The 57671-nt window shown below is 71.6% G+C and carries 45 protein-coding genes and 1 pseudogene (1 of these 46 running past the window's edge); 26 read left to right on the forward strand and 20 right to left on the reverse strand.

The features are described from left to right. Together JNB62_RS15040 and JNB62_RS15045 are read right to left on the reverse strand one after the other, a co-directional pair. On the reverse strand, positions 1-874 hold an 874-nt coding region (locus JNB62_RS15040), incomplete at its 3' end, for a sigma-70 family RNA polymerase sigma factor (protein ID WP_220301716.1). A gap of 221 nt (positions 875-1095) precedes the next feature. Then, positions 1096-1935 carry an exodeoxyribonuclease III gene (locus tag JNB62_RS15045; protein ID WP_220301717.1) on the reverse strand — a complete coding sequence of 280 codons (840 nt, stop codon included), beginning with the start codon at positions 1933-1935 and terminating at the stop codon, positions 1096-1098. A 100-nt stretch (positions 1936-2035) separates the two neighbouring features. On the opposite strand from JNB62_RS15045, the gene JNB62_RS15050 reads away from it, so the two are divergent. From JNB62_RS15050 to JNB62_RS15065, 4 genes are all read left to right on the forward strand, one after another. After that, a complete protein-coding gene (locus tag JNB62_RS15050) occupies positions 2036-2836 on the forward strand; it encodes a trypsin-like serine protease (protein WP_220301718.1) in 801 nt (266 codons plus the stop codon). Between the two features lie 52 nt (positions 2837-2888). Further along, the gene (pyrE, locus tag JNB62_RS15055) at positions 2889-3467 is read left to right on the forward strand and encodes an orotate phosphoribosyltransferase (protein WP_220301719.1); all 579 of its coding nucleotides are present in this window, start codon (positions 2889-2891) and stop codon (positions 3465-3467) included. An 81-nt stretch (positions 3468-3548) separates the two neighbouring features. Then, a complete protein-coding gene (locus tag JNB62_RS15060) occupies positions 3549-4151 on the forward strand; it encodes a carboxymuconolactone decarboxylase family protein (RefSeq protein ID WP_220301720.1) in 603 nt (200 codons plus the stop codon). Between the two features lie 10 nt (positions 4152-4161). Continuing rightward, positions 4162-5049: an RNA polymerase sigma-70 factor gene (locus JNB62_RS15065; RefSeq protein ID WP_220301721.1), complete on the forward strand. Its 888-nt coding sequence runs from the start codon at positions 4162-4164 to the stop codon at positions 5047-5049. A gap of 1 nt (position 5050) precedes the next feature. On the opposite strand, the gene JNB62_RS15070 is transcribed toward JNB62_RS15065, so the two are convergent. Together JNB62_RS15070 and JNB62_RS15075 are read right to left on the reverse strand one after the other, a co-directional pair. Next, complete coding sequence (locus JNB62_RS15070; RefSeq protein WP_220301722.1) at positions 5051-6355, reverse strand: cellulase-like family protein; 1305 nt, start codon at positions 6353-6355, stop codon at positions 5051-5053. Further along, complete coding sequence (locus tag JNB62_RS15075) at positions 6352-9630, reverse strand: DUF5107 domain-containing protein (RefSeq protein WP_220301723.1); 3279 nt, start codon at positions 9628-9630, stop codon at positions 6352-6354. Before JNB62_RS15075 ends, JNB62_RS15070 begins: the two co-directional genes overlap by 4 nt. Positions 9631-9765: 135 nt before the next feature. On the opposite strand from JNB62_RS15075, the gene JNB62_RS15080 reads away from it, so the two are divergent. Further along, positions 9766-10587 carry an AraC family transcriptional regulator gene (locus tag JNB62_RS15080; protein ID WP_308291822.1) on the forward strand — a complete coding sequence of 274 codons (822 nt, stop codon included), beginning with the start codon at positions 9766-9768 and terminating at the stop codon, positions 10585-10587. 2 nt (positions 10588-10589) lie between these two features. On the opposite strand, the gene JNB62_RS15085 is transcribed toward JNB62_RS15080, so the two are convergent. The 4 genes and pseudogenes from JNB62_RS15085 to pdxR form a co-directional block, all read right to left on the reverse strand. After that, positions 10590-11531 carry a carbohydrate ABC transporter permease gene (locus tag JNB62_RS15085; RefSeq protein ID WP_223231181.1) on the reverse strand — a complete coding sequence of 314 codons (942 nt, stop codon included), beginning with the start codon at positions 11529-11531 and terminating at the stop codon, positions 10590-10592. Beyond that, the gene (locus JNB62_RS15090; RefSeq protein WP_308291823.1) at positions 11525-12427 is read right to left on the reverse strand and encodes a carbohydrate ABC transporter permease; all 903 of its coding nucleotides are present in this window, start codon (positions 12425-12427) and stop codon (positions 11525-11527) included. The genes JNB62_RS15085 and JNB62_RS15090 overlap by 7 nt, the downstream gene beginning before the upstream one ends. Before the next feature lie 113 nt (positions 12428-12540). Continuing rightward, positions 12541-13863, reverse strand: a pseudogene (locus tag JNB62_RS15095) (ABC transporter substrate-binding protein). A gap of 321 nt (positions 13864-14184) precedes the next feature. Further along, the gene (pdxR, locus tag JNB62_RS15105; protein ID WP_220301728.1) at positions 14185-15618 is read right to left on the reverse strand and encodes a MocR-like pyridoxine biosynthesis transcription factor PdxR; all 1434 of its coding nucleotides are present in this window, start codon (positions 15616-15618) and stop codon (positions 14185-14187) included. A gap of 67 nt (positions 15619-15685) precedes the next feature. Here pdxR and JNB62_RS15110 point away from each other — a divergent pair, with 67 nt between their 5' ends. Continuing rightward, positions 15686-16699, forward strand: coding sequence for an aldo/keto reductase (locus JNB62_RS15110; RefSeq protein WP_220301729.1), 1014 nt, complete (start codon positions 15686-15688; stop codon positions 16697-16699). A gap of 331 nt (positions 16700-17030) precedes the next feature. On the opposite strand, the gene JNB62_RS15115 is transcribed toward JNB62_RS15110, so the two are convergent. Next, positions 17031-17840 carry an HAD-IIA family hydrolase gene (locus JNB62_RS15115; protein ID WP_220301730.1) on the reverse strand — a complete coding sequence of 270 codons (810 nt, stop codon included), beginning with the start codon at positions 17838-17840 and terminating at the stop codon, positions 17031-17033. Between the two features lie 40 nt (positions 17841-17880). Here JNB62_RS15115 and JNB62_RS15120 point away from each other — a divergent pair, with 40 nt between their 5' ends. Together JNB62_RS15120 and JNB62_RS15125 are read left to right on the forward strand one after the other, a co-directional pair. Further along, the gene (locus tag JNB62_RS15120) at positions 17881-18837 is read left to right on the forward strand and encodes an SDR family NAD(P)-dependent oxidoreductase (RefSeq protein ID WP_220301731.1); all 957 of its coding nucleotides are present in this window, start codon (positions 17881-17883) and stop codon (positions 18835-18837) included. Between the two features lie 502 nt (positions 18838-19339). Beyond that, positions 19340-20029, forward strand: a complete 690-nt coding sequence (locus tag JNB62_RS15125) for a VIT1/CCC1 transporter family protein (protein WP_220301732.1) — start codon at positions 19340-19342, stop codon at positions 20027-20029. A gap of 22 nt (positions 20030-20051) precedes the next feature. Here the strand turns inward: JNB62_RS15125 and JNB62_RS15130 are convergent, their stop codons facing one another. Both JNB62_RS15130 and JNB62_RS15135 read right to left on the reverse strand, forming a co-directional pair. Then, complete coding sequence (locus tag JNB62_RS15130) at positions 20052-20687, reverse strand: metal-dependent transcriptional regulator (protein WP_220301733.1); 636 nt, start codon at positions 20685-20687, stop codon at positions 20052-20054. A gap of 24 nt (positions 20688-20711) precedes the next feature. Beyond that, complete coding sequence (locus JNB62_RS15135; RefSeq protein ID WP_220301734.1) at positions 20712-22292, reverse strand: Nramp family divalent metal transporter; 1581 nt, start codon at positions 22290-22292, stop codon at positions 20712-20714. Positions 22293-22501: 209 nt separating this feature from the next. On the opposite strand from JNB62_RS15135, the gene JNB62_RS15140 reads away from it, so the two are divergent. After that, on the forward strand, positions 22502-23152 hold the full coding sequence (locus JNB62_RS15140) for a TrmH family RNA methyltransferase (RefSeq protein ID WP_220301735.1): 651 nt from the start codon (positions 22502-22504) through the stop codon (positions 23150-23152). Between the two features lie 6 nt (positions 23153-23158). Here JNB62_RS15140 and JNB62_RS15145 read toward each other — a convergent pair whose 3' ends face one another. After that, on the reverse strand, positions 23159-24484 hold the full coding sequence (locus tag JNB62_RS15145; protein ID WP_220301736.1) for an MATE family efflux transporter: 1326 nt from the start codon (positions 24482-24484) through the stop codon (positions 23159-23161). 267 nt (positions 24485-24751) lie between these two features. On the opposite strand from JNB62_RS15145, the gene JNB62_RS15150 reads away from it, so the two are divergent. From JNB62_RS15150 to JNB62_RS15200, 11 genes are all read left to right on the forward strand, one after another. Then, positions 24752-26542 (forward strand): lipase family protein, encoded by a 1791-nt coding sequence (locus JNB62_RS15150; protein WP_220301737.1) that lies wholly within the window; start codon positions 24752-24754, stop codon positions 26540-26542. A 70-nt stretch (positions 26543-26612) separates the two neighbouring features. Further along, positions 26613-28595: a M13 family metallopeptidase gene (locus JNB62_RS15155; RefSeq protein WP_220301738.1), complete on the forward strand. Its 1983-nt coding sequence runs from the start codon at positions 26613-26615 to the stop codon at positions 28593-28595. An 83-nt stretch (positions 28596-28678) separates the two neighbouring features. Further along, positions 28679-29590: a serine hydrolase gene (locus JNB62_RS15160; RefSeq protein ID WP_220301739.1), complete on the forward strand. Its 912-nt coding sequence runs from the start codon at positions 28679-28681 to the stop codon at positions 29588-29590. Between the two features lie 166 nt (positions 29591-29756). After that, a complete protein-coding gene (locus tag JNB62_RS15165) occupies positions 29757-30764 on the forward strand; it encodes an NAD(P)-dependent alcohol dehydrogenase (protein WP_308291824.1) in 1008 nt (335 codons plus the stop codon). A 124-nt stretch (positions 30765-30888) separates the two neighbouring features. Beyond that, on the forward strand, positions 30889-31845 hold the full coding sequence (locus JNB62_RS15170; RefSeq protein WP_220301741.1) for a nucleoside hydrolase: 957 nt from the start codon (positions 30889-30891) through the stop codon (positions 31843-31845). Further along, a complete protein-coding gene (locus JNB62_RS15175; RefSeq protein WP_220301742.1) occupies positions 31842-33164 on the forward strand; it encodes an ABC transporter substrate-binding protein in 1323 nt (440 codons plus the stop codon). Before JNB62_RS15170 ends, JNB62_RS15175 begins: the two co-directional genes overlap by 4 nt. Then, positions 33146-34135 carry a carbohydrate ABC transporter permease gene (locus JNB62_RS15180; protein ID WP_223231182.1) on the forward strand — a complete coding sequence of 330 codons (990 nt, stop codon included), beginning with the start codon at positions 33146-33148 and terminating at the stop codon, positions 34133-34135. The genes JNB62_RS15175 and JNB62_RS15180 overlap by 19 nt, the downstream gene beginning before the upstream one ends. Then, positions 34132-35001 (forward strand): carbohydrate ABC transporter permease, encoded by an 870-nt coding sequence (locus tag JNB62_RS15185; RefSeq protein ID WP_220301743.1) that lies wholly within the window; start codon positions 34132-34134, stop codon positions 34999-35001. Before JNB62_RS15180 ends, JNB62_RS15185 begins: the two co-directional genes overlap by 4 nt. After that, the gene (locus JNB62_RS15190) at positions 34998-35879 is read left to right on the forward strand and encodes a ribokinase (RefSeq protein ID WP_220301744.1); all 882 of its coding nucleotides are present in this window, start codon (positions 34998-35000) and stop codon (positions 35877-35879) included. The genes JNB62_RS15185 and JNB62_RS15190 overlap by 4 nt, the downstream gene beginning before the upstream one ends. Further along, entirely contained in the window at positions 35876-36874 is a 999-nt protein-coding gene (locus JNB62_RS15195) for a LacI family DNA-binding transcriptional regulator (RefSeq protein ID WP_220301745.1), read from the forward strand. The genes JNB62_RS15190 and JNB62_RS15195 overlap by 4 nt, the downstream gene beginning before the upstream one ends. Position 36875: 1 nt before the next feature. Beyond that, on the forward strand, positions 36876-38048 hold the full coding sequence (locus JNB62_RS15200) for a thiolase family protein (RefSeq protein ID WP_220301746.1): 1173 nt from the start codon (positions 36876-36878) through the stop codon (positions 38046-38048). A 140-nt stretch (positions 38049-38188) separates the two neighbouring features. Here the strand turns inward: JNB62_RS15200 and purU are convergent, their stop codons facing one another. Next, complete coding sequence (purU, locus tag JNB62_RS15205; RefSeq protein WP_220301747.1) at positions 38189-39061, reverse strand: formyltetrahydrofolate deformylase; 873 nt, start codon at positions 39059-39061, stop codon at positions 38189-38191. Positions 39062-39087: 26 nt separating this feature from the next. Beyond that, positions 39088-39486, reverse strand: a complete 399-nt coding sequence (locus tag JNB62_RS15210) for a MerR family transcriptional regulator (protein ID WP_220301748.1) — start codon at positions 39484-39486, stop codon at positions 39088-39090. Positions 39487-39564: 78 nt separating this feature from the next. On the opposite strand from JNB62_RS15210, the gene JNB62_RS15215 reads away from it, so the two are divergent. Next, positions 39565-40836, forward strand: a complete 1272-nt coding sequence (locus JNB62_RS15215) for an MFS transporter (RefSeq protein ID WP_220301749.1) — start codon at positions 39565-39567, stop codon at positions 40834-40836. On the opposite strand, the gene JNB62_RS15220 is transcribed toward JNB62_RS15215, so the two are convergent. Then, a complete protein-coding gene (locus JNB62_RS15220; RefSeq protein ID WP_222856123.1) occupies positions 40817-42499 on the reverse strand; it encodes a peptide MFS transporter in 1683 nt (560 codons plus the stop codon). The genes JNB62_RS15215 and JNB62_RS15220 overlap by 20 nt on opposite strands. Positions 42500-42562: 63 nt before the next feature. Continuing rightward, positions 42563-43963 carry an MFS transporter gene (locus tag JNB62_RS15225; protein WP_220301800.1) on the reverse strand — a complete coding sequence of 467 codons (1401 nt, stop codon included), beginning with the start codon at positions 43961-43963 and terminating at the stop codon, positions 42563-42565. Between the two features lie 246 nt (positions 43964-44209). Here JNB62_RS15225 and JNB62_RS15230 point away from each other — a divergent pair, with 246 nt between their 5' ends. Next, positions 44210-44923, forward strand: a complete 714-nt coding sequence (locus JNB62_RS15230; RefSeq protein WP_220301750.1) for a GNAT family N-acetyltransferase — start codon at positions 44210-44212, stop codon at positions 44921-44923. Positions 44924-44926: 3 nt separating this feature from the next. Here the strand turns inward: JNB62_RS15230 and JNB62_RS15235 are convergent, their stop codons facing one another. After that, the gene (locus tag JNB62_RS15235; protein WP_220301808.1) at positions 44927-45133 is read right to left on the reverse strand and encodes a hypothetical protein; all 207 of its coding nucleotides are present in this window, start codon (positions 45131-45133) and stop codon (positions 44927-44929) included. Between the two features lie 5 nt (positions 45134-45138). Next, positions 45139-45945: an SDR family oxidoreductase gene (locus JNB62_RS15240; protein WP_220301751.1), complete on the reverse strand. Its 807-nt coding sequence runs from the start codon at positions 45943-45945 to the stop codon at positions 45139-45141. Between the two features lie 170 nt (positions 45946-46115). Here JNB62_RS15240 and JNB62_RS15245 point away from each other — a divergent pair, with 170 nt between their 5' ends. From JNB62_RS15245 to JNB62_RS15260, 4 genes are all read left to right on the forward strand, one after another. Beyond that, the gene (locus JNB62_RS15245) at positions 46116-47030 is read left to right on the forward strand and encodes a cyclase family protein (RefSeq protein ID WP_220301752.1); all 915 of its coding nucleotides are present in this window, start codon (positions 46116-46118) and stop codon (positions 47028-47030) included. A 74-nt stretch (positions 47031-47104) separates the two neighbouring features. Beyond that, positions 47105-47269, forward strand: a complete 165-nt coding sequence (locus JNB62_RS15250) for a hypothetical protein (RefSeq protein WP_220301753.1) — start codon at positions 47105-47107, stop codon at positions 47267-47269. 35 nt (positions 47270-47304) lie between these two features. Continuing rightward, on the forward strand, positions 47305-48438 hold the full coding sequence (gene menC, locus JNB62_RS15255) for an o-succinylbenzoate synthase (RefSeq protein WP_220301754.1): 1134 nt from the start codon (positions 47305-47307) through the stop codon (positions 48436-48438). 12 nt (positions 48439-48450) lie between these two features. Then, positions 48451-49434 carry a hypothetical protein gene (locus JNB62_RS15260; protein WP_308291825.1) on the forward strand — a complete coding sequence of 328 codons (984 nt, stop codon included), beginning with the start codon at positions 48451-48453 and terminating at the stop codon, positions 49432-49434. A gap of 51 nt (positions 49435-49485) precedes the next feature. On the opposite strand, the gene JNB62_RS15265 is transcribed toward JNB62_RS15260, so the two are convergent. Both JNB62_RS15265 and JNB62_RS19505 read right to left on the reverse strand, forming a co-directional pair. Then, the gene (locus JNB62_RS15265) at positions 49486-55905 is read right to left on the reverse strand and encodes an Ig-like domain-containing protein (RefSeq protein WP_220301755.1); all 6420 of its coding nucleotides are present in this window, start codon (positions 55903-55905) and stop codon (positions 49486-49488) included. Positions 55906-56096: 191 nt separating this feature from the next. Then, positions 56097-57671, reverse strand: partial view of a rhamnogalacturonan lyase family protein gene (locus JNB62_RS19505; RefSeq protein ID WP_220301802.1) — the 3' end only. 4734 nt of this gene lie beyond the right edge of the window; the window shows 1575 of its 6309 coding nt (coding positions 4735-6309); its start codon lies off the right edge, out of view — the gene reads right to left on this strand; the stop codon is at positions 56097-56099.

Below are 57671 nucleotides of genomic sequence, written 5' to 3' on the forward strand. Positions count from 1 at the left end.
GCGCCTGTCCCCCGGAGCCGGATGCCCCGCCACCCCCGCTGGGCGATCCGGCGACCACCGATGCCGCGGCCGGGGCGGCATCGGAGGTGTAGGCAAGGGCCCCAGCCCCGCCTAGGACAAGAGGCAGCAGCACCACGCGGAGCTTCTGCGACACGTGCTCGAGGTCGGCCGCGACGATGCGGCACGCCTGACATTCCTGGAGGTGCGCGTCGAGGCGGCGGCGGTCGCCGCGCTTGACGGGTTTCTTCTCGCTGGCGATGAGCAGCTCGCACACCCAGCGGCATTCGGCGGGGCGGGCCGGGTCGCTGATGTGCGCCTGCAGCCAGGCCTGCTTGAAGCCCTCGCGTGCGCGGTACGCGAGCGCCGACACGGCGTTGGCGCTCATGCCGAGCAGCGGCGCGATCTCGCGCGGCTTCATGCCCTCGACCTCGACGTACCAGAGCAGCTCCCGCCAGCGTGCGGGCAGTTCGCGGAACGCCTGCGCCAGCACCGAGCGGTCGGCGACGAGCTCGGCGAACTCGGCGGCCGAATCGGCCGCCCGCTCGTCGAGGTCGTCGAGCGGTGTCTCCTGCGTGCGGCGCCCCCACGAGGCGGCGACGTTGCGGATCGTCGCGAACAGGTACGGCCGGAAGCCGTCCTGCGGGCCGCCGCCCTTGCGGATCGCCGAGAGGATCGAGGTGAACGCCTCCGAGACGATGTCGTCGGGGTCGACGTTCGGGCTCACGGCCCGCGCTGCGTTCCGGCCGCTGGCGACGTGACGCTCCCACAGCACCGCGTACGCGGCGTCGTCGCCCGCGCGTGCGGCGGCGACGAGCTCCTCGTCGGAGCGCTCGCGCGACGGTCCGTCGGCGACGGCACGGGTGGGGGTGGTCACTTCTCTCCTCGCCGGATGGCGCTTACAGGGGCTCGGCCGGCGACGGCAGATCGCCGCCAGGCTAACGACGCGCGCTGAGAAACCGCTGGTGAGCGGCCCCACGCGCAACGGGGGGACACACTGCAAGACGCCGGGCGAGCACGATCATGACGCGCGGCGAGAAAAAAGTTCGAGCGAGATCCGTCGAGCATCGGGATGCCGCCGATCGCGGCATCCACTCGTCAGAAGATCATCGGACGATCGTCGTCGTCCTCGCCCTCGAAGTCGAGGTCGACGACCACGGGCACGTGGTCGCTCGGCGCCTCACCCTTGCGCTCGTCGCGGTGGATGGTCGCGCCGGTCACCGCGTCGGCGATCGCATGCGAGCCGAGGATGAAGTCGATGCGCATGCCCTCGTTCCGGGGGAAGCGCAGCTGCTTGTAGTCCCAGTACGTGTAGCCGGTGGGGATCAGCGGGCGCACCACGTCCTGCAGCCCGGCGGCCTCCAGGGCGGCGAACGCCTCGCGCTCGGGTGGCGACACGTGCGTCGCGAAGCCCTGCACGACGGTCGGGTCGCCGTTGTCGGCATCCGTCGGCGCGATGTTGAAGTCGCCGACCAGGGCGAGAGGCAGGTCGGGGTTGGCCGTGAGGGACTCGCGCGTGTACTGCTCGAGGGCCGACAGCCAGTCGAGCTTGTAGAAGTAGTGCGGGTCGCCCAGCGACCGGCCGTTCGGCACGTACAGGCTCCACACCTCGACGCCGCCGATGGTCGCGCCCATCGCGCGGGCCTCCTGCGGGGCGCCGGGGCCGTTGTGGCCCTTCTCGAACCCGGGCATGCCGGGGAAGGCCGTGCGCACGTCGGTGATCGGCTCACGGCTCGCGATCGCGACGCCGTTCCACTGCGAGAAGCCGTAGGCCTCGACGTGGAATCCGGCCTCTTCGAACCGGTCGAACGGGAACTGCTCGGTCTTGCACTTGATCTCCTGCATCGCGAGCACGTCGATGTGCTCGCGCACCGCGAAGTCGACGATGCGGTCGACCCGCGCGCGGATCGAGTTGACGTTCCAGGTGGCCAGGCGCATGGGATCCAGCCTATTCGGGGCTGCCGACGTCGATCGCTGCCTCTTGTCAGACACCGCGGGGGACTGACAGGCTCGCGCTTACCCAGGGAAGGGGTAAGACATGCGCAAACCCGCGCTCGCGTTCGCCGCTGCCGCAGCGGCTCTGCTGTTCCTCTCGGTCGCCTCGCCGGCACAGGCCATCACGGACGGCGTCCCCGACGGCGACGGCCACCCGGAGGTCGGCCTCATGGTCGCCTTCGACGACGAAGGCCCCGCGTGGCGCTGCAGCGGCACGCTCGTGTCGCCGACCGTGTACGTCACGGCCGGGCACTGCACGTTCGGGGCGACCCACGTCGAGCTGTGGTTCGACGACGATGTGAGGGATGCCGCGGCCCACGGCTACCCGAACACCGGCGAGGTGTCGGGCACGCCGTACACGCACCCGCAGTACGACGACGCGGCGTTCTACCTGTACGACCTCGGCGTCGTCGTGCTCGACGAGCCGGTGATCCTCGACCACTACGCGTCGCTGCCGGCGCTGAACCAGCTCGACGCGCTGGCGAACAAGAAGGGCCAGCAGGACCGTACGTTCACCGCCGTGGGCTACGGCCTGCAGAAGAGCTTCCCCGACGCCGCGTCGTGGAAGACGCAGGCCGACCGCCTGCGCATGGTGTCGACGCCGCAGCTCATCTCGATCAACACGGGCTACACCGGCGACGGGTCGCTGATCCTGTCGAACAACGCGCACACCGGCGGCACGTGCTCGGGCGACTCGGGCGGCCCGAACTTCATCGGCAGCTCGGACGTCATCGCGGGCGTCACGTCGTTCGGCAAGAACGAGACGTGTGCGGGCACCGGCGGCGTGTACCGCCTCGACCGCGCCGACGACCTCGCGTTCATCGGCGGGTTCCTCGGCGACTGACCCGGCTGACCGGGCTCGGGCGCGGGGGTGCGGCATCCGTAGAATCGACGGCATGACCGCCGCCTCCACGTCCGAGCTCGAAGCCGACCGCCAGCGCCTCATCGGCCTCATCACCGACGAGGCGGTGTTCCACGGCGACTTCACGCTCTCCAGCGGCAAGAAGGCGACGTACTACGTCGACATGCGCCGGCTGACGCTCGACCACCGCGCCGCGCCGGCCATCGGTCGCATCATGCTGGACCTCATCCGCGACGTGGACGGCGTCGTCGCCGTCGGCGGCCTCACGCTCGGCGCCGACCCGATCGCCAACGCGATCATGCACGAGTCGGCGCGCACCGGCGCCCCGCTCGACGCGTTCGTCGTGCGCAAGGAGCCCAAGGACCACGGCCGCGGCCGCCAGATCGAGGGCGCCGACGTCGCCGGCAAGCGCGTCGTCGTGGTGGAGGACACCTCGACCACCGGGCAGTCGGCGCTCAAGGCCGTCGAGGCGCTGCGTCGCGAGGGGGCAGAGCCCGTGGCCGTGGCCGTCATCGTCGACCGCAAGACCGGCGCGCAGGCCGCCGTCGAGGCCGAGGGGCTGCAGTGGCTCGCAGCCATCGACCTGGACGACCTGGGGCTCGCACCGCAGTAATCCCAGCGAGGTGTCACACGCCGGCGGCGGCCGGTGTCCTCATGTGCGAAGGACTCGTTCCACGACACATCGGAGGAAGACATGAGCACGACCGCCCGCATCCCCGCCGCCGAGATCACCGGCCTGAAGGGCGCCGTCATCAAGACGGCCGCACGCAGGATGGCCGGAAAGGTCCCCGACTCCCTCGGCGTCTTGTGGCACCACCAGGGCGTCATGCAGGACTCGATGAGCATCGGACGCAAGACCGAGGGCTGGCATGAGCTCGACGCGAACCTCGCGTCGTACGCCGTCATGGCCGCGGCGGCCACGATCGGCTGCAGCTTCTGCCTCGACTACAACTACTTCATGGCGCACAACCACGGCCTCGACGAGACGAAGGTGCGCGAGGTGCCGCGCTGGCGCGAGTCGACGGTGTTCACCCCGCTCGAGCGCCGCGTCATGGAGTACGCCGAGGCCATGTGCGAGACGTCCCCGACCGTGACCGACGAGCTCTCGGACGCGCTGCTCGCCGACCTCGGACCGGCGGGGCTCATCGAGCTGGCCGCACGCGTCGCGTTCATGAACATGAGCGCGCGCATGAACGTGGCGCTCGGCATCCACTCCGAGGAGTTCGCGGATGCCTGCGGTCTGGCGCCGCTGGCGACACGGCCTGCCGCCGCCTCGGCCGTCGGGTCGGCCGCGTAGGCTCGCGCGCATGAGCACGCCCCAGGCCGACGACCCGTTCGTCGAGCACCGGAATCTGCTGTTCACCGTCGCGTACGAGATGCTCGGCTCGGCCGCCGACGCGGAGGATGTGCTGCAGGAGTCGTGGCTGCGCTGGGCGGCCGTCGACCGGAGCACGATCCACGAGCCGCGCGCGTACCTCGTGCGGATCGTGACGCGGCAGGCGCTCAACCAGCTGCGCACGCTGTCGCGTCGCCGCGAGGACTACGTCGGCGAGTGGCTGCCCGAGCCGCTGCTGACGAGCCCCGATGTGGCCGAGGACGTCGAGCTTGCCGAGAGCCTGTCGATCGCGATGCTCACGGTGCTCGAGACGCTGGGGCCCGCCGAGAGGGCGGTGTTCGTGCTGCGCGAGGTGTTCGACGTGCCCTACGACGAGATCGCGGATGCCGTCGGCAAGACGCCCGCGGCGGTGCGGCAGATCGCGCACCGGGCCAAGGACCACGTCGCCGCGCGCCGCCCGCGGGTGACCGTGATGCCCTCCGAGCATGAGGAGGTCGTCGAGCGCTTCGTCGCGGCCCTGAACACGGGCGACATCCAGGCGCTCATGGACGTCATGGCACCCGATGTCGTGTCGGTCGCCGACGGCGGCGGCAAGGTCCGCGGCGCGGCGCGCCGGCCGATCATCGGATCCGACAAGCTCGCGCGCTACCTCGTCGGCAGCATGGCCAAGCTCACCGGCACCCTCGTCGCGACGCCGGCGTGGATCAACGGCATGCCCGGCATCCGCATGGAGCTCGACGGCGCCCTGGCCGGCGTCGTCACGCTCACCGTCGAGGACGGCCGCGTCACGCAGATCTACTCGATCGCCAACCCCGACAAGCTCGGCCGGGTCGACGCGGAGGCGGTGGTCGCCCGCTGACTCAACGGGCGAGGATCTCGGCGTTGAGCGACCGCTGCCATTCGCGCAGCTGCCACATCGGGTGGTGTGGTGCCGCGTTCGAGCACAGCACCACGCCCCACATGCCGTGGTCGAGCGCGGTGCGTACGCCGTGCTCGGCCAGGGCCCGCCCGATGCTGCTCTCTTCGAATGTGCCGTGCAGCGGGGTGTAGCCGACCCAGCCTTCGCCGATGATGGCCGGGACGCCGTGCCAGCGCGCCCAGGCCGCGATCGCAATGGTGCGCGATGCGATCTCGCGGAGCATCACCTGCTCGTACGGCGGATAATTCTCGAAGAGCCACGCGTCCCACGCCTGCGGGTCGACCCAGTCGTAGCCGTAGACCATCTGGTCCGTGATGACGGTCGCCCGCAGCTTCCACTCCGCTGCGCGCCCGTAGGACGCGACCGATGGTGCATCCGCACGCAGGAGCGCACGCAGTGTCGCGTTCGGAAAACCCTCGCTCGCCTCCGCGCGGATGTCGATGCGCCGCTGAAGGGCGTCGAGCACGCCGTAGCTGTAGACGTGGAACTGAGCGGCGCCCAGCCCGTCCGGGACCCGGTGCATCGCGAGGTGCGGTGGCTTGCCGTAACTGGCGGTGATGAGTAGATCGGGATGCCGCGACCGCAGTCGCACGATCTCATCGGCGCCGCCGTCCTCGGGGGCGGGCAGGATCGAGAAGTCGACCTCGTTGTGCAGCTCGACCAGCGCGATGCGCGAGCGATGCCCCTCGGCCGTCAGCCACGTGATCATGCGGTCCCACGCGTCTGCGAGCAGTCGATAGCGGGCGTCGAGGGGCACGGCGTCGATCGCTTCGAACCACCACGGTGAGGCGGCGAACGCGGGGGACTGCTGGTACTCCCAGCTGGCGAGGATGATCACGATGCCGTGGCGCGCCGCGGCATCGAAGAGCGCGAGGAGCCGCGCGTGCAGGTCGACGCGGAAGCCGCCCGGCGTGTCGTACCACCGCGTGCGCTGACCGTAGAAGCCCCCGCCCGGCGCAGTGCCGAGGCCTTCGATCTCGAGGTCGCGCGCGAGGTCGTCGAGTCCGAGGCCGCCGAACAGCAGCAGCGGCGCGGCGCAGATGCGGATCGCGTTGTAGCCGAGCGCGGCGGCGTCGGCGACCGCCGCGTCCAGATCCTCGTACGGTTCGCCGGGGCCCGCCTGGGTGTACCACGAGAAGTCCCACAGGATGATCGTGAGCCGCCGCGGCAGGTGCGCCGGCACCGGTCCGGTGAGCGACGATTCGTCGCGTTCGATCGTCCCGGATCCCAGGTAGCGCTCGGTCATGCGTCGATCCTTTCCCACCGGGTCGCTGCCAGGACAGCGGGGTCCAGAGCGCGACCGCGTGCGGCGAGGCTCTCGAGCGCGTCCGCTGTCGCCGCTCGCGCCGTCGCCGTCGCGGCGTCGAACAACGTCAGCTCAGGCACGGAGGTGGCGAAGTAGTCCACCTCGTCGGGCGCGGCCCGCAGCGCCGAGGCGCGGGACTCCAGTGCAGCCCACGAGGCCGCCGCGCCGGCGGCGTCGCCGAGGTGCAGATGGGCGACGCCGGTCCAATACGTGGATTCGTCGGCCTCTCGCGGTGACACCGCGAGCGGGGTGGGCTCGACGGCCGCCCGCCAGGCCTCGCGCGCCCCCGCCGCATCGCCTCCCGCCGCGCGAGCACGACCGAGGAGTACCCAGCGCTGGACCGGGCGTTCGGCGGGGTGACGCCCCTCGCCCAGCGAGGCCGGTGGGACGAAGCCCGACTGCAGCAGTGCGGCGGCATCATCGGGCGCGGCTCGCATGAGCCGTTCTGCGAGAAGACATGACGCGCGATCGAAGGCCGCGATGACGAGGCCTTCGCCACCCTCGAACGGTCGGAACCGTCGGGTCGTCAGGATCTCCCACGCTTCGTCGACACGGCCCGCATCCAGCAGCAGCGACACGTGCCGGACGGCCAGGTCGTCGCGTTCGTCGAGCAGCGATCGGTGCTCTTCGAGAAGAGCGAGGCGGGTCGCGGCGTCCATGCCGCGGCGCACCGCGAGCACGTCCCGCTCGAACACGAGACGGGGCTCCGGGCGAAGTGCGAGTGCGTGCGCGAGCGCTGCGTCGGCGCCCGCCTCGTCGTCTGCGGCCGCCACCAGCGCGATCGCGAGGTTGCGCCACACGACAGGGTCGGACGACCCGGCGGCCGACGCCGCCCGCAGGTGCGTGAGCGCATCGGACTCCCGGCGTGCGTCAAGCAGCCACATGCCCAGCAACCCTGCCGCCACGGCGTCGGTCCGGTCCGCGACGACCGCCGACATGAGGGCGTCGTACTGGTCGAGTCCCGCAGGAAAGGCGAGGTCCGCGGGAACCTGCCGTGCCGTCTCGCGCTCGGCCGCCGCCTCGTCCGTCCGGCCTGCCTGTTCGAGCCAGTGCGCGCGCAGGTAATGCCGGAGCGGGCCGGCGAGACCTGCGGCCGGCGTCGTCTCGATGGCGCGTGCGGTGATCGCGAGCGCCTCGTCGAGTGCGCCGGCGCGAGCCAGTTCCGCGCCGACATCGAGAAGGGTCCGCGCATCGCGGTCGGCGGGATCGCCGCACAGCGCACGGGTGGCGGGATCGAGCGGATCGGCCCCGTGCAGCCGGTCGAGGAGGGCCCGGGAAGCGGCAGCGTCGCCGCGGCGCGCCAGCGCGAGCACCTCGATACGACGCGCTTCGGGGATGTCGCCGGACGTGCGCGCGAGTTCGATCGCAGCCTGCGCCCGGCCCTCGCGCAGGGCCAGGCGGGCTCTGCCCAGCGCCGCCGCCGGCGTGAACGCGGCGTTCCAGCCGGCCTTGGCGTACCACCGGTCAGCGCTCCGCGTGTCTCCTTCGCGCTCCGCGACGAGACCCAGCAGGTACGCAGTCTCACCGTCGCGGGGATTGAGGTTGCGGCGCGTCAGCCGTGTCCACGCCGACTCGAGCGCGGCGCGAGCTCGCGCGTACTCCCCGCGGGCCAGATGCCATGCACCGAGCGCGGTGGCGGCGCGGGAGTCGCCAGGGTCACGCTGCCGTGCCTCCTCGAGGTACGGCACGGCCGAGCGACTGGGGTGGCGGTACTGCAGCAGGTGCACTGCTGTCGTGTAGAGCTCGTCGTTCGATGCGATCTCACCGGGCTGCGCGGGGGCGGTCGCGATCCAGGGTTCCTGCGCCTCGCCCGCGCGAGCGCGCCACTCCACCAGTGGCCTTCCGCCGTGTGCGACGCGCACCTCGAGACGAGGAGCGTCCGCGGCGACCGCGGCGGTGACGGCGAAGGGGGCGTCGGGGGCGAGGTCGACCGTCCACTCGTGGACCAGCTCGCCGCCGTCTCGCACTTCTACGATTGCGTCCTCGAAGCGCTGGGTCGCGATGGCGGTGATTCGGATGCCAGCGCCCTCGGCCCGTACGCCGATCGCGGCATCCGTCGTCGCCTGCCGCACCGCGCCGGTGCGGTGGAGCGGATACCAGTACTGGCGGAAGCGCTTGGTCTCACCCGGCAGCAGCCAGCTGAAGTCGGGCTGGTTGTCGGTGTACACACCTGCCATGAGCTCCACGTACGGGCCGTCACCGTCGGTCAGCTGGTCGTCCCACGCCCGGCCGATCGGGCCGTCCCCCCATGTCCACATCTTCTTGCCCGGCGAGGCGGCCCGGTCGGCCCAGTGGACGAATCCTGCGTCTGCGGTGTGGTCGTAGCCGCCGAAGAAGGACTCCTCCGTGTCCGTGATCATGTACGACGTCGGCACCGGGATGTTGCTGTAGACATCGATGCGATCTGCGCCGTCGCGCTCCGCCGCGAGCGCCGGGTAGTCGACGCCGTAGTACGGGCGATCGGCGCGCGGGAAGGCGGTGATGGCGCGTCGCGCGTGGTCGGCCACGTACTTCACGTCATCGGGGAAGAACGACTGGTAATGCGCGTGAGAGCGGGCCGCGACATTCGCCCACCACAGGAACGTCTGTGGGATGTCAGTGCGGTTGTGGAGCGCCGCCTCCACCTCGATCAGCGACGAGCCCGGCCGGAGGCGTACGCCGTGCAGGCCGCGCATGCGCTGCAGCGGGTCGAAGTCGCTGTGCCACACCACGACGGCGCCGTCGTCCTCGCGCTGGATCCGGGCATCCACGGGCAGGAAGGTCGCAGGGCGATGATGCTGCGGCCAGTTGAACTCCACGCCGCCGGAGATCCACGGACCGGCGAGCCCCACCAGAGCGGGCTTGATCACGTTGTTGCGGTAGAAGAAATCGTAACCGGCGACCTTGTCATAGCCGATGTGGATCCGCCCGCCGAGCTCGGGAAGAAGTGTGAGGCGCACGTACGCGTTCTCGAGGTGGATCGCCTGCCACTGCCGCGGCGACTTGTCGTGGGCGACGCTGTCGATCATGGGCAGCGGATACACCTTGCCGCTCGAACCCTGGTACACGCGGCGGTCGAGGAAGAGTGGGAATGGATCGGGCTGGCCCGCCGCGTAGGTGTCGATCCACAGCGGCGCGCTCCAGCAGGCGACGCCGCCGGCAGCGAGGATCGCCGCCTGATCGGCGGGTGCGGCGGGGAGCTGGATGCGGCTCGGGGGGACGTCGTTTGCGCTCACCTGGCAAAACTATGGCCGGGCACGTTGCGTGAGAATGGTCGAACGTGTCTAGAACATGGATGATTCAATGATCCCGTGTGACAGGATGCCGGAGTGGAGAGAGCCGACGGATTCGAGCGGGAGAGACTGAGCGTCGTGCCGCGGCCGCTTGTGGAGGCCGCGCTCGTGAGGCCGGTCACGCGGCGAATGGTGGTGACGGACGCGGGGTATTTCCCGCGCGCCGAGCACCACGCGCGGCATCGGCCGGCCGGCGCAACGGAGACCATCGTGATCGTGTGCGTATCCGGTGCCGGCTGGGTCGAGGCCGGCGGCGTGCGGACGCGAGTCGGCAGTTCGACGGCGATCGTGATCCCGGGCGGCGTGGCGCACTCCTACGGAGCGAGCACGTCCGACCCCTGGACGATCTGGTGGTGCCATGTGCGCGGCACCGACGTCCCCGAGCTCGTCGACGCCGTGGGCGTGCGCCCGGACCGGCTCGCCCTTTCTCTGCGTGAGGTCGACCGCGTGACATCGCTGCTCGACGAGATCTCGGTCGCACTGGCCCGCGACACGACCCCGGCACGGCTGACCGCCACCGCCGGCATCGCGTGGCGGCTCTTCACGCAGCTCTCGGTAGATCGCGTGCTGCCCGGGGAGGGAGCGCCGGTCGAGCGAGCGATGCGGTACCTAGAGGAGCGCGTCGACGGTCGCGTACAGGTCGCCGAGCTCGCCGCGATGGTCGGTGTCTCGCCGTCGCACCTCGCGGCGCTCTTCCGCGACGCGACCGGCGGCGGAGTGCTCGCCTACCACAACGCGCTCAAGATGGCGCGCGCCCGATCTCTGTTGGACACCACGGATCTGCCGGTCGCCGAGATCGGCCGGCTCGTCGGACTCGACGATCCCTTCTACTTCTCACGCCAGTTCCGGCGCACCCATGGCATGAGCCCGCGTGCATACCGCTCACACCGCAAGGGCTGAGATCAGCCCTTGGTGGCACCGGCGGTGAGATCCGCGCGCCAGAAACGCTGCAGGGCCGTCATGAGCGTGACCAGCAGCAGAGCAGACACCGCCGACCCGGCGACGACGAGCGAGTAGAACATCGGGTCGCGCTGCGTTTGGCCGTTCCAGAGGGTCAGGCCGAGGGTGACGGGGAACGTCGACGTGTCGTTGAGCATGACCAGTGGCAGCAGATAGTTGTTCCAGATCGTCACGAACTGGAAGAGGAAGATCGTGACCATCGCCGGCATCATCATGCGAGTCGCCATCGAGGCGAAGATGCGGAGATCTCCCGCTCCGTCCAGGCGTGCCGCCTCTATGACCTCGTCGGGCACGCTCGCGTTGGCGTGGATGCGAGCCAGGTACACACCGAACGGGCTCACCATGCTGGGGAGGAGCACGGCCCAGTAGGTGCCGGTGAGACCGAAGGTGTTGAGCAGGAAGTACAGCGGAAGGGCGATCACGGTGGCGGGAACCAGCACGCCCCCGAGGATGACCGAGAACAGCAGCTCTCGGCCGCGGAAGGGGAACTTCGCGATCGCGTAGCCGCACGCCGCCGAGATCACCATCGCGACGAACGCGCCGACGCCCGAGTAGACGATGCTGTTGAGGACCCATCGCGAGAAGGCGCCGCCGTCCTGCGTGAACAGCGCGACGAGGTTCTGCCATGCCTGCGGAGAGTCCGAGAACCACAGGCCGAACGTGCCGAAGAGGTCGGCGGGCGATTTGGTCGCGGCGACGATGACCCACACCAGGGGCAGGACGAAGTAGATGCCCGCGACGATGAGCACGGCGTTGACGGCGACGGCGCTGACGGCGCCGCCGCGCAGACCGCCGCGATGGCGCCGGGACGGCGCCGGCGGTGTCCCGACCGGAGCGGAGTCGGCCGGACGGGTTCGTGGGGCGGAGTGGACCGAGGTCACCATGCGCGGTTCCCCTTCCGGTTGACAAGGCGGAGGAATCCGAACGAGAAGGCGAAGCCGAGGATCGCGACGATGACGGCCATCGCCGCGGCGAAGTTCGGATTGCTCTGTGCGAACGCCTGGTTGTACGCGGCGAGGTTCGGCGTGTACGTCGAACTGATCGCCGTCGTGAGCGGCCGCAGGACCAGTGGTTCTACGAAGAGCTGGAGCGTGCCGATGATCGTGAAGACCGTGACGAGAATGATCGAGGGACGCACCAGCGGCAGCTTGATGTGCCATACCGTGGCCCAGCCGGATGCGCCGTCGACCCGCGCCGCTTCGTACAGTTCCGACGGGATGGCGTTCAACGCCGCCATCAGGATCACCATGTTGTAGCCCGCGAACCCCCACAGCGCGATGTTCGCGATCGAGAACAGCACGGTGCCGCTGGCGAGCGGGTCGAAGCTCACGCCGGCGAAGCCGAGGAGCTGCAGCACCGGGCTCGTCGCGGGAACGTAGAGGAAGCCCCACAGCAGCGTCGCCACGACCCCGGGAACGCCGTACGGCGCGAAGTACACCACACGGAAGAGACGCGGCAGCTTCGCGCGCCCGGAGTCCAGCAGCAGTGCGAGGCCCAGCGCCGTGACCACCATGAGAGGGACGAGGATCGCCGAGAACAGCACCAGGCGACCCAGGCTCTCGACGAAGGCCGGGTCCGAGAGGGCGCGCGCGTAGTTGTCGAAGAAGACGAATACCGTCTCAGGCGCGCCGTAGCCGAGACCGGAGCTCTTCGTGGTGAACATGCTCTGCACCACGGCGTAGACGATCGGTGCGACGAAGAACGCGGCGAACATCACCACGAATGGCAGGACGAGGACCCACACGGCTCCGGGCAGGCGCCGTCGTCGACGCCCGGCCACGGGGTCGGTTTCCGGCGACGAGGCGGACAGAGGGGTGCGGACAGCGAGACTCACGGGCGCTCTCTCAGAGATGGCGACGGGGTGGGCCGCGCAGCGGCCCACCCCGTCAGGTGTCAGTCGACCGAGATGCCGCGCTCTTCGAGCGCCGCGATCATGTCGGTCTGGGTCTTGGCGTACGCCTCGGGCAGCGGCGTGCCCGCATCGACGGCGGCCTTCACGTTGTCGGTGAGGCTCGCGAAGAGCGTCGACGACAAGGGCGGCCATGACCACGACGTGTCGACGGCCTTGTCGGACTCGGCGAAGACATCCCAGATGTCCTGCCCGCCGTAGAAGGCGAAGACCTCGGGCGCGTCCTGCAGTGACGCGATGGCGTCGGTGTCGACAATCGACGGCCATCCCGCGCCGATCTCGGTGAGAAGGCTCACGCTGTCGGTGTTCGAGTTGAGCCACACCGCGAATTCCGCGGCGGCCTCGGGGTTCTTCGAGCCCTTCAGCACGGCGTTCGCCGAGCCGCCGGCCCACGTCGCCGAGACGTTCTCACCCGCCGCCCACTGCGGCACCGGGCCGACGCCCCAGGAGCCGGCCGTGTCGGGGGCGGTGCCGCGCAGGATCGCGTCGGCCCACGAGCCGGAGATCCACGTCAGGATGTTGCCGTTCTGGAGGTCGGCGTTCCACTCGCTGGAGAAGTCCGCCTCGATCTTGACGAGGTCCTCATCGATGAGCTTCTGCCAGAACTCCGCGACCTTGACGGTCTCGGCGCCGTCGATCGAGACGTTCCATGAGTCCCCTTCGGGAGTGAACCAGTTGGCCCCACCCTGCTGCGCCAGACCGATCATCCACGGCGCCTGGTTGAACGCGAACGCGGCGATGTAGCGGTTCGGGTCGGAAGCCCGCACGACCTTCGCGGCCTCGTAGAACTCGTCCCATGTCTGGGGGTATTCGATGCCGAGCTCGGCGAACACGTCCGCGCGATAGAACTGACCCAACGGTCCCGACGCCTGAGGGATCGAGTAGACCTTGTCGCCGAAGACGCCGGTCTGTCACTGCCACGGCACGAAGAGATCCTCGGAGTCCTTCACATACGGCGTGATGTCTTCGAGCGCGTCGTTGATGAGGAAGTCGGGGATCGCGTCGTAGCCGAGCTGAACGACGTCGGCGGGGTCGCCTGCCTTCACGGCCGACAGCATCGTCGCGTATCCGCCGTCGGGACCGGCGGTGATCGTCTCGAGCGTGACGTGGATGTCGTCGTGCGCGTCGTTGAAAGCGTCGACGGCGCGATCGATGTTCGGGACCCACGACTGGAAGGTGATCTCGACCGGTCCGTCGGCAGCGGGCTCGCCGGCGGTGCCGGCGCAGCCGGCGAGGACGAGCGCGGCGGCGACGCCACCGGCGAGAAGGGTCGCCGCTCGGGTGCGGCGACCTGCAGAAATGGACATACATGCTCCCTTGCGATGCAGACGGGACAGCCTCGTCTGGATGGTGCGCACCGAGATTACGTCGCCGCCCACCGCGGGAACATGGGAGAAGCGCGCGACCACCTGGACGAAACGACGGACGCGCGTTCGCTCTCAGTCGCCCTTGCCGCGCCGGTTCCACAGCTGCCACGCCACGACGATCAGTGACGTGAGCACGATGACGGCCGAGATCGACAGCAGGATCGTCTGCTCGGTCTGCGAGATCATGCCGCGACCCTACCGGCCCACCGCACCGTTTCACTTGCGCTGAACGTACGCGGATCCGGGGCCCGGCCTGTACGTTCAGCGCAAGTGAACCGATTCGGTCTGCTCGCGCACGACCTGCGCCAGCAGACGCACGGCCTCATCGACGAGCGGGTCGGCGAGGTTGCCGTACCCCAGGACGAGCCGCTCGGGCGCCGGCGCGTCCGGTGACAGGCGGTAGCGGCGGATGTCGGTGAGGCCGAGGTCATGGCGCTCGGCGGCGCGCACGACGTCTGCCGCCCGCACGCCCGGTGGCAGGTCGAGCACGACGTGCAGGCCCGCCGCGATGCCCGACACGCGGCATCCGGGAAGCGCCCTGCCGAGCGCATCGAGCAGCGCCTCCCGTCGGCGGCGGTACCGCGTGCGGGCGGCCCGGAGGTGCCGGTCGAGACCGCCGCTCGTGAGGAACCGCGCGAGCGTCAGCTGATCGAGCGTCGAGGGCGCGGGGCCGCCGGCATCCCGCACCGCCGCCTGCAGCCACGGCGGCAGCACCAGCCAGCCGACGCCGAGGGCGGGGGATGCCGTCTTGCTGAGGCTGCCGGCCAGCACGACGCGGTCGGGCGCCATGGCCTGCAAGGCGCCGACGGGCCGTCGGTCGTAGCGGAACTCGGCGTCGTAGTCGTCCTCGACCACGACGCCGTCGCACGCGCGGGCCCAGGCGAGCAGGCGCTCCCGCCGCTCGGGCGACAGCGCGGCGCCGACGGGGAACTGGTGCGCGGGCGTCACCAGCGCGGCGCGGGCGCCGGTGCGGGTGGATGCCGCCACCAGCGCCGCGACGTCCACCCCGTGCTCGTCCACCGGGACGGGCACCGAGGCGAGCCCCTCGGCGGCGGCCACCTCGCGCATGCGCGACCATGACGGATCCTCGACGAGGAACGCGGTGTGGCCGAGGCCGCGGAGCGCCCGTGCGACGCGTCGCATGCCGTCGGTCGCGCCGTGGGTCACGACGACCGCCGCGGCATCGGCGCGCGCGAAGCGGGACCGCGCGAGATATGCGGCGACGGCGACGCGGGCCTCGGGGACGTCGGGGTCGAGCCGGAACAGATCGGCGTCCGGAGTCTCGGCCAGCACGTCCGACACCGCTCGCCGCCACAGCGCCCGGGGCGCGTGCCGCAGGTCGGGCACGCCGGGGGCGAGGTCGAAGCGCGGGCGGCGCAGCGGAGCGACGGGGTCCGCGGCCGGGCGCGGAGCGGTGATGCCGACCGACGCCGCCACCCGCGTGGCCGACCCGGTGCGGGCATCGAGGATCCCCTCGGCGGTGAGCCGGCCGTACACCTCGGTGACCACCCATCGCGAGACGCCGAGCGACGCCGCGAGCAGCCGGCTCGGGGGCAGGGCGACCCCGGCGGGCAGGCGACCGGAGGCGACGGCATCCCGCACCGCCGCCTCTAGCCGCAGATGGCGAGGCCCCTCGTACGGCGTGAGGTCCAGCAGCGTTTCCCAGGCGACGGAATTGGTCTGGAGTTCTGCCATGGAATCGGATCGTACTCCCAGACCGTTCCCGTCGGAGCATGGGACCACGACGCAGAAAGGGAACACCATGCAGTACCGCACCATCTCGAACGGCAGCACCTCTTTCGAGGTCTCGACCCTGTGCCTCGGTGCCATGAACTTCGGCACCCTCACCGATGCGGCGACGTCGCGGCAGATCCTCGACCGCTTCGTCGAGGCGGGCGGCACGTTCGTCGACACCGCCAACAACTACAGCGCCTGGGCCGGCGGCCACGGCCGCGACAGCGAGGACGTGCTCGGCGACTGGATCGCGCGTCGGGGCGGGCTCGGGGATGTGCGCCTGGCGACCAAGCTCGGCGCGGCCAAGAAGGACCCGGCGCTGCCGCTGCAGAACGTCGAGCCGACCAACTTCCAGGGTCTGTCGGCCGAGATCGTCGCCTGGGAGGCGCGCGAGAGCCTGCGCCACCTCGGCATCGACCGCCTCGACGTGCTCTACGGCCACGTCGACGACCGCGAGACGCCGGTGGCCGAGACCGTCGCCGCGTTCGGCGAGCTGCAGCGCGAGGGCCTCGTCGGCATCTCGGGCATCTCGAACATCGCCGTCTGGCGCCTCGTCGAGGCGCGCGAGGAGGCGCTGCGGCAGGGCGTCGACCCGTACGGCGTGATCCAGCAGGGGTACAGCTACGTGTACCCGAGCCCGGGGTTCGGCCGCACGAACGACGTGTCGGTCGACCTGCTCGACTACGTCGCCGCCGCGGGCGTCGACGGCCGTCCGCCGCTCACGATCACCGCGTACTCGCCGCTGCACCAGGGCGCCTTCACCCGCGACGACAAGCCGCTGTGGCCCGCGATGCGCCACGCGTCCAACCGCGACCGCGTGCGCGTGCTGCACGATGTGGCCGCCGAGCTCGGCGCGACACCCAACCAGGTGGCGCTGGCCTGGCTGCTGGGCGGTGACGTGCCGGTGATCCCCGTGATCGGTCCGTCGACCGTGGCCCAGCTGGAGGAGCTGCTCGGCGCCGCCGACCTCGTGCTCGACGCCGACGTGCGCGCCCGCCTCGATGCGGCCGACCTCGACGTGCGGGCCATCGTCGCAGTCTGACGCGATCGACCTCGGGAGGCGGGCGCTGCGGACCCGGCCGCTCGCGTCGGCCTCGGCGACGGGGTTGTTGGCGAGTCGCCACGTTCTGCGGGCGGGCTCGGCTGGTGTCGTTCTTGGCGAGTCGCCAGGAACGGCGTTTGGGGCGGGGGTTGTCGGCGAGTCGCCACGATCTGCGGGCGGGTTCGCCTGGTGTCGTTTCTGGCGAGTCGCCAGGAACGACGCTTGGGGTGGGGGGTTGTTGGCGAGTCGCCAAGATCTGCGACCGCCGACCGCGGGGGAGTGGATGCCGGGCGCCCGGCATCCACTTCACCCATGCCGGGGGCAAGGAGGGTCAGAGCAGCTGCGGATCCTCGGACTCCACGGGCTCGGCGTCGAGCAGCTCGGCGACGGACGAGAGCACCTCGTCGGGGCGGAACGGGTAGCGCGCGATCTCGGCGGCGTCGCTGATGCCCGTCAGCACGAGCACCGTGTGCAGACCCGCCTCGATGCCTGCGACGACATCGGTGTCCATGCGGTCGCCGATCATGCCGGTGTTCTCGGAGTGCGCGCCGAGGCGGTTCATGGCGGAGCGGAACATCATGGGGTTGGGCTTGCCGACGACGTACGGCTCCATGCCGGTCGCTTTCGTGATGAGCGCCGAGATGGCTCCGGTCGCCGGCAGCACGCCCTCGGTCGACGGACCGGTCGCGTCGGGGTTGGTCGCGATGAACCGGGCACCGCCGTTGATGAAGCGGATCGCCTTGGTGATCGCCTCGAACGAGTAGTTGCGGGTCTCGCCGACGACGACGTAGTCGGGCTCGGTCTCGGTCATGATGAAGCCGGCCTCGTGCAGGGCCGTCGTGAGTCCCGCCTCGCCGATCACGAACGCCGACCCGCCGGGCATCTGCGACGCCAGAAAATCGGCGGTGGCCAGGGCCGAGGTCCAGATCGACTCCTCCGGCACGATGAGCCCCGAGGCGCGCAGCCGCGCCGACAGATCGCGCGGCGTGAAGATCGAGTTGTTGGTCAGCACGAGGAACGGCACGCCCTGATCGCGCCACTGCTCGAGCAGCTCGGAGGCCCCGGGGATCGGTGTGTTCTCGTGCACCAGCACGCCGTCCATGTCGGTGAGCCAGCATTCGATGTCGGACCGGGTGCGCATGCGTAAAGACTAGGTGCCCGGCGGGCGTAGGGTCGAAGCCGTGACGTGGGACCCCCGCAGCCTTCCCGACCTGACCGGCCGCGTGTACCTCGTGACCGGATCCAACGCCGGCCTCGGGTATTTCGCGTCCGAGCAGCTCGCGCGCGCGGGGGCGAAGGTCATCATGTCGGCCCGGCACCCCAACCGCCTGTCGGCCGCTCGCGCCGCCATCCGGCGGAGGGTCGTGGATGCCGCACCCGACGCGACCGAGCCGCTCATCCTCGACACGTCCAACCTCGGCTCGGTGCGTTCGGCCGCTGCCTCCGTGCGCGGTCGCGGGCCGCTCGACGGCGTGCTGCTGAACGCCGGCATCGTCCACGCGCCGAAGACCCGCGAATCCACGGTCGACGGGCACGAGGTGGTGTTCGCCACCAACGCGCTCGGGCACTTCGCGCTCGCCGGCGAGCTGCTGACCGCGCTCGCCGAGGCCTCCGGCCGCATGGTGTGGGTCGGCAGCATGTCGACCGCGCTCACGCCGTACGACCCCGTGGATCCGCAGCTCACAGAGGGCTACTCTGCCTGGCGCGCCTACGTGCAGTCCAAGGTCGCGACGACGTCGCTCGGCTTCGAGGCCGACCGCCGCCTGCGCGAGGCGGGAGTGCCCGTCGAGAGCGTCGTCGCCCACCCCGGGTACTCCACGGGCGGTCGCACGCCCGGCATCGTCGGGGTGAACGAGCCGTCGCGCGCCAAGCGGTTCGCCGACAACCTGCAGGCCATCGCTGCCCAGTCCAAGGAGCACGGCGCCTGGCCGCTCGTGCGGGCACTCGTCGACCCCGAGGTCGAGGGCGGCGAGTTCTGGGGTCCGCGAACCGGCTCGCGCGGCGAGCCGCGGCGGCAGACGGCCGCCAAGATCACGCGCGATCCCGACGTCGCCGCACGCCTGTGGTCGTTCGCCGAGAACGCGACGGGCGTGGCCTGGCCGTTCGCGCAGGCCGCCGCCGTCGCCGCCGGCCGCTGACAGCCCGCTGCGCGGTCGCGGGGCGGATCTGCGTGCGACCGGGTCGGCCGGTGCAGCGGTCTTCGGGCGCGGCCGGTTCGCGGCATCCACTTCTCGCAGAATCGGATCCGCACGTACGGACGGACGACGCAACACGCCGGGGGAACGGCGTCGGCGTCGGCGTGTCGCCTGGCTGGTCCGCGTAAGCGGATCCGCGTGTACGAATGTGGCTGGCTCCACGCGCGACCGGGGCCTCCCGGTGCCGTGGTCGCGGGGCGTCCCGGTGCCGTGGTCGCGGGGCCTCCCGGCGCCGCGGTCTTCGGGCTCGGCCGGTTCGCGGCATCCACTTCTCGCAGAATCGGATCCGCACGTACGGACGGACGGCGCAACACGCCGGGGGACGGCGTCGGCGTCGGCGTCGGCGTGTCGATCGGCGGGTCCGTGGATGCGGATCCGATTCGGTGTCGTGGGGGTGTGGATGCCGGCGGCCGGTGCGACTGCCAGACTGACCGCAGGAGGTCGCATGACCGAGGAAGCGTCGCTGTGGTCGCGGTTCCTCGTGCGCGTGCGCGAGACGTCGTGGGCCATCGACGCGAACGACGGCATCATCGCGACGGCCGGTCTGCTGCAGGGCTTCGCGGGGGCCGGTGCGGGCGACCGTCTGCTGCTGTTCACGTCCATCGCGGCGATGCTCGCGGGCGGTCTCAGCGCCGGCGGCGCGAAGTGGGCCGAGGTGGCCGCCGAACGCGAGGCCGAGCTGGAGCTCGCCGCCGAGGAGCAGGCCGAGATCGAGCGCGACCCCGCCGGCGAACTGGCCGAGCTGGCCGCGTACTGGGAGTCCCGCGGGCTCACGGCCGACCTCGCGCACGAGGTGGCGCAGCAGCTCATGGCGCGCGATGCGCTGTCGGCGCAGCTGGACGCCGAGCACGGCATCGAAGAGATCACCCATCCCACGGCGCCCTGGTGGGCGGGACTGGAGACGGCCGTGGCGTTCATGATCGGCGCGGCCATCCCGGTGCTCATCACGTTCCTCGCGCCCGTGGCGATCGAGACCTGGGCCATCATCGTCGCGGTCGTGGTGTCGCTCGCGCTCACGTCCCTCGTCGCGGCGGGCGTCGGCAGACTGTCGGCCGTGCGCATGCTGATCCGGAGCCTCGCCGTCGGCCTCGGCACGATGGGCGTCAGCTACCTCGCGGGCGTGCTGTTCTTCTGAGGCCGGGCCGTGCCCGGAGGCGTCAGGCGCTCAGCCACACCGCGTCGGCGGCGGCAGCGGGGAGGGTGACCGGCGTCTCACCGATGCGGAGGCCGGCGGCATCCATCACCGTCACGGTCGTCCCGACGGCCACGCCGGACGCCTCCACGGCGCGCAGCAGGTCGGGGTCGCGATCGCTCACGCGCAGCACCCGGCCGACATGGCCCGCCGGCGCCTGGCCGAGCAGGATGAAGGGCTCGCGGTGGACGTGGCCGGCGGCATCCGGGATCGCATCGCCGTGCGGATCGAACCGAGGGCGCCCGAGGCGCTCGTCGATGCCCTCGAGCAGGCGGTCGCTGATCGAGTGCTCGAGGACCTCGGCCTCGTCGTGCACCTCGTCCCATGAGTAGCCGAACTCGCGCACCAGCCACGTCTCGATGAGCCGGTGGCGGCGGATGATCGCCGCGGCACGGTGCTCGCCCTCTTCGCTCAGCGACACCGGACCGTACGGGCGATGCGTCACGAGCCCCTGCGCCGCGAGCTTCTGCACCATCTCGGTCACGCTCGACGGCGCGAGCCCCAGCTCGGCGGCCAGCTGCGACGGCGTGATGCGCTCGTCCTGCCACTCGGTGTGGTGGTAGATCGTCTTCAGGTAGTCATCGACCGCGGGTGAGGGCACGGCCACCAGGCTACCCGGGGGCCCTCAGCCGGTGAGCACGAGGAACAGCAGCACCGCGTTGAGCGCGATGAGGAAGACGGATGCCGCCATCCCTGCGATCGTCGTCCACACGCGGTTGCGGAACCCGCCCAGCACGTCACGGTTCGCCGTCAGGGCGACGAGCGGCACGAGCGCGAAGGGGATGCCGAACGACAGCACCACCTGGCTCAGCACCAGCGCGAGGGTCGGGTCGAACCCGAGGGCAAGGATCACGAGCGCGGGAATCAGCGTGACCAGCCGCCGCGCCAGCAGGGGGACGCGCAGATGCAGCAGGCCGTGCATGATCTCGGCGCCCGCGTACGCGCCGACGGACGTGCTGGCGAGGCCGCTGGCGAGCAGGCCGACGGCGAACAGCGTCGCGACCAGCGGTCCGAGCCCGGCATACAGCGCGGCGTAGGCGCCTTCGAGCGAGTCGGTGCCCGGCACGCCGGCGAGGTTCGCCGCGGCCAGCAGCAGGATGCACAGGTTCACGGTCCCCGCGATCAGCATCGCGACCGTGACGTCCCACTTGGTCGCGCGCAGCAGGCGGCGGGTGGGGATGCCGCGCAGCTCGTCGAGCGTCGGGTCTGCCGTGCTGCGGTCGCTGAGCGGGTGCGGGCCGACGTCCGTGCGGCCCTCGCCCCGGTCGCTGCGCGGGTGAGTGCGTGCGCCGTCCGTGCCGCCCTCATCCCGGTCGCTGAGGGTGTGCGGGACGCCGTCCGTGCGGTCCTCATCCCGGTCGCTGCGCGGGTGATTGCGTGCGCCGTCCGTGCCGCCCTCATCCCGGTCGCTGAGGGTGTGCGGGACGCCGTCCGTGCGGTCCTCGTCCCGGTCGCTGAGCGAGCGAGGAACGAGCGAGACGAAGCGTGGTGCACGGTCGACGTTTTTCGCGGGCGCGAAGCGGTCACGCGCCAGCGCGCTGTGGGCGTAGATCGCGTGCGGCATGATCGTCGCGCCGAGGATCGAGGCCGCCAGCAGCACGGAGTCGGTGCCCTCGAAGCGCGGCACGAGCCCGCTGACCACGCCCGCGGCATCCGGCGGTGCGACGATCACGCCGAACGAGAAGCCGAGCGCGATGATCGCGAGCAGTCCGATGACGACGAACTCGAACGTGCGCGGGCCGCGGCGCGACTGGATCAGCAGCAGCGCGATCGACACGGCGCCGGTGATGGCGCCGCCCCACACCAGCGGCACGCCGAACAGCAGGTTGAGCGCGACGGCACCGCCGATGACCTCGGCGATGTCGGTCGCCATCGCGACGAGCTCCGCCTGCAGCCAGTACGTCCGACGTGCCCACGGATTGCGGATGCGGGCGCCCAGCGTCTCGGGCAGGCTCCGGCCCGTCACGATCCCGAGCTTCGCCGACAGGTACTGGATGAGCCACGCCATGACGTTGCCGAGCACGACGACCCACACCAGCAGGTAGCCGTAGCGTGCGCCGGCCGTCATGTTGCTGGCGACGTTGCCGGGGTCGAGATACGCGACGCCCGCGACGAGTGCGGGCCCGATCAGCCACGCCGCGCGCGGCACGCTCGGGGGACGGCGCGCGGCGGTGGCGGCATCCCGAACCGTATCTGTTTTCGGCATACCGAAAACCTACCCTCTTTTCGGTTCACCGAAAAGGCTCGGCGTGCAAGATCGGATCCGCACGCGCGGACCGCCGGACCGCCACGCCGGGTCGAGGCGCCGCGGAGCGGCGTGTCGGCGGACGCGTCCGCAGGATCGGATCCGATTCTGCGCGGGTCGGCGGCGGTGATGGATGCCGGCGGCTCGGCGCCGGCGGATAGCCTGGGCCGGTGACCTCCCCCGACCCCGCACCGCACGCCGAACCCGCGGAGCCGACGCTGCCGGTCGGGGTGGGGCCGTGGCCGGGCGGGCCGGAGGAGTGGCCGGACGATCCTCGCTACGACCGGGAGCTGCTCGCGGACGGCGACCGGCGCAACGTCGTCGACCGCTACCGGTACTGGACGATGGACGCCATCGTCGCCGACCTGGACGAGCGGCGTCACAGCTTCCACGTCGCGATCGAGAACTGGCAGCACGACATGAACATCGGCTCGATCGTGCGCAGCGCCAACGCGTTCCTCGCCGCCGAGGTCCACATCATCGGCAAGCGCCGCTGGAACCGCCGCGGCGCCATGGTCACCGACCGCTACCAGCATGTGCGTCACCACGAGACGGTCGAGGCGTTCGCGCAGTGGGCGGCTGCGGCATCCCTGCCGGTCATCGCGATCGACAACGTCGACGGCTCGGTCGCGCTGCCCGCCGCCGACCTGCCCGAGGCCTGCGTGCTGCTGTTCGGGCAGGAGGGCCCCGGGCTCTCGCCCGAGGCGCTGGCCGCGGCATCCGCCACCGTCGAGATCGAGCAGTACGGCTCGACGCGCTCGATCAACGCGAGTGCCGCCGCCGCCGTGGTGATGTACGAGTGGTGCCGCCGCTGGGCGTGAGCAGCGTCAGGCGCCGGCGGTCATCCAGGCGGGGCCGCGCACGCGCCAGCCGAGCGTGAGCAGCCGCGCCAGCATGTAGACGCCGAAGAACGCGGCGGCCAGCCAGGCGAGCCCGGCAGCGCCGGTCGGATGCAGCACCGCGATCAGCACGAGCGCGGGCACGAACGGCACGAGGTTCAGCACGCCGACGATCGCGAGGTAGCGGGCGTCTCCGGCGCCGATCAGCACGCCGTCGAGCACGAACACGACGCCGCACACCGGCTGCGCGACGGCGAGCACGATGAGCGCGGGCTGCACGAGGGCGGCGATCGCGGCATCCCCCGTGAACAGCAGCCCGATGACGCCCGACAGCACCCCGATGATCACGCCGGTGACGATGCCGAACCACGCACCCCACGCGACGGTGCGTCCGAGCACGCGGCGCACCGTGTGCGGGTCCTCGGCGCCGAGCCCCTTGCCCACGAGCGCCTGCGCGGCGATCGCGAGCGCGTCGAGGGCGAACGCCGCGGTCGAGAAGATCGTGAAGGCGACCTGCCAGCCGGCGAGCTCGTCGGTGCCGAGACCGGTCGCGACCGCCACCGTCGCGAGCAGCGCCACGCGCAGCGAGACCGTGCGCACGAACAGCCACCCGCCCGATCTCGCCGACCCGCGCACGCCGTCGCGCTGCGGGCGGACGGATGCCTCATGCCGGCGTGCGAGCCGCCCCACGACCACCACGTACGCAGCGACCATGCCCCACTGCGCCACGACCGTGCCGAAGGCCGAGCCGGCGATGCCCCATCCGAAGCCGTAGATGAACAGCCAGTTGAGCAGCGCGTTGGCGCCGAAGCCCAGCCCCGCGATCCACAGCGGGGTCACCGTGTCTTGCAGGCCGCGCAGCAGGCCCGTGGCGGCGAACACGACGAGCATCGCCGGCAGGCCCCACATCGAGATGCCGAGGTAGATCTCGGCCTGCTCGGCGACCGCCGCCGGTGCGCCGAACAGCGCCACCAGGAACGGCGTCGCGAGATAGCCGACCACGGCGAGCACCGCCCCGAGGCCCAGCGCGAGCCACATGCCGTCGATGCCCACCGACACCGCGCGGGACGGATCGCCCGCGCCGAACCGGCGGGCGACGGCCGGCGTCGTCGAGTACGCGAGGAACACCATGAGCCCCACGATCGTCTGCAGGACGGCCGAGGCGATGCCGAGCCCTGCCAGCGGCACGACGCCCAGGTGGCCCACCAGCGCCGAGTCGACGATGAGGAACAGCGGCTCGGCGATGAGCGATCCGAGTGCCGGAACGGCGAGCCGCAGGATGTCGCGGTTCAGGGTGTCGCGGGCGCTCGTCACCCCACGAGCCTAGAGCGGGCCGCCGACGCCGGCGCCGCGGGCGGGGCGGGGCGCAGCGGCGTGGCTGGCGCCGCGGTCGCGGCCGGGCGCCGCGGTCGTGGCCGGGTCCTCAATTGAGGGCCGGGGCCCAGGTGCGGAGCGGGGTGCGGCGTTCCCTCCTCGGCCCAGCCCAGCGCCTCAGCTGAGGAACCGGGAGGGCGCCGGCCGCGGGGCGCGCATGCCGCGAGTGCCGACGCCGCTACGGTCGGGGGAGCGAGAGGAGCGGCGGTGGCGAAGACACGCGAGGCGCGACGGAGCGCGATCGGCGACTGGTATGCCCGGCGCCCGCGGTGGGTGCACGGGACGATCGGCGTGCTGACGGTCGCGCTGGGCGCGGTGATCCTCGTGCGCCCCACGACGTCGCTGGGCGTGCTGGCGCTGCTGATCGGCGCGGGGCTCGTGGTGAACGGCATCCTCGAGCTCGTCACCCGCGACGGCGCGGCACGCGCGTGGTGGCGCTGGGCGCTCAGTGCGCTGTGGATCCTCGCCGGCCTCTTCGTGCTGGCCTGGCCGGGGCTCACGGTGCGCGTGCTGGTGCTCGTCGTGGGCATCGGGCTCATGGTGGGCGGCGCCGGCCGGATCGTGGAGGCGTTCCGCGTGCGGCAGAGCCTCGACGCGCGCATCGCAGCGGGGGTCCTGGGTGCGGCCGAGGTCGTGTTCGGCGTGCTGGCCGTGCTCTGGCCCGACATCACGGGGCTCGTCGTCGCCGTCGTGTTCGGCGCCCGTCTGGTCATCGTGGGGCTGCTCGAGCTCTGGCACGCGATCCGGCCCCCGCGCCTGGACGCCGAGCCCGCCGCGCCCTCGGGGCTGAGCCGCTGGACCCGGACGATCGCCGCCGTGGCGGCCCTCGTCGTCGCGGTCGGCGCAGGGGCCGTGAGCGTGTCGCTGCGCGGCGGGTCCCCCGTCGTCGACGAGTTCTACGCCGCGCCCCGCACGGTGCCGTCCGAGCCGGGCGCCCTGATCCGGTCCGAGCCGTTCACCCGCGGTGTGCCGGAGGATGCCGAGGCGTGGCGCATCCTCTACACCACCACGAACGGCGACGGGACGCCGGCGGTCGCGAGCGGGCTGGTCGTCGTGCCGAAGAGCGGCGACGGCGCCTGGCCGGTCATCGAGTGGTCGCACGGAACGACCGGGTTCGCGCAGCAGTGCGCGCCGTCGCTGCTCGCTGAGCCGTTCGAGTCGGGGGCATTGTTCCTGCTGCCCCAGATCGTGGACCGCGGATGGGCGCTCGTGGCCACGGACTACATCGGGCTCGGCACGGCCGGACCGCACCCCTATCTGGTCGGCGAGCCGAGTGCGCGCGCGTCGCTCGACGCCGTGCGGGCCGCCCGTGAGCTCGAGTCCGCAGACCTCGGGCCGCAGACCGTGGCATGGGGTCACTCCCAGGGCGGCGGGGCCGCGCTGTGGGTCGGCGCCGTCGGCGCGGACTACGCCCCCGATGTGCCGTTGTCGGGCGTGGCGGCGCTGGCGCCGGCATCCCAGCTCCCCGCATTCGTGGGGAGTCTCGACGAGATCACGGGCGGCAGCGTGTTCGCGTCGTACGTCATCGCGGGGTACTCGGGCGTGTACCCCGACGTGACCTACCGGCAGTATGTGCGCCCGGGCGCCGAGGTCACGGTGCGCGAGCTTGCGACGCGGTGCCTCGCCGAGCCGGCGATGGGCGCATCGCTGCTGACGCTGCTCGGCATGACCGCCGATCCCGACATCTTCGCGGCCGACCCGACGACCGGGCCGATGGGCGAGCGCATGCGCGAGAACGTTCCGCCGGCCACCGGCGATGCGCCGCTCCTGCTGGGCCAGGGGCTGGCCGACCCGCTCATCGTGCCGTCGGCGCAGGACGCCTATGTCGACGGTCTGTGCGCCGACGGGCGCCAGGTGGACTACCGCCTGTACGCGGGGCGCGGACACGTCGAGCTCGTGCAGCCCGACTCGCCGCTCATCCCCGAGCTGCTGCAGTGGACCGAGGATCGCTTCGCAGACGTGCCGGCCGAGGCGGGATGCACGCGCCGGGAGGAATGACCGGTAACGACCCCGCTACGGTGTGGGTGCGCGGCTTCCCGTCCTCGGTCGTGCGGCTAACCTGGAACGCATGACCGACGCCCCTCGCTCCGGTCTCGCGCTCGAGGAGCTGAGCGCCGAGATCCGCCCTCAGGATGACCTGTTCCGTCACGTCAACGGCTCGTGGATCGAACGGACCGAGATCCCCGAAGACAAGGCGCGATGGGGGGCCTTCCATCTGATCGCGGAGCAGGCCGAGAAGGATGTGCACGCGATCGTCGAGGAGTCTCAGCAGGCCGAGCCCGGCACCGAGGCGCGCAAGATCGGCGACCTCTACACGAGCTTCATGGACACCGAGCGCATCGAGGCGCAGGGCGCGGCGCCGCTGGCCGACACCCTCGCGCGCGTCGAGGCCGTCGACGACATCCCCGGGTTCCTGCGCACGATCGGCGAGTTCGAGCGCGAGGGCGTGGCGGCGCTGATCCACCTGTACATCGAGCCCGACCCGGGCAACCCGCAGCGGTACGTCCCCTTCTTCCTGCAGGGCGGACTGTCGCTCCCGGACGAGAGCTACTACCGGCTCGAGAACTTCCAGGAGACGCGCATCGCGTTCCGCACGCACGTGCACCGCATCCTGGAGCTCGCCGGCGTGCCCGAGGCCGAGGCGTCCGCCGACCGCATCGTGGCGCTCGAGACCGAGCTGGCCACCCACCACTGGGACAACGTCGCGAGCCGCGACGCCGTCAAGACCTACAACCTGAAGACGTGGGACGAGGTGCAGGCGCTCATGGGCGTCGACCTCACGCCGTGGCGCGATGGCGCGGCGCCCGGCCACGCGGACGCGTTCGCCGAGATCACGGTCTACCAGCCGAGCTTCTTCGAGGGCCTCGGCACGCTGCTGGTCCAGGACCGCCTCGAGGACTGGAAGGCGTGGCTGCGCTTCGCCGTCGTGCACTCGGCGGCGCCGTTCCTCTCGGACGAGTTCGTGGCCGAGAACTTCGGGTTCTACGGCACGCAGCTGACCGGAGTCCCGGTCAACCGCGAACGCTGGAAGCGCGGCGTGAGCCTCGCCGAGGCCGCGATGGGCGAGGCGATCGGCCGCGTCTACGTCGAGCGCCACTTCCCGCCCGCGGCGAAGGTGGCGATGGACGAGCTGGTCGGCAACCTCATCGAGGCGTACCGCCAGAGCATCTCGGAGCTGGAGTGGATGACTCCCGAGACGCGCGAGCGCGCGTTGGCCAAGCTGGATGCCTTCACGCCGAAGATCGGCTACCCGGTGAAGTGGAAGGACTACTCGTCGCTCGAGATCGACGCCGAGGACCTCGTCGGCAACGTGCGCCGCGCCCACGTGTGGGAGCACGACCGTCAGCTTGACAAGATCGGCCAGCCCATCGACCGCGACGAGTGGTACATGACGCCGCAGACCGTCAACGCGTACTACAACCCGCTCATGAACGAGATCGTGTTCCCGGCCGCGATCCTGCAGTACCCGTTCTTCGACGCCGACCGCGACGCCGCCGCCAACTACGGGGGCATCGGCGCGGTCATCGGCCACGAGATCGGCCACGGCTTCGACGACCAGGGCAGCCGCTACGACGGCGACGGCTCACTGCGCGACTGGTGGACCGACGACGACCGGGCGGCGTTCGAGGAGCGCACCAAGAGCCTCATCGCGCAGTACGACACCCTGGTCCCTGAGGGCCTCGCCGACGAGCACCACGTCAACGGCGCCCTCACGATCGGCGAGAACATCGGCGATCTGGGCGGCCTGGGCATCGCGATCCGGGCGTACGCCCTGTCGCTCGGCACCGATGACGAGGGGCAGCCCATACCGGCCCCCGAGCTCGACGGCTACACCGGCATCCAGCGTCTGCTCCTCAGCTGGGGGCAGATCTGGCAGCAGAAGGGCCGCGACGCCGAGACCATCCGTCTGCTGACGATCGATCCGCACTCGCCCAACGAGTTCCGGTGCAACCAGATCGTCCGCAACATCGACGCGTTCTACGACGCGTTCGGTGTCACCGAGTCCGATGCGCTCTGGCTCGACGAGGATCAGCGCGTCACCATCTGGTGACCGCTGACCCCCCACCCGCGGCGTCGCGCTGGACCCGGCGCCGCCTCACCACACCGAGAACTGGGGAAGGACGCTCCGTGGGCATGGAGCCCCGAAAGGATGCCGAGTCGCTGCGGGGGGCGCGACGGAGCTCCGGAAAACGACTGCCGAAGCGCGCAGCCGTCGGCCGTCGTTCGTTCGCGTCGACGCTGAAGGCGCTCGACGACCTCGCGGCGTCCGGCGCGAAGATCTCTGTGCGCATCACCGACCTCGATCGCGGCACGTCGGTGCTCTCGGGCGACGACTTCGTGACGCTGCCGGTCGCCGGCCTGGGCGTGGTGCCCCTGCTGATCGAGGTGGCGGCGGCGTTCGAGTCGGGGCGCCTCGAGCCGCTCGAGATCATCGACCGCGCGCACTACGAGGCGGTGGGCGTCGGGGGAGTGTGGCAGCACCTCAAGGCGCCCGCACTGCCGCTCGTCGACCTCGCGGTGCTCACCGCGTCGACCGGCGACGCGATGGCCGCCAACGCGCTCCTGGCGCGCGTCGGCCTGCCGGCGGTGCGCGCGCGCATCGAGCAGCTGGGGCTGTCGCGCTCGGCCCTGCTCGACCGCTTCCGCAACGAGCGCGGTCCCGACGACGCCCCGCACTTCGCGCTGGGATCGGCGCGGGAGCTCGCCGAGGTGTTCGCGGCGCTCGTCAACTCGCAGGTCGTCTCGCCCGGCGTGAGCGCGCAGGTCGCCGAGTGGCTGAGTCTCAACCACGACCTGTCGCTCGTCGCGTCGGCGACCGGCCTCGACCCGTTCTCGCACGAGAACGACGAGCACGGACTGCTCTTCATCAACAAGACCGGCCGGGATGCCGGCATCCGCGTCGAAGCCGGCGTTCTGGCCGGTCCGCGCGCCGGCGTCTCGTACGCGCTCATCGTGTGCTTCGACGACCTGTCGATCTCGCACCGCCTGCGAGCGCACGAGGCGTTCCGGATCCTCGGGACCGACCTCATGGAGTACGTGTTCTGACGGTCGGGCACGGAACGGGCGCGCGCGGCGGCGAGTGGATGCCGGCGGCCGCGGTGCTCCGGCCGCCATGCCGTCTCGGGCTTCCCTGCGGCGCGCAACTCGTGTAGACACGGGAGGACGTGCGGCACCGCAGCCGCCCACCACCCGACGCGAAGAGGAGTCAGCCGTGTCCAACCGCACCGCCGTGATGCCGGAGCTTTCGAGGATCGAGATCGAGGATCGGCCGGTTCCCGCGCTCGCCGCGCGCCAGGCGCTGGTGCGCGTCGAATCCGTGGGCGTGTGCGGCTCCGACACGACGTACTTCACCGCCGGCTACATCGGCGACTGGGTCGTCGACGGTCCGATCGTCCTCGGGCACGAGGTCGCGGGCACCGTGGTCGAGATCGGCGCCGACGTCACGCAGGTCGCGGTCGGCGACCGTGTCGCGATCGAGCCCGGCACCCCGTGCCGCGACTGCGAGGACTGCCTCGCGGGCGACTACCACCTGTGCGCGGAGCTGGTGTTCCTCGCCACGCCTCCGCACGACGGCGCGCTGACGCAGTTCATGGCGATCGACGAGCGCAACCTCTTCCCGATGCCCGAGGGCATGAGCTTCGACGAGGGTGCGATGCTCGAGCCGCTCTCGGTCGGCATCTGGGCGTGCCGCCGGGCGGGCATGCGGCCTGGCGACAGCGTGCTGGTGACCGGAGCCGGACCCGTCGGAGTGCTCGCCGCGCAGGTGGCGCGCGCCTTCGGCGCATCGAGCGTGCGCGTGGCCGACGTCTCGCCCTATCGGCTCGAGCTCGCCGCATCGCTCGGCTTCGAGGTCGAGCAGGCGGGCGGCGGCAGCCACGAGCCGGAGTTCGACGTGCTGCTGGAGTGCTCCGGGGCCCCGACGGCGCTCGCCGACGGGCTGTGGCGGCTGCGCAACGGCGGACGGGCGGCGATGGTGGGCATGCCCAAGCAGGCCGTCGAGCTGCCGCTCTCGCGGCTGAACGTCCGGGAGCTCTCGGTGTCTCTCGTGAACCGCTACGCCCACACGTGGCCGACGGCGATGGCGCTGGTCGCGTCGGGACGAGTGGATGCGGCATCCATCGTCACCCATCACTTCCCGCTCGACGGCACCGCCGACGCGCTGCTGCTGGCCAGGACCGAGCCGAACTCGATGAAGGCCGTCATCCACCCGCAGCGCTGATCGCGCTCCCGCGCGGCCCGGGTGTCGTGTCCTGATTGTGATCAACTCGTGTTGAACCGACTCTTGCAACCGGCGTTCAACTCGTGTTGACTGGCGCCGTACTCAACGAGGAGGAGTGTTCGCAGTGGAACGAGTGGTACTGGATGTAGACCTGGCGATGGGTGCTCCCGGCAGCGACATCGACGACGGATTCGCGCTGGCGCTGGCGCTGGCCGACCCGGGCATCGCGCTCGAGCTCGTCACGACGGTGAACGGCAACACCGATGCCGACACTGCGACCGCGCTCACGCTCGAGCTGCTCCACCGGCTCGGGCGACCCGACGTGCCCGTGGTGCGGGGTGCGACCCGTCCGCTCGTCCGGCCGCAGGCGCGGCAGGGATCGCTCCCCGCCGACGTGCCCGTGCGCGAGCCGCGCGAAGGCGTCGCCGCCCAGGCGATGGTCGACATCGTGCGCGCGAACCCGGGCGAGATCACGCTCGTCGCCGTGGGTCCGCTCACCAACGTCGCGCTCGCGATGCGGCTCGACCCGGGTTTCGCCGCGGCGCTCAAGTCGCTCGTGATCATGGGCGGAGTGTTCGAGGGTCAGACCAACAACGCCGCCATGCCGGGCGAGTTCAACATCTGGTGCGACCCGGAGGCTGCGGCGATCGTGCTGGACTCCGGCATCGCCGCCAAGTGGGTGGGGCTCGACGTCACCCTGCAGGTGCGCGTGGAGCGCGCGCAGGCGCTCGAGATGGCCGCGAGCGACCGGCAGTTCACGGCCTTCGCGGGGGAGTACACGGCCGCCTGGATCGACCACCTCGCCGAGATCGACGACCCGGGCGTCACGTCGTGTGCCATGCACGACCCGCTCGCCGTCGCCGCGGTCACCCGCCCCGACCTCCTCACGTGGCGCGACGCGCACGTCGCCGTCAGCCAGGCCGACCTCACGCGCGGCGTGATGGTCTGCGACTTCCGCTGCGCCGGCAGCGGCCCCGACGGGACGCCGCGTCCCGCCCGTCCCAATGCCTCGGTCGCCGTCGCCGTCGACGTCGCCGGGTTCAACAACCACTTCCTGAAGAAACTGGAGGCCATCGCATGAACCGTGCCGTCATCGGCAAGACCATCGCGCTCGGCGCCGTCGCAGCGGTGCTGCTGACCGGCTGCGCCGCGAACTCCTCGTCGGCCGAGCCCTCGGACGACTGGAGCATCCCCGACGAGGACCCGACCGCCGAGATCAACGTCGTCGGGATCATCGACCCCGTCGCCGACAACATGGCCGAGGTGATCGACGCGTTCGAGAAGGCGCACCCGACCATCGACGTCAACTACCAGTACGTGCCGTTCGACGACCTCAACAGCGTGCTCGACACCCGCATCACGTCCAAGAGCGGCGACCCCGACGTGTTCTGGGTCGACCAGCCGCGAGTGCCGGCCCTGTCGGCGCGTGGCTACCTCGAAGACCTCACCGACCAGTTCTCGGACCGGCTCGACGGCCTCGTGCCGGCCACGGTCGAGTCCAGCTCGTACGACGGCAAGCTGTGGTCGGTGCCGATCGCCAACTCGACGCAGGTGCTGTTCTACAACAAGGACATCCTGGATGCCGCCGGCATCACTCCGCCCGGCTCCACCGGTGAGCGGGTGACCTGGCAGCAGCTCAAGGAGCTCGCGGCGCAGGCGCAGGCCTCCGGCGGCGCCGACATCGGGCTCATGGTCGGTCAGCCCGATCGCTACTACCAGCTGGAGCCGCTTCCCGTCTCGGCGGGCGGCGGGGTCGGCGTGACCGGCGACGACATGCTCACGCCCGACATCACCAACGAGGGCTGGGTCGATGCGATGACGTACTACGGCTCGCTGTTCAGCGACGGCGTCTCGCCGAAGGGGATCACGCCCGAGCAGACGGACGCCACGTTCCTCGCGGGCAAGACCGCGTTCTTCGTCGAGGGCAACTGGATGGTCCCGAAGATGCAGGACGCGACCTTCGCGTGGGGCGCGGCGCTGAACCCCGTGTGGGAGGGCGGCGATCCCGCGACGCCGACGGGCTCGTGGTCGCTCGGCATCAACCCGTTCTCGAAGAACAAGGAGGCGGCGGCGATCTTCATCGACTGGATGGCGATCGACGGGCAGGGCGGCTACGGCGAGTACCGCGACTTCGCGGAGCTGCCCGCGAACATCAAGGGCCTCGAGTCGTATCTGTCGGGTCCCGCGTTCACCTCGTCCGAGGGCGGCAAGCAGTCGGCCGAGGTCGTGAACGAGGAGTCCACGACGACGGCGGTCGCCCGCGCGTCGACCGTCGGCTACATCGAGTTCGAAGAGATCATCGGCCGTGCGTTCTCGGACATCGCGAACGGCGCCGATCCGGCGACGGCACTGGCCGCGGCAGAGACCGAGCTGAACGGCGCATGGAAGCAGTACAAGTGATCGAGGGGGCGGGGACGGCGCAGGCGGTCCCCGCCCCGGTCCGCCCCGATGCCCCGTCGGGCGCCGCGCGCGACGTGCGGCCTGCCCGGGCCCGACGCCGCCGGAGCGGGCGCCTGTGGCTGATGGTCGCGGCGTTCCTGGCTCCGGCGGTGGTGACCATCCTGCTGATCCGCATCATCCCGTTCATCGGCGCCGTCATCTCGACGCTGCACGTGCGCGAGGGCGTCGGACTGCTCGCCGAGGAGCGCTTCGCCGGATTCCAGAACTACATCGAGCTCCTGTCGGACCCGCTGTTCCAGGCGACCCTCGGGCGCACCCTCCTGTTCAACCTCATCATCAACCCGCTGCAGATCGCGCTCGCACTCGTGATCGCGGTGCTGCTGACGCGGCGCGTGCCGGCGCGCGGGCTGTGGCGCATGGCGGTCTTCATCCCGTGCACGATCCCGCTGGTGGGCTCGTCGATCGCGTGGGGCGTCGCGCTGCGTGCCGACGGGCCCATCAACGGGATCCTGCAGGCGGTCGGCCTGCCGGCCCAGCCGTTCCTGTCCTCGCCGACGCAGGCGCTCGCGAGCATCATGCTCGTCGCGTCGTGGGTGGGGATCGGGTACTGGATGATCTTCCTCATCGCGGGGATCAACGAGATCCCCGACGAGCTCTATGAGGCGGCATCCCTCGACGGCGCGGGTGCGTGGCGCAGCTTCTGGTCGGTCACGCTGCCGATGCTCAAGCGCCCGCTGCTGTTCGTGCTGGTCGCCGACACGGTCGCGAACTTCGTGCTGTTCGTGCCGATGCAGATGCTCACCGGCGGCGGGCCGCAGAACTCCACCACGATGCTCATGTTCGACGCCTACCGGCGCACCTACACGTACTCGCAGCCGAACCAGGGCGCGACGGCCACGGTCATCCTGACCGTCGTCATGCTCATCATCGTGTTCGTGCAGTTCCGCCTGCTGAAGGAGGACGCCCGATGACCGCCCTGACCACCGGGAGAAGATCGCTGCGGGGTCGCGTCATCGCGCAGCGCTGGCTGCTGGGGCTGCTCGCCGCGCTCGTCGGCCTACTGTTCGTGTTGCCGGCGGTGTGGATGCTGCTCGGCTCGCTGCGACCGGGCAGCGACGTGATCGGCAGCGTCAGCCCGCTGAGCTGGAACACGCTGATCCCGGACGTGTGGACCCTCGACAACTACGCGTCGCTGTTCGGACCGCTGCGGTTCGGGCAGGCGCTGATGAACTCGCTGATCGTGGGCTTCGCGAGCGTCGCGCTGGGACTGGCGATCTCGATCCCGGCTGCGTACGCGCTCAGCGTGTTCCGCTTCCCGGGCAGGGAGCTCGTGTTCGCCGTGCTGGTGGTCGGGTTCATGATCCCGTTCGAGGCGATCGCGATCCCGCTCGCGCAGATCTTCACGCAGTGGCATCTCGACAACACGTACATCGGCTTGATCCTGCCAGGCATCGGCAACGGCCTGGCCATCTTCAACCTGCGCCAGTTCTTCCTGGGCATCCCGCCCGAGCTGCACGAGGCGTCGCGGGTCGACGGCGCCTCGGAGTTCCGCACCATGACGCAGGTGTACCTGCCGCTCAGCGTGACCCCGGTGATCAACTCCGCGCTGCTGATCTTCCTCGCGCAGTGGAGCGCCTACCTGTGGCCGCTGCTCGTGGTCTCGGACGAGAAGATCCAGGTGGCGGCGATCGCGCTGTCGCGCACGTTCTCCGACACGAGCTTCAACTTCGGGCAGATGTTCGGCGGGGCACTGGTCATCTCGGTGATCCCGGCGGTGCTGCTGCTGGTGCTGCAGCGCTATTTCACCCAGTCCGTGGCGACGAAAGGCCTGAAGTGACGGAAGTCGTCGTCGTGGGATCGGTCAACTACGACCTGGGGCTGCGCGTGCAGCGGCTGCCGTGGGCGGGCGAGACGGTGCTGTCGTCGTCGCTCACCCGGCGCTCGGGTGGCAAGGGCGCGAACCAGGCCGCCGCGGTGCGCGAGGCAGGGGCGACGTGCGCGATGGTCGGCGTCGTCGGCGCCGACGGTGCCGCGCTCGTGGGGCAGCTCGAAGAGGCCGGCGTCGACGTGACCCGCATCCGCGCCGACCCGGGCGCGACCACCGGCACGGCCGTCATCATGATCGACGACGACGGGCAGAACTCGATCATCGTCTCGGCAGGGGCGAACGACGCGCTCACCGCGGCCGAGGTCCGCACGGCGATCGCCGCCACACCGGGCGCGCGCATCGTGCTGACCCAGGGGGAGTCGCCGGTCGCGGCGGTCGCTGCCGCCGCGGAGGCCGCGGAGGCGGCATCCCTTCGATTCGTCCTCAATCTGGCGCCTGCGATCGACCTGCCGCGCCACGTCATCGCGGTGGCGGACCCGCTCGTGGTCAACGAGCTCGAAGCCGAAGAGACGGCACTGGCGCTGGGCGTCGACAGCGACGACGTCGCCGGTCCGGATCTCGCCGGGGTCCTGGCCCGGGTGGCGCGATCGGTTGTGATTACACTGGGCGCGGGCGGCGCCGTCTGGGCCGCGCGTGGAAAGAGCGGGCGGGCGCATGCGCAACGAGTCGAGGTCGTCGACACGACCGGCGCCGGCGATGCGTTCGTGGGTGCCATGGTGGCGCGGCTGACGCGCGGCGGCGACCTCGCGGCGGCCGTCGAGAGCGGGGTCGCGGCGGGAACGCGTGCCGTGCAGTTCGCCGGCGCCCGCGCCGCGGAGGCGCGATGACCTCGGTGCGGCGGTCCGACGTCGCGGAGGCCGCCGGGGTATCGCCGGCGGTGGTCAGCTATGTGCTCAACGGGGGTCCTCGTCCCGTGTCGGCCGATGCGCGGCGGCGCGTGGAGGCGGCGATCGCCGAGCTCGGCTACCGGCCGAACAAGGTCGCCCAGGCGCTGCGGGGCACGCGGACGCACTCGATAGCGATGCTCATGCCCGACCACCTGAATCCGCACTTCGCCGAGCTCGCGCAGGCGATGGAGGACGAGGCGCAGCGCCGCGGCTACGTGCTGATCATCGGCACGGCGGCCAACGACATCGAGCGCGAGCAGAGCTATCTGCGTTCGTTCCTGGATCGGCAGGTCGACGGCGTCGTGCTGATCAGCGCGTCCGCCGACCCCGACGTGCACGAGATCGAGGCCGCCGGCATCCCGCTCGTTCTGCTCGACCGCGCGGCGGTGGGCGCGACGCACTCCAGCGTGGTGACCGACAACCGCGCCGCCGCGGCACTGGGCGTGCGGCACCTGCAGGATCACGGCCGGAGTCGTCTGCGCTTCCTGTCGGGCCCGGCCGAGCTCGAGCCGGTGCGCGAGCGCGATCAGGGCTGGCGTGAGACGACGGGCGACGAGGGCGACGCGCGTGTCTGGCGCAGCGCGTTCTCACGCGAGGGCGGCTACCGCGCGGTGCAGGCCGCGATCGCCGCGTCGGGGATCGACTTCGACGGGCTCTTCACCGCCAGCGACGCGCAGGCCATCGGCGCGCTGCGCGCTCTGCGCGAGGCCGGAGCACGCGTGCCCGAAGACGTCGCGGTGGTGTCGCTCGACGGCTCTGAGGCGGGGCTTTACACCGAGCCGCCGCTGACGTCGGTGGTGCAGGACGTCCACCGCCTGGCGGCGGAGGCGGTCGAGATCGTCGTGGCCGGCACCGGATCCGGCACGCCCACGGCGCACCTCGTGCTGGGGCCGTCTCTGCGGCGACGGGACTCGTGCGGCTGCGGAGGCGAATGACATGGCCACCTTCATCTACGACGCCGTGCGCACGCCGTTCGGTCGCGCGGGCGGGGCACTGTCAGGCATCCGTCCCGATGACCTCGCCGCCGTCGTCATGGCGGCGACCGTCGAGCGCACGGGACTCGACCCGGCACGCATCGACGACGTCATCTTCGGCGACGCGAACCAGGCAGGGGAGGACAACCGCAACGTCGCCCGCATGGGCGCGCTGCTGGCGGGCTTCCCGACCACGGTGCCCGGCGTCACCGTCAACCGGCTGTGCGCGTCGTCCGTCGAGTCGGTGATCCAGGGCTCTCGGGCGATCGAGGCGGGCGACGCCGACATCGTGCTGGCAGGCGGCGTCGAGTCGATGAGCCGGGCGCCGTACGTGGTCGAGAAGTCGCCGCGGCCGTGGCCGAGCGTCGGCAACCAGACGCTGTGGAACACCTCGATCGGGTGGCGCATGACCAACCCGCGGCTGCCCAAGCACTGGACGATCTCGAACGGAGAGGTGGCCGAGCAGGTCGCCCGTGCCCAGGGCATCTCGCGGGAGGCTCAGGATGCCTTCGCGGTGCGCTCGCACCGTCTCGCGGCCGCCGCGTGGGCGTCGGGGGTCTACGAGGGCGAGATCGTGCAGGTGCCGGGGGCCGAGCTGTCGCGCGACGAGGGCATCCGCGACGACACGTCGGTCGAGAAGCTCGCGACGCTGCCGGCTCTGTTCGCCGCGGACGGCGACGGCACGGTCACCGCGGGCAACTCGTCGCCGATCAATGACGGCGCGTCCGCCGTGCTGCTGGCCCGCGAGGGTGCGCTGCCCGGCGAGCCGCTCGCCCGCATCACGGCGCGTGCCGCCCACGGGGTCGATCCGGACCGGTTCCCTCTCGCGCCCATCGAGGCCGCGAACAAGGCGCTCACCCGCGCGGGCCGTACGTGGGCCGACGTCGACCTCGTCGAGCTGAACGAGGCGTTCGCGTCGCAGTCGCTCGCCGACATCCAGGGGTGGCCCGAGCTCGACCCCGAGCGCGTGAACATCCACGGCGGGGCGCTGGCGATCGGCCACCCGCTCGGAGCTTCCGGCGGACGCATCATCGGCCACGCCGCGCACGAGCTGGCCCGCCGCGGTGGCGGGGTCGCGGTCGCCGCCATCTGCATCGGCGTCGGGCAGGGTCTCGCCGTCGTGCTCGAGCGCTGAGCCGGCCCGCCGAGGATCGCGCGGCGTCGAGGATTCAGGACGATCGCGAGGGATCGACCCTTCGCGATGGTTCCCGTCGGCGTGTCTGCTGGATCCTCGTCGCACGCCGTGCGGGGCGGCGCGGCCCCGGAGCGGAGCGTTCAGAAGATGATGGTGTGGTTGCCGTGGCGCAGCACGCGGTCCTGCGCGTGCCACAGCACGGCGCGCGAGAGCACCTGACGCTCGACGTCGGCACCGCGGCGGGCGAGTTCGGCGGCCGAGTCGGCGTGGGTGACCCGCACGGTGTCCTGCTCGATGATCGGGCCCTCGTCGAGGTCGTCGGTGACGTAGTGCGAGGTCGCGCCGATGAGCTTGACGCCGCGCTCCTTGGCCTTCTTGTAGGGCTCGGCGCCGATGAACGCGGGGAGGAAGGAGTGGTGGATGTTGATCACCGGCACCCCGAGCTCGGCGAGGAAGTCGCCCGAGAGGATCTGCATGTAGCGGGCCAGCACCACGAAGTCCACGTTGCCCTTGAGGAGCTCCAGGATCTTCGCCTCGGACGCCGACTTGTCGGGTCCGGGCACGCCCGGCACGTGGAAGAACGGCACGCCGAACGAGCGGACGTCCTCGGCCGAGGTCGTGTGGTTCGAGATCACCATCGGCACCGTGACGGGCAGGTCGCCGCGGCGGTGCCGCCACAGCAGGTCGAGCAGGCAGTGGTCCTGCTTGGACGACAGGATCGCCATGCGCTTGGGCACCGACTGATCCGTGAGCGACCACTCCAGCTCGAAGCCGTCGAGGGTCTGCGCGATCTCGGACTCGATGAGCGGGCGATCGGCGGCGAAGCCCGGTCGGTGGAACACCACGCGCTGGAAGTACGCGCCGCCGGTCGGGTCGTCCGAGTACTGGTCGAACGCGACGATGTTGCCGCCGATGCGCGTGATCATCGCCGACACGGCTGCGACGATCCCCGGCTGGTCGCTGCCGTGCACGATGAGGCAGACGTGGTCGGGCTTGAGCTGTTCGGCGGCCATTGCTCGATTCTGCCAGGCCGGCCGCATCACGAAGGCGACGGGATGCCGCGGTCCGCGGCGTGGACGAGGTCGCCGTTCTCTGTCAGCTCGAGGAAGCGGGCGACGGCGTCGCGGCTGCGGGTCAGGCACGCCAGGCGTTCGTTGAGCGTCGTGAGCTCGCTCGCGAGCAGTTCGGCGAGCTCGCGCGTGCACACCGGGGCGGCCGTGCGCGATGCCGATTCGGCGTCCAGCACCACCTTCGCCAGGCGCGTCGTGAGACCGGACTGCACGAGCCCGCGCGCGCGTTCGGCACGCTCGACGTCCGCCTCGTCGTACGAGCGGTAGCCGTTCGCCGACCGCTCGGACGACAGCAGGCCCTGGCCTTCGTAGTAGCGCAGCATCCGCGCGGGGATGCCGGTGCGCTCGGAGAGTTCGCCGATCTTCATGGGGTGCCGCCTCGGATGTCGCCGCATGTCGGACGAAAGGTTGACATTGACATTGATGTCAAAGTTTAGCCTCGCTGCATGACCACGTCCACGGCTCCCGCAGCCACCTCTTCGCCCACGTCCGTCGCGCGCTTCCCGCTCGGCGCGCTGCTGCTCCTCTCGCTCGGGGTGTTCGTCACCGTGACGGCCGAGTCGCTGCCGGCCGGGCTCATGCCCGAGATGGCGGCCGACCTCGGCGTCGACCCGCTGCGCATCGGCCTGCTGGTATCGGTGTGGGCCGTCGTGGTGATCGCCACCAGCCTGCCGCTCACGCGCGCGACGCGGCGCATCGACCGGCGCATCGTCGTCGCGTCGTCGCTCGCGGTGTTCGCGCTCGCGAACGTGGCGACGGCGCTCGCGCCGACGTACGAGATCGCGTTCGCCACGCGTGTGGTCGCCGCGGTCGCGCACGGCGTGTTCTGGGCGATCGTCATCGTGTACGCCTCGTCGCTGCTGACCCGGGCGCAGCTCGGCAAGGGGCTCGCGCTCGTGACGGGCGGAGGCACCGCGGCCACGGTGCTGGGGCTTCCGGCGGCGACCGCGCTCGCCCAGGTGACGAGCTGGCGCGTGTCGTTCGCGGCGATGGGGATCGGGATGCTGCTGCTCGCGGCCGTCGTGCTGCGCCGGCTGCCGCGCTCGATCGTCGCGGCCGTGCCCGCCGGCGAGCGTGCGCCGCTGCGGCACGACCGGTCGATCCCGGCGCTGGTCGCCCTGGGAGTCTCGGGGCTGCTCATCGGGCTCGCGCAGTTCCTCTCGTTCGTGTACATCCGTCCCTACCTGGCCGGACCGGCGGGCGTGCCGGATGCGTGGGCGAGCGTGCTGCTGCTCGTCTTCGGCGCCGCGGGCATCGCGGGTGTCGCGGTGGCGGGTGCGCTGGCCGACCGGTTCCCGCGTTCCGCGCTCACGGCCACGCTCGTCCTGTACGCGTCGGCGTTCGCCGGCCTCGCGGTCTTCCCCGGGCGCATCGCCGTCGTCGTGGTCGCCCTGGCGCTGTGGGGCGCGGCCACGGGCGCGGTCTTCCCGCTCATCCAGACCGCACTCATGCGGGCGGCCTCCGATCGCCTGCGCGACCTCGCGAGCGCCGCGATCATCGTGCTGTTCAACATCGGGATCGCCGCCGGCTCCTGGGCGGGCGGACAGCTGAGCGCCGCCTTCGGCCCCGCCGCGAACCCGGCACTCTCGGGCGCGGCGGTCCTGTTGGCAGCCGCGCTCGCCGCCGTGGGGGCGGCGCTCACGTCCCGGCGGAGCCGACGGACGGCGAGTGGATGCCGGGCGCCCGGCATCCACTCGTCTAACGCACGCCGCGCATGAGTCTGAGCACGGGCTTCACCGACGCGAGGAGCGCGAGGCCCAGGACGATCGCGATGGCGCCGAGGATCGTGAAGTACGGGACCTCGTCCTCGGGGTTGTAGAACTGGGCGAGCCAGCCCGCGATCGCGGTGCCGAGCGCGATCGAGAGGAAGTACAGCGCGACCATCTGCGTGTGGAACCGCTCGGGGGCGAGCTTGGTCGTGACCGACAGTCCCGGTGGCGAGATGAACAGCTCGGCCACCGTGAAGACGAACAGGATGAGCACGATCGCCAGCAGCGGCGTCGAGTTTGGGGCGCCGTTGGCCCACGGCAGGAACAGCAGGAACGCGACGCCCATGATCATCGCGCCGAGCGAGAACTTGACGGGGGCGGACGGCGCGCGGTCGCCCAGCTTGGTCCAGACGGCGGCGAACACGCCTGACAGGATGATGACGAAGATCGGGTTGATGGAGTTGACCCACGACACCGGCATCTCCCACCCGAGGATCGAGCGGTTCAGGCGCTGGTCGGAGTAGATCGTCAGCACCGTGAACTGCTGCTGGTACAGCGACCAGAACCCGACGTTGACGATGAACAGCGGGATGAAGCCGATCACGCGCGACCGGTCGTCGCTGCCGATGTGACGCGACGAGATGATGACGGCGAAGTAGGCGATCGCAGCGGCCAGCGTGACGAGGATCACGATCCCCGACAGGTTGTCGGCGCGGATGACGCCGGTGAGCACCAGCACCACGATGACGATGAGACCCGCGGCCGCGATCCCGATCATGACTCCACGACGGTTCGCGGGGAGCGGATTGGCGACGATGCGGGATGCCGCCGGCAGCTGCTTGCGGCCGAACGAGTACTGGACGAGGCCCAGCGCCATGCCGACCGCGGCTGCGCCGAAGCCCCAGTGGAAGCCGACGCTGCTCTGCAGCGCACCCGTGACGATCGGCCCGAGGAAGGCGCCGAGGTTGATGCCGAGGTAGAACAGCGAGAAGCCCGCGTCGCGGCGCGGGTCCTTCGGCGTGTACAGCGTGCCGACGACCGCGGTCGCGTTCGCCTTGAGGCCGCCGGATCCGACGGCGACGAGGATCAGGCCGACGCCGAGGCCCCACACGTTGGGCAGCAGGGCGAGGGCGATGTGACCGGCCATGATGACCCACGCGCTGAAGAACAGCACGCGCTCCGAGCCGAGCAGCCGGTCGGCCACCCAGGCGCCGAGGATCGTCGAGAGATAGACGGTGCCGCCGTACGCACCCACGATTCCCGTGGCGGTGGCCTGGTCGATCCCCAGTCCGCCCTCGGAGACCGAGTAGTACATGTAGATGAGCAGGATGCCCTGCATGCCGTAGAAGCTGAAGCGCTCCCACATCTCGACGCCGAAGATGTGCGCCAGCGCCCACGGCTGGCCGAAGAACCGGGCGTCGTGGTCGGCCCCGTCGTCGGGTGCGGTGGTGCCGGCGGTTGGGCCCACGCGGCCGGAGGCTCCGCGCGACGCGCCAGCGGCGCGTGGAGGGGCCGTGGGGACGGTGCCGCTGGCGGAGGCCACCGTGCCGGTGCGTGTCGCGTCGGCGGCGCCGCGCGCACCCTCGGGCGGGCCGACCGCCACCTGGTCGGGCTCGCGCTTGCCGCGCTGAGCACCGTCGTCGTCCTGAAACCCCTGGTCGCGCCCGCTCATTTCAGCTCCCGTCGCCGGTAGAGGTCAGGGTAGCGGGCGGGCGCGGCGCGCGTCAGTAGGCCCTCACTCCGGGAGTGAGGGATGCCGCTCCTCCGGCGCGTGCCGGCGCGGGATGAACAGCGCCACGACGAGGGCGACCACCGCCGCCGCGCCGCCGAGCAGGAACGACGCCTGGAACCCGGCCGGTCCGGGCACGGGCGTGCCGTCGAGGTCGATCGCGTACGTGGCGAGCACGGCCCCGACGACGGCGGCGGCCGTGCTCGTTCCCAGCGAGCGGAACAGGGCGTTGAGGCCGTTCGAGGCGCCCGTCTCGGACTGCGGCACCGACCGCATGATCAGCATCGGCATGGCCGCGTACCCGAAGCCGATGCCGAAGCCGATGCCGATGTTGGCGACGAGGATCTGCCACACCTCGCTTGAGAAGACGAGGGTGAACGCGTACGTGATGACGAGGGCGATCGCCCCGAGCACGAGCAGCAGCTTGGGCCCGACGGTGCGGGCGAGCTGCCCCGAGAACGGCGAGAGCACCATCATGACGAGGCCCGCCGGCATCACGACGAGGCTCGCGGCGACGAGCGACAGGCCGAAGCCGCCCGCCACGGCCGGCAGCTCGAGCAGCTGCGGGTAGACGACGTTCGAGGCGAACAGCGAGAACCCGAAGGCGATCGAGGCGAGGTTCGTCAGCAGCACCGGGCGTCGCGCTGCCACGCGCAGGTCGAGGAGCGGGTCGGGGATGCGCAACTCGTACCAGCCCCACACCAGCAGCACCGCGACACCGCCGAGGCCGCACGCCAGCACGGCGGGGGAGGCCCAGCCCCATTCGTTGCCGCGCGAGACGGCGAGCAGCACGCCGATGAGGCCGACCGCGAGGCCCGCCGTGCCGAGGTAGTCGAATCGCCCGCCCGTGCGCAGCGCGCTCACCGGCACGATCCACAGCACGAGCACGAAGACGATGACGCCCAGAGCCGCCGCGACCCAGAACAGCACGTGCCAGTCGCTGCGCTCGGTGATGAGCGCGCTGATCGGCAGGCCCAGGGCGCCGCCGACGCCGAGCGTGGCGCTGATGAGGGCGATGGCGGCATCCACCCGGTCCTCGTGCAGCACGTCGCGCAGGATCGAGATGCCGAGCGGGATCACGCCGGTCACCGCGCCCTGCAGCGTGCGACCGACGATGACGCCGACGATGCCGGGGGATGCCGCGGCGATGACGGACCCGAGCACCATGACCGCCAGCAGCACGAGCACGATGCGCCGCTTGCCGTACATGTCTCCGAGGCGGCCGGCGATCGGCGTCATGACAGCGGCCGCGAGCAGGGTGGATGTCACGACCCAGGCGGTGTCCTCGCGGCTGGCGTTCAGCAGCTCCGGGAGCTTGGACTGGATCGGCACGACCAGCGTGAACATGAACGACGACGCCAGGCCGGCGATCGCCAGGACCGCCACGATGGCGCCCTGGCGAGGCATCCGGGTCAGTCGTCTTCTCTCGTCGTCGCCACCCGTGCCCATCCCTTCAGGCTATCGGCGCCCGCAGGCACCGGCTCCGAGGATGCTGCCCTCGCTCCCCTGTCGCATTCGGTCGGACCGCCCCGCATATGGTGACAGGGGAGCCGGTGTGGATTCGGCTCGCCTGTCGCGTTCGGTCGGGGCGGCCTGCAGATCGTGGCAGGGGAGCGGGCTCCGAGCGTGCCGCCCCGGGTGCAGACTGGGAGCATGGCCGACTCCGCCACCCCGCCCGGCATCGACATCCGACCGCTCGACACGGTGGACGAGGTGCACCGCGCGTCGGCGGTCCTCGCCGAGGTGTGGGGCGGCGACCGCGGCGGCATGCCGCCGAACCTGCTGCGCGCCCTCGCCCACTCGGGCAACTACGCGGTGGGCCTGTACGACGCGGACCGCATGGTCGGAGCATCGGTCGCGTTCTTCGCCGCACCGGCGGCACGATCGATGCACAGTCATATCACCGGCGTGCTGCCGTCGCATCAGTCGCACGGACTCGGGCGACTGCTCAAGCAGCACCAGCGCGAGTGGGCGCTCGCGCGCGACGTCGGTCACATCACGTGGACGTTCGATCCGCTCGTCGCGCGCAACGCGCACTTCAACCTGCGCGTGCTGGGCACGCGCGCGACCGAGTACCTCGTGAACCACTACGGCCCGATGGACGACGGCGTCAACCGCGGCGACGAGACCGACCGCATCATGGTGTCGTGGGCGCTCGCCGCCCCGCCGGTGCCCACTCCCGGCGATGACGCGGTGGTCGCGTCGATCGCGATCCCGCACGACATCGAGTCGCTGCGCCGCGATGCGCCGGGGGATGCCGCCGCCTGGCGCGTGCGCGTGCGCGACGAGTTCCTCGCGCGCCTGGCCGAGGGGCTGGTCGTCGGCGGCTTCGACGACGAGCGCGGGTACCTGCTGGTGCGTCCCTGAGGCTCAGGCCTCGGGATCCTTCGTCGGATCGCCGGGACGCACGGCGGCGTCGTCGCGGATGTCGATGCGGGTGACGCCGCCTGCGCGCTCCGTGACGTCGACGCGCGGCGCGGCGTCCTCCTCGACGGCCCCGGGCGCCGCGAGCAGCTGGTCGCGGCGCTTCTCGTCGTCGGTCATGCCGGTCGTCTCGGGTGTCTCGTTCGTGGTCATCTTTCTCATCCCTTCCGCCAGGCGTCGGATTCCAGGTGCGACCCTGCCTGCGGGCCCATCTGCAGCATGCCGCCGTCGACGGTCCAGCTGGCTCCGGTGACGTAGCTCGCGGCCGGCGAGGCGAGGAAGGCGACGACCGACGCGATCTCTTCGGGCTTGCCCGGCCGCCCGAGCGGGATGCCGGGACGGTGCGTGTGCTCGGCGTCCTCGGCGTCCATGTCGTTGATCGGCGTCGCGATCTCACCCGGCGCGACGGCGTTGACGGTGATCGCGTGCTCGCCGAGCTCCTGCGCCATCGTCTCGACGAGCCCGCCCAGTCCGTGCTTGGCGGCGACGTAGGCGGCCGACCCGACGCGGGGCTGCGTCTCGTGCACGCTCGTGATCGCGATGAGCCGTCCGCCGTGCCCGGCATCGACGAGGTGCCGCGCCGCCGCCTGAAGTCCGACGAACGCGCCGTCGAGGTTCAGCGCGACGACCCGGCGCCAGTCCTCGAGCGAGAGCTCTAGGAACGGTCCGCCCGAGCCGCCGCCCGCGTTGTTCACGAACACGTCCAGACCGCCGAGTCGCTCGACCAGGCCGTCGATGGTGCCGGCGACGTCGTCGAGCGCGGTGGCGTCGAACCGCGTCACCTCGGCGCGGCGGCCGCGCTCGCGGACGCCGGCCGCGGTCTCTTCGGCACCCTCCTCGTCGCTGTGCCACGTGATGCCGACATCGAGTCCGGCGTCCGCCAGCGCGAGGGCCGTCGCCCGCCCGATGCCCGAGTCCGAACCGGTCACGATCGCCCGCCGCGGGCTGAAGTCGAAGGTCTCCATGCGTCGACGGTACGGTTCCGGCTCCCCGTGAGCACGGGGCTTGCGCGGAAGCGGCACCGCCGATAGGGCCATCGCCGCGCCCCGCAGCATTCCTGCCGCGTGGGCCGGATCGTCTGCCATCTTCCCGGGCGGACGGATCGGGGTGGATGCCGCGCCCATAGGCTCGCGGCATGCCTGAGTACCGCGCCCATTTCGACTTCGATCTCCGCTTCGCGAACGGCGGCGGTCTGTCCGGAGCCGGCTTCCGGCTCGACCTGCCCTCGGCAGACATCTCCGAGGACGAGCTCGGACGCCTGCTGATCGCCCACCTGGGCCTGGCGCTGGTCGACGAGGTCGAGCTGCGCGGCGTGCGCATCGTCGAGGAGCCGCACCGAGGGTCGCGCGGCGTCGAGGTGACGGCATCCACGTGGCACAGCCGCGTCGTCGACCTCAGCCACCCGATCCGCGCCGGGCTCGTCACCTACCCGGGCCTGCCGGCGCCGACGATCACGCCGCACCTCACGCGCGAGGACTCGCGCGCCCGGTACGCCCCGGGCACCGAGTTCGCGATGGACGTCATCCACATGATCGGCAACACCGGGACGTATCTCGACTCGCCGTTCCACCGGTACGCGGGCGGCACCGACCTGGCGGGCCTCGACCTCTCCACCCTCGTCGGGCTGCGCGCGGAGGTGTTCCATCTGGAGGATTCGTGGGATGCCGCGCGCCGCGGCATCCGTCCCGAGACGCTCGCCGACCGCGACGTGCGCGGGGCGGCGGTGCTGCTGCACACCGGATGGGACCGGTGGTTCGGAATGCCGGAGTACGGCGTGGGCGCCCCGTTCCTGACCGGCGAGGCGGCGCAGTGGCTCATCGACGCCGGCGCGGTGCTCGTGGGCATCGACTCCGTCAACATCGACGACACCGAAGGGGGCGGGGAACGACCCGCGCACTCGCTCCTGCTCGGCGCGGGCGTGCACGTCGTCGAGCACCTCACGAACCTCGGCGCGCTGCCGCCGCGCGGTGCCCGGTTCACGGCGGCGCCGCCGGCGGTGGAGGAGTTCGGCACCTTCCCGGTGCGCGCCTTCGCCGAGGTGCCCGCCTGACGTCGCTCCACTGGGCGCTCGACGCGACGTATCAGCGTGAACGGCGACGACTCCTTCGAGGGGAAGGAGCAGTCATGCACGAGCACATCGAGTCCCTGATCATCGCCGCGAACGAGGCGCTGCGGCGCGCGGAGCGCCGGCTGTCCGAGAGCGAGCCGCGCCGTCGGCGCCCCCGCGCCGCGCGGTCGACCTACATCCCGGTGCGTCGCGACGCCGCCCTGCCGCACCTCGTGCACTGACCACGGGTTCGCCGGGCCGGGCGTACGCTGAGCGCATGCCCATCGCCCGGCCCGCGGCATCCCTCGCCCTCGAAGGGTTCGAGCTGCGCGTGCTGCACCTGCCGCTCGTGTCGCCGTTCACCACGTCGTTCGGCACCGAGACGGTGCGCGAGGTGATCGTCGTGCGGGCGCTCACGTCCGACGGTGACGGGTGGGGAGAGATCGTCACGGGCGCCGACCCGCTGTACTCGAGCGAGTACACGCAGGGCGCGTGGGACGTCGCGCTGCGGTTCCTCGCTCCCGCGCTGCTCGACCGGCGGACGCTGGCGCCCGAAGACGTCGCGGGGGTGCTCGAGCCGTTCAAGGGGCACCGCATGGCGAAGGCGGGGCTGGAGCTCGCGGTGCTCGACGCCGCCCTGCGCGCCGAGGGGCGGCCCCTCGGCGAGTACCTCGGCGCCATGCGCGATCGCGTGCCGAGCGGCGTGTCGGTGGGGATCCAGCGTGATCCGGCGGCTCTCGTCGACGCCGTCGCCGGCTACCTCGACGAGGGGTACGTGCGCATCAAGATCAAGATCCGGCCCGGCCGCGACGTCGGCGACACGGCGGCTGTGCGCGACGTGTTCGGCACGATCCCGCTGCAGATCGACGCCAACTCGGCATACACGCTGGCCGACGCCGACACGCTGGCCGAGCTCGATCGCTTCGACCTGCTGCTCATCGAGCAGCCCCTGCAGGAGGACGATCTCGTCGACCACGCGACGCTGGCGCGGCGCCTGCGCACCCCGGTGTGCCTGGACGAGTCCATCGTTTCCGACAAGGCGGCGGCCGACGCGCTCGCGCTGGGTGCGGCATCCATCATCAACATCAAGGCCGGCCGCATCGGCGGCTACCTCGAGGCCGTGCGCATCCACGACCGGTGCCTCGCCGCGGGCGTGCCCGTGTGGTGCGGCGGGATGCTCGAGACCGGCATCGGCCGTGCCGCGAACGCCGCGCTCGCCGCGCTGCCGGGGTTCACGCTGCCCGGCGACGTGTCGGCCTCGAGCCGCTTCTACACGCGCGACATCGTGACGGAGCCGGCGGTGCTCGAGGACGGCCACGTGCGCGTCCCCACCGGGCCGGGGCTCGGCGTGCAGCTCGACCCGGTGGCGCTCGACGAGGTCACCGTCGCCCGCGAGACGCTCACCCGCTGAGGAGCCGCTGTCGTGCGCCGCGTCCTCGGTTCCGCGCTCGGGATCGGACGGTGGGGGATGCCGCGACACTCCGTCCGTCCGTCCGTCGATGCCGTCGCGGTCGTGCGGCCGGTACTCCGGGCCGCCGGGCTGCTGGCCGCGACCGGGGTGATCGCGCTCGCGGGCTGCAGCGCCGCCCTTCCGCCGGCGCCGACGCCCAGCACGACGTCGGCGCTGCCCGCGGGTGTCACGGTCGAGCTGCAGCAGCAGCGGTCGGACGTGTCGACGCGCCAGGCGCAGGTGCGGGTGCGCAACGCGTCGGACGAGGCGATCACCCTGGCGGGCGTGCGTGTCGAGGACCCGCGGTTCGAGGGTGCGGCCACCCGCGTCATCGCGGACCGCGTCACGACCCTCCCCGCCGGCGGCAGCGTCGACGTGCGCGTGCAGCTCGCACCCGTGGACTGCGACGCCCCCGACGAGGCTGACGCCGTCGTCGTGCTGGAGCTCGTCGATGGGGACGAGACCACCGAGGTCGAGGCGGCAGCTGCGGATCCCCTCGGCTTCGTGGCGCGGCTGCACGCCCGCGAGTGCCTCGAGGAGCGGCTGACGGATGCCGCGAGCCTGGCCTTCACGGGATTCACGCCCTCACCGCCGGGCCTGCCGGCCTCTCTCGAGCTGACGATCACGCCGACCGGTTCCGGCGCTGCGACCGTCGTCGGCGTCGAGAGCACGAACCTGCTGGACTTCGCGGCGCCCGGCGATGAGGACGACCTGTACCCGGTCGACGTCGAGGTCGACGACGGCGGCGACGCCGCCCCGGTGGTGATCGCGCTGCCGCTCGTGCCGTTCCGCTGCGACCCTCATGCGGTGCAGGAGGACAAGCGGGGCACGGTCTTCGACGTGCACATCGAGCTCGACGGCGAGCCGGGTGAGATCGAGCTGTTCGTCGGCGAGGAGCTGCGTGGCCGCATGCTCACGTGGGTGGCGCAGTGGTGCCGGTTCGGCGAGCAGGGCTGAGAACGAGAGCGGCCGGTCGCCCGAGGGCGACCGGCCGCATCGCGTCCGGGATCAGCTCACACGTCGACGCAGCAGCGTGACGGCGCCCGCCGCGATGAGCAGCGATGCGAGCACCAGCGCGGCCCACGGGGTGTTGAGACCCGTCGTGGCGAGACCACCCGCCGGCGCCCCGGGCGTGCCCGGCGTGCCGGGGGTCGTGGGCGGGGTGCTCGTGACCGCGGTGACGGTCACCGTCACCGGCGCGGACGCCGGTCCGACGTTGCCGGCCGTGTCGGTCGCCGTCGCCGTGATGGTGTGGGCACCCGGCGTCAGCGGGCTCGTCGGCGTGAACGTCCAGTCGCCGTTCTCGTCGGCGGTGGTGCCTCCGACGATCACTCCGTCGATGATGACGGTCACCGTCGACCCGGGCTCGGCGGTGCCGGTCACCGTCGGTGTCGTGTCGGTGGTCGACGATCCGTCGGTCGGGCTCGTGATCACGGGCGCCGCGGGCGGCGTCGTGTCGACCGCGAACGTGACGGGCTCGGACGCCGGGCCGAGATTGCCGGCCGCGTCGGTGGCGGTGGCCGACACGGTGTGCTCGCCGTCCTCCAGCGGGGTCGCCGGCGTGAAGGTCCAGTCGCCGTTGACGTCGGCGGTGGTCGTGCCCACGGGGACGCCGTCGATGATCACGGTGACCGTGCTGCCCGGTTCGGCCGTGCCGGTGATCGGGGGCGTGTCGTCGTTCGTCGTCGATCCCGCGGCAGGGCTCGTGATCACCGGCGCGGCCGGTGCGACGGTGTCGACCGTGAACGCGACCTCGTCGGCCTCAGGGCTGACGTTGCCGGCCGCGTCCGTGGCGGTGGCGGTGACGGTGTGCTCGCCGTCGGCGAGCGGGGTCGCCGGAGTGAAGCTCCAGTCACCCGTGGGTGAGGCGGTGGTCGTGCCGGCGACCGCCCCGTCGATGATGACCGTCACCAGCGCGTTCGGCTCCGCGGTGCCCGTGATGAGCGGCGTCGCGTTCGAGAGGACCTCGCCGTCGGTCGGCGTGACGATCTCGGGTGCGGCGGGAGCGGTCGCATCCACCGTGAACGCGACCTCGTCGGACTCCGGGCTCACATTCCCCGCGGCGTCCGTCGCCGTGGCGACGACGGTGTGGTCGCCGTCGGCGAGGGGTGACGTGGGTGTGAACGTCCACTCTCCGGTGGGGGATGCCGTCGTGGTGCCGGCGGTCGTCCCGTCGATGATCACCGTGACCGTGGAGTTCGCCTCCGCCGTGCCGCTGATGGGCGGCGTCGGCGAGGCGACGACGTCCCCGGTGGACGGTTCGGTGATCACCGGTGCGAGGGGAGCGCCGATCAGCGTCGTGTCGACGGTGAAGGTGACCTCGTTCGACTCGGGGCTCTCGTTGCCGGCGGCATCGGTCGCGGTCGCGACGACCGTGTGGTCGCCGTCGTCCAGCGGCGTCGTCGGAGTGAAGGTCCAGTCACCGGTGGGGGATGCCGTCGTCGTGCCGGCCTCCGTCCCGTCGATGATGACCGTGACCGTCGCGTTCGGCTCGGCGGTGCCCGAGATGTCGGGCGTGGCGTCCTCCACGACAGCGCCGTCCGTGGGCGCTTCGATGACGGGCGCCGCGGGCGCCACCGTGTCGACGGTGAAGTTCACCAGGTTCGACTCGGGGCTCTCGTTGCCGGCCGCGTCCGTCGCGGTGGCGACGACCGTGTGGTCGCCCTCGTCCAGCGGGGTGGTCGGCGTGAACGTCCATTCGCCGGTCGGCGAGGCCGTCGTGGTGCCGGCCACGGCGCCGTCGATCGTGACGGTCACGGTCGAGTTCGCTTCGGCGGTGCCCGAGATCGGCGGGGTGGCGGTGCCGACGACGTCACCGTCGGCCGGCGACTCGATGACCGGCGCGGCGGGCGCCACCGTGTCGACGGTGAAGTTCACCAGGTTCGACACGGGGCTGACGTTGCCGGCCGCGTCGGTCGCCGTCGCGGTCGCGGTGTGCGGACCATCGGCGAGCGGTGTGCCCGGGGTGAAGGTCCACTCGCCGGTGGGCGAGGCGGCGGTGGTGCCGGCCACGGCTCCGTCGATGGTCACGGTGACGGTCGAGTTCGCCTCGGCCGTCCCCGAGATGGGCGGCGTGACGGTGTCGACCACGTCGCCGTCGGCGGGCGACACGATCACGGGAGCGGCCGGGGCCGAGGTGTCGACGGTGAAGTTCACCAGGTTCGACACAGGGCTGACGTTGCCCGCCGCGTCGGTCGCCGTCGCCGTCGCGGTGTGCGGACCCTCCGCGAGCGGTGTGCCCGGGGTGAAGGTCCACTCGCCGGTGGGCGAGGCGGTCGTGGTGCCGGCGACGGCACCGTCGATCGTGACGGTCACGGTCGAGTTCGCCTCGGCCGTGCCCGTGATCGCGGGCGTCGCGGTCGCCACGATGTCGCCGTCCGCCGGCGCTTCGATGACCGGCGCCGCAGGAGCCGCGGTGTCGACCGTGAAGTTGACCGTGTTCGAGTCGGGGCTCTCGTTGCCCGCGGCGTCGGTCCCGGTGGCGACGACGGTGTGCGGGCCCTCGGCGAGCGCGGTCGTGGGCGTGAACGTCCAGGCTCCGGTGTCGGACGCCGTGGTGGTGCCGACGTCGACGCCGTCGATGGTGACCGTCACGACCGAGTCCGCCTCGGCGGTGCCCGAGATCGGCGGCGTCGCGGTGTCGACCACCGCCCCGTCGGTCGGCACCTCGATCACGGGGGCATTGGGAGCCTCCGTGTCGACCGTGAAAGTGACCTCGTTCGAGTCGGCGCTCTCGTTGCCGGCTGCGTCCGTCGCCGTCGCGACCACGGTGTGATCGCCCTCGGTCAGGGCACTCGGCACCAGCGACCATTCGCCGGTCGGAGAGGCCGTCGTGGTGCCGGCCACGACGCCGTCGATGGTGACGGTCACGGTCGAGTTCGGCTCGGCCGTGCCCGAGATCGTGGGTGTCGCGGTGTCGACGACGTCACCGTCGGCCGGGGCCTCGATCACCGGTGCGGGCGGGGCGACGGTGTCGACGATGAAGTTGACCAGGTTCGAGTCAGGGCTCTCGTTGCCCGCAGCGTCGGTGGCTGTGGCGATCACCGTGTGCGCGCCGTCGGCGAGCGGGGTGGTCGGCGTGAACGTCCATTCACCGGTGGGGGATGCCGTCGTCGTGCCGGCATCCGTCCCGTCGATCGTGACCGTGACCGTGGCGTTCGCTTCGGCGGTGCCCGAGATCGGCGGGGTTGCCGTGTCGACGACGTCACCGTCGGCGGGGGCCTCGATGACGGGCGCGGCAGGGGCTGCGGTGTCGACGGTGAAGTTCACCAGGTTCGACTCGGGGCTCTCGTTGCCGGCCGCGTCGGTCGCGGTGGCGACGACCGTGTGCGGGCCATCGGCCAGCGGGGTCGTCGGCGTGAACGTCCACTCACCGGTCGGCGAAGCCGTCGTCGTGCCGACGTCGACGCCATCGATGGTCACGGTCACGGTCGAGTCCGCCTCGGCGGTGCCCGAGATGTCCGGGGTCGCGGTGTCGACGACGTCACCGTCCGTGGGCGCGTCGATGACGGGTGCGGCCGGTGCTGCCGTGTCGACGGTGAAGGTGACCTCGTTCGATTCCGGGCTCTCGTTGCCGGCCGCGTCGGTCGCGGTGGCGACGACCGTGTGGTCGCCGTCGTCCAGCGGCGTCGTGGGCGTGAAGGTCCATTCGCCGGTCGGGGATGCCGTCGTGGTGCCGGCGTCGACGCCGTCGATGGTGACGGTCACGGTCGAGTTCGCTTCGGCGGTGCCCGAGATCGGCGGGGTGGCGGTGCCGACGACGTCACCGTCGGTCGGCGACTCGATGACGGGCGCGGCGGGCGCGGCGGTGTCGACGGTGAAGTTCACCAGGTTCGACTCGGGGCTCTCGTTGCCGGCCGCATCGGTCGCGGTGGCGACCACGGTGTGCGGGCCATCGGCGAGCGGGGTCGTCGGCGTGAACGTCCACTCACCGGTCGGCGAGGCCGTCGTGGTGCCGGCGTCGACGCCGTCGATGGTGACCGTCACGGTCGAGTTGGCCTCGGCGGTGCCCGAGATCGGCGGCGTCGCGGTGTCGACCACCGCGCCGTCGGCCGGTACCTCGATCACAGGGGCGTCCGGAGCCTCCGTGTCGACGGTGAAGACGACCTCGTTCGACTCGGGGCTCACGTTGCCGGCTGCATCCGTCGCGGTCGCGACCACCGAGTGGGCACCGTCCGCGAGGGGCGTCGTCGGCGTGAAGCTCCACTCGCCCGTGGGCGAGGCGGTGGTGGTGCCCGCTTCGACGTCGTCGATGATGACCGTGACGACGGCGTTCGCCTCGGCGGTCCCCGAGATCACGGGGGTCGCCGTGCCGACGACATCGCCGGTCGTCGGCTCCTCGATGACGGGCGCGGCGGGCGCCGCGGTGTCGATCGTGAACCCGACCTCGTTGGACTCGACGCTCACGTGGCCGAGCGCGTCCGTGGCGGTCGCGACCGCGGTGTGGGCGCCGTCGTTCAGCGGCGTGGTCGGCGTGAAGGTCCACTCACCGGTGGGGGAGGCCGTCGTCGCGCCGGCCTCGGTGCCGTCGATGAAGACCGTCACGGTCGAGTTCGCCTCGGCCGTGCCCGAGATGTCCGGCGTCGCGGTGTCGAGGACGGCGCCGTCGAGCGGCGCTTCGATGACCGGCGCGGCCGGGGCCTCGGTGTCGACGGTGAAGTTCACCAGGTTCGACTCCGGGCTGACGTTGCCGGCCGCGTCGGTGGCGGTGGCCACGACGGTGTGCGCGCCCTCGTCCAGCGGCGCCGACGGCGTGAACGTCCATTCGCCGGTGGGGGATGCCGTCGTCGTGCCGGCGGGAGCTCCGTCGATGATGACGGTCACGGTGGAGTTCGGCTCGGCGGTGCCCGAGATCGCCGGGGCCGCGGTGTCGAGGACGGCGCCGTCGAGGGGAGCTTGGATGACCGGCGCCGCGGGCACCGCGGTGTCGACGGTGAAGGTGACGGTGTTGGAATCCGGGCTGACGTTGCCGGCCGCGTCGGTGGCGGTCGCCACGGCGGTGTGCGGGCCGTCGGTGAGCGGCGTGGTCGGGGTGAAGGTCCATTCGCCGGTGGGGGATGCTGTCGTCGTGCCCGCCACGGCACCGTCGATCGTCACCGTCACGGTCGAGTTCGCCTCGGCCGTGCCCGAGATCGGCGGCGTCGCGGTGTTGACGCTCGACCCGTCGGCGGGGGCCTCGATCACGGGAGCATCCGGTGCCGTCGCGTCGACGGTGAAGTTCACCGCCGCCGAGGGGACGGACGGCGTGCCGTTGACGGTCTGGACGGCGGTGACGCTGTGGGCCCCCTCGGCGAGCGGTGTCGTCACGGGCAGCTCCCACGTCCCGCCCGCGCTCGCCGTGGTGGTGCCGATCGAGGCGCCATCCATGAAGACCTCGACGGTCGCACCCGCCAGCGCGGTGCCCTGGATGGTGGGCGTGGCGTCCGTGGTCGCGCCCTCGGTCGGCGACGTGATGACGGGGGCCGGCGGCGGGCAGTCGATGCCGCCGGCGGGGGCGGTCGCCGTCGCGTTCAGCGGCAGCACGTCGACCGATACGTCGGCCACGCCGAGCAGCAGCGACACGTCCACGGTCAGCAGCGCGACAGAGGCCGTGGCCGACGTCGCGGTCGTCGAGATGGTGGGGGTGTTGAGGCCGACGGTCACCGTGCCGACGCCGACCAGGTTGACGGTCCGGGTCGGGGCAGCCGGGGTGAGCGTCACGGTCGAGCCCAGCGCGGTCACCGTGACGGTGGCGGGAGCGTAATCGACGGTGCCGGTCGACGTGCCGCTCGCCGTCGCGGTGAGCGTGGTCTCGCCGGCCACGCCCACGGTGACGAGTCCGCCCAGGATGCTGAGTCCTGAGATCGTGCCCGACGCGACGCTCTGCACGCCGTAGTTGAGTCCGCTGTTCTGCACGAGGCTCGTCGTGCCGGTGGTCTCTGAGACGCCGAGGCTCAGCACGCCGCCGTTGAGCGCGGGCAGCACGCCCAGGCCCGCGGTCTGCGTCGTCGCGGACGACAGCACGCCGCTGGTCACGCACGCGGTGTCGAGGTCCCACTGCGCCTCGTTCGTCGTGGTGATCGCGCCCACGTCGATGAGCCCTGTGACGCTGGCCGCGATGCCACCCGTCTGGGGGCCTGCCGACGGCGGAGCCGACACGCTGTTCGTGCTGACACCGATCGGCAGCCCGGCGACCGCGGCAGAGATGTTGCTCGAGCTGGAGACCGCGCGGGGCGTCGCCTGCGAGTCCACCTCGGCCGAACTGATCGCGACGCCGAGTCCCGCCACGTTCAACCCGGCCGCATCCGCGGTCACGGAGGCGACATCGCCCCCGGCCGAGCCACTCCACGGCGCCGTCGGTGGCGCCGCAGAAGCGGGACCCGCGACGCCCGCGGTCGCGATGACGATGGCGAGTGCGGCAGCTGCCGCGGTGAACACAGACCGCTTCATGATGACCCCCGGCGGAGGTCAGCCTCCCGCATCCGATGCCTGTAACCGGCCGGGGCCCCTCCGAGACCAGACAGTAGTCCAGTGAACGCTCAGGCGCTGTCCCCCTTTCGGGGGACAAAAGCCCTCGTCGGCGGGCAGAAGCACGACGGCCGGCCATCCCGTGCGGGATGACCGGCCGCCGTGGAGCGCCGCTACTTCTTGACCGTCACCGTGACGGCTTTCGAGGTGGTGGTGCCTGCGGCATTGGCGAACTCGGCGACGTACGTGTACGTGCCGGGCGCGCGTCCGACGACCGCGGTCGCAGCGTGCTGCGCGTTCGGGGATGCCGCGACGAGCGTCTGCTCGTCGATCAGCGTCCCGTTCTCGTAGAGCCGGTACGACGTGGCGTTGGTGCCCCACCACAGGTCGGCGGTGACGGTGTAGTTGCCGTCCTTGTCGTGGTTGTCGTGCGACAGGACCGGGACGCCGGGTGCGGCATCCTTCACCTTCACGGTCACCGACGACGTCGCGGTCGTGCCGACGGCGTTGATGAGCTCGCCCGTGTACACGTAGGTGCCGTTGGGCTTGCCGGTCACGTCGACGGTCGCCAGCTGCGCCTTGGGCGAGTTCGCGTCGAGCAGCTTCGTGGCGATGAGCGCGCCGTTCTCGTACAGCTTGTAGACGGCGCCGTTGACACCGGACCACAGGTTCATCGACACGGTGTAGCGGCCGTCTCTGAGTCCGTTCTCCCATCCGGAGTCGGACGAGAGGATGCCGCGACCCGGCGCCTTGGTGGCCCCCTCGTCGTCGAACACCAGCAGCTGCACCGATGCGCGGGTGACCAGTCCGTCGTGGTTCACGGCGTTGACCGTGAGGGTGTGGACGCCGACCTTGTCGGCCAGGGCGATCCCGGCACCGGGTGCGACGGGCTCGCCGTCGAACGCGATGTCGAGGTTGCGCACTCCGGACTCGGGGTCATCCGCCGTCACGCCGACCGTGAACGTGCCCGTGTTCGGCAGCAGCGTGCCGTCGGCCGGGACGCCCGAGAGGGTCGGGGCCGTGGCATCCACGGCTCCGCCCGGGTCTCCCGTCACGGCGATGCGCGGAGCGGCCGGCTGCGTGAACCCGTCGCCGAGGAAGAAGCTCGTCTGCGGGGGCTGGTTGTAGCCGGTGTTCTGCCATGCGACCGACAGCCGGTAGACCGGGTCGTGCATGAGCGTGCGCAGCCGGATCGACGTCTCGTCGGTGGTGGAGTAGATGCGCAGCTCGGTGGAATCCGCCGAGCGCCACGCGATCTCTTCACGCCAGTCGCCGAACAGGTCGGCCTGCAGGTTGGGCGTGCCCTTGGTGTCGTTGTTCGACAGGGCTCCGTCGGCCCGCAGGATCACGTCGGACGACTCGGTCTGCCAGTTCCACTTCGCCACCGTCGGCACGCCGAGGCGCGTCGTCGTGTCGAAGTCGTGGTCGACGATCTCGCGCAGCGGGTCGCCGTCGAACCAGGCCAGGAAGTTCGCCGCGGGGATCTTCTCGCTGATGAGCTCGCCGGTGGAGGACTTCAGCTGGCCGACGGGGGAGTTCCAGGCGGCGTCGCCGCCGATCGCCCACCCCTCGGCACCCTCATAGCGCGGGTCGATGTCGGCGGACGCGGCACGACCGGTGTCCTTCGTGGCCGGGATCGACCACAGGACTTCGCCGGTGCGCGCGTCGCGCATCGTGGCGCCGCGGTCGCCCGACGCGCCCATCTCTTCGTGGGCCGCGAACACCTCGAGTCCGGGACGGTTCGGGTC

Source organism: Microbacterium jejuense (assembly GCF_019511665.1).
Taxonomy (GTDB): domain Bacteria; phylum Actinomycetota; class Actinomycetes; order Actinomycetales; family Microbacteriaceae; genus Microbacterium; species Microbacterium jejuense_A.

What these genes read in the sequence shown, in the direction of transcription:
- JNB62_RS15045 (WP_220301717.1), bottom strand. Translation starts at nt 1,935, where the DNA reads ATGCGCCTGGCCACCTGGAACGTCAACTCGATCCGCGCGCGGGTCGAC.
- JNB62_RS15050 (WP_220301718.1), top strand. Translation starts at nt 2,036, where the DNA reads ATGCGCAAACCCGCGCTCGCGTTCGCCGCTGCCGCAGCGGCTCTGCTG.
- pyrE (WP_220301719.1), top strand. Translation starts at nt 2,889, where the DNA reads ATGACCGCCGCCTCCACGTCCGAGCTCGAAGCCGACCGCCAGCGCCTC.
- JNB62_RS15060 (WP_220301720.1), top strand. Translation starts at nt 3,549, where the DNA reads ATGAGCACGACCGCCCGCATCCCCGCCGCCGAGATCACCGGCCTGAAG.
- JNB62_RS15065 (WP_220301721.1), top strand. Translation starts at nt 4,162, where the DNA reads ATGAGCACGCCCCAGGCCGACGACCCGTTCGTCGAGCACCGGAATCTG.
- JNB62_RS15070 (WP_220301722.1), bottom strand. Translation starts at nt 6,355, where the DNA reads ATGACCGAGCGCTACCTGGGATCCGGGACGATCGAACGCGACGAATCG.
- JNB62_RS15085 (WP_223231181.1), bottom strand. Translation starts at nt 11,531, where the DNA reads ATGGTGACCTCGGTCCACTCCGCCCCACGAACCCGTCCGGCCGACTCC.
- pdxR (WP_220301728.1), bottom strand. Translation starts at nt 15,618, where the DNA reads ATGGCAGAACTCCAGACCAATTCCGTCGCCTGGGAAACGCTGCTGGAC.
- JNB62_RS15110 (WP_220301729.1), top strand. Translation starts at nt 15,686, where the DNA reads ATGCAGTACCGCACCATCTCGAACGGCAGCACCTCTTTCGAGGTCTCG.
- JNB62_RS15115 (WP_220301730.1), bottom strand. Translation starts at nt 17,840, where the DNA reads ATGCGCACCCGGTCCGACATCGAATGCTGGCTCACCGACATGGACGGC.
- JNB62_RS15125 (WP_220301732.1), top strand. Translation starts at nt 19,340, where the DNA reads ATGACCGAGGAAGCGTCGCTGTGGTCGCGGTTCCTCGTGCGCGTGCGC.
- JNB62_RS15135 (WP_220301734.1), bottom strand. Translation starts at nt 22,292, where the DNA reads ATGCCGAAAACAGATACGGTTCGGGATGCCGCCACCGCCGCGCGCCGT.
- JNB62_RS15155 (WP_220301738.1), top strand. Translation starts at nt 26,613, where the DNA reads ATGACCGACGCCCCTCGCTCCGGTCTCGCGCTCGAGGAGCTGAGCGCC.
- JNB62_RS15160 (WP_220301739.1), top strand. Translation starts at nt 28,679, where the DNA reads ATGGAGCCCCGAAAGGATGCCGAGTCGCTGCGGGGGGCGCGACGGAGC.
- JNB62_RS15175 (WP_220301742.1), top strand. Translation starts at nt 31,842, where the DNA reads ATGAACCGTGCCGTCATCGGCAAGACCATCGCGCTCGGCGCCGTCGCA.
- JNB62_RS15180 (WP_223231182.1), top strand. Translation starts at nt 33,146, where the DNA reads ATGGAAGCAGTACAAGTGATCGAGGGGGCGGGGACGGCGCAGGCGGTC.
- JNB62_RS15185 (WP_220301743.1), top strand. Translation starts at nt 34,132, where the DNA reads ATGACCGCCCTGACCACCGGGAGAAGATCGCTGCGGGGTCGCGTCATC.
- JNB62_RS15195 (WP_220301745.1), top strand. Translation starts at nt 35,876, where the DNA reads ATGACCTCGGTGCGGCGGTCCGACGTCGCGGAGGCCGCCGGGGTATCG.
- JNB62_RS15200 (WP_220301746.1), top strand. Translation starts at nt 36,876, where the DNA reads ATGGCCACCTTCATCTACGACGCCGTGCGCACGCCGTTCGGTCGCGCG.
- purU (WP_220301747.1), bottom strand. Translation starts at nt 39,061, where the DNA reads ATGGCCGCCGAACAGCTCAAGCCCGACCACGTCTGCCTCATCGTGCAC.
- JNB62_RS15210 (WP_220301748.1), bottom strand. Translation starts at nt 39,486, where the DNA reads ATGAAGATCGGCGAACTCTCCGAGCGCACCGGCATCCCCGCGCGGATG.
- JNB62_RS15215 (WP_220301749.1), top strand. Translation starts at nt 39,565, where the DNA reads ATGACCACGTCCACGGCTCCCGCAGCCACCTCTTCGCCCACGTCCGTC.
- JNB62_RS15220 (WP_222856123.1), bottom strand. Translation starts at nt 42,499, where the DNA reads ATGAGCGGGCGCGACCAGGGGTTTCAGGACGACGACGGTGCTCAGCGC.
- JNB62_RS15225 (WP_220301800.1), bottom strand. Translation starts at nt 43,963, where the DNA reads ATGCCTCGCCAGGGCGCCATCGTGGCGGTCCTGGCGATCGCCGGCCTG.
- JNB62_RS15230 (WP_220301750.1), top strand. Translation starts at nt 44,210, where the DNA reads ATGGCCGACTCCGCCACCCCGCCCGGCATCGACATCCGACCGCTCGAC.
- JNB62_RS15235 (WP_220301808.1), bottom strand. Translation starts at nt 45,133, where the DNA reads ATGACCACGAACGAGACACCCGAGACGACCGGCATGACCGACGACGAG.
- JNB62_RS15240 (WP_220301751.1), bottom strand. Translation starts at nt 45,945, where the DNA reads ATGGAGACCTTCGACTTCAGCCCGCGGCGGGCGATCGTGACCGGTTCG.
- JNB62_RS15245 (WP_220301752.1), top strand. Translation starts at nt 46,116, where the DNA reads ATGCCTGAGTACCGCGCCCATTTCGACTTCGATCTCCGCTTCGCGAAC.
- JNB62_RS15250 (WP_220301753.1), top strand. Translation starts at nt 47,105, where the DNA reads ATGCACGAGCACATCGAGTCCCTGATCATCGCCGCGAACGAGGCGCTG.
- menC (WP_220301754.1), top strand. Translation starts at nt 47,305, where the DNA reads ATGCCCATCGCCCGGCCCGCGGCATCCCTCGCCCTCGAAGGGTTCGAG.
- JNB62_RS15265 (WP_220301755.1), bottom strand. Translation starts at nt 55,905, where the DNA reads ATGAAGCGGTCTGTGTTCACCGCGGCAGCTGCCGCACTCGCCATCGTC.